The organism is Geobacter sp., assembly GCF_027327745.1.
In the GTDB taxonomy this organism is placed as follows: domain Bacteria; phylum Desulfobacterota; class Desulfuromonadia; order Geobacterales; family Geobacteraceae; genus Geobacter.
On record NZ_DAHVYG010000025.1, the window covers coordinates 1 to 45,724 of the forward strand.

Consider the following 45,724-nt stretch of genomic DNA (forward strand, 5'->3'; position numbering starts at 1 on the left):
AGGGGGAAGAGGGGGAGGTGATCGGCGAGCAACCGGTTCGCCCCGAGAAGGAAGGGGGGGCCGGCACGGCGGGGCACGGGGAAGGGGAGGGGCACGAGCTGGAGTCCACCGCCTACGACCTGGGGCGGATCCTGACCGAGCGGTTCAACCTCCCGAACCTGAAGGAAAAGGGGAAGAAGAGCTCCCTCTCCCACTATACCTACGACCTCACCGACCGCAACCGCGGCTTCGGCCAGATCCTGGAGAAGAAGCAGACGCTGCGGCGGATCATCGAGACGAACATCAACCTCGGGACCATCGAAGACGTCTCGGATATCGACACGACCCGCCTCCTCATCGACCCCCGGGACCGGATCTACCGCATCCTCTCCCGGGAGCTGGAGTACGAGTCCCAGGCGCTGGTCTTCTTCGTCCGCGACTACTCCGGCTCCATGGAGGGGAAGGCGACGGAGGTGGTCTGCTCCCAGCACGTGCTGATCTACAGCTGGCTCCTCTACCAGTTCGCCCGGCAGGTGGAGTCACGGTTCATCCTCCACGACAACGATGCCCGGGAGGTCCCCGACTTCTACACCTACTACAACCTCCGTGTGGCGGGGGGGACCCGGGTGGCGGCGGCGCTGCGGCTCGTGAACGAGATCGTGGAGAAGGAGAGCCTCGCCAGGGATTACAACATCTACGTCTTCCACGGCACCGACGGCGACGACTGGGACACCAACGGCGAGGAGACGATCCCCGAGCTGCGGCGGATGCTCACCTACGCCAACCGGGTCGGGATCACCATCGCCGAGCACACCTACGGCTCCAGCGGCAACACCGAGGTGGAGCGCTACCTCAAGAAATCGGGGCTTCTGGAGGAAAAGCCGGAGCTCCTCCGTCTGGACGTCATGGGGGAGGACGCCGACGAGACGCGGGTGATCGAGGGGATCAAGCGATTGATCTCGTAGGGGCGGCCCCATGTGACCGCCCAATCCGGGCAACCACACGGGGTTGCCCTGCGATACGGCCAATTCAATTATGGAACTCATCGACCAACATACGAAAGAGATCATGGAGGGGTGCAAGGAGCGGGCCCGCGATGCGGGACTACGCTTCTCAGACGAGACCCTCGAATACATCGTCACCAACCGGGACATGCTGGAGCTCCACCCGAAGGTGATGATCCCGACCCTCTACGACTACTGGGTCCACGATGTGGAGGTACTGAAGGAGAAGGGGAAGTACGAGCTCTACCCCTACAACCCCTACGAGACGGTGATCAACACCCGCCCCCCCATCTCCTTCTACAACGACAACAACCCCGACTGGCTCAACGTGATGATCTTCTACCACGTCCTGGCCCACATCGACTTCTTCCAGAACAACCTCTTCTTCCGCCACACCTGGGAGTACGACCTGACCGGCAAGGCCCTGGCCGACAAGCGCCTCATCGCGCGGCTGCGCTCCGAGTACGGCCGCTGGGTCGACTACGTCATCGAGTTCGCCCGCGCCATCGACAACCTTGTGGGGTACTTCGACGACCTCTCGGGGCACTTCCGCGAGGAGCGCCCCCGTTTCTCCCGGCGTCTCGATTACTACTTCGACGTCTTCCTCCAGTCGGTGAAGGGGGTGAAGACCGCCGCCTACATCAAGGAGATCGAGCGCTATAACCAGTGCCTGCGGGAGAACCCCGGGCTCGGGGAGGAGACCTTCTTCGCCGACGTGGTGGTGAAGCACCCCGAGTTCGAGGCTATGTATCTCAAGAGCCTCACGGGAAAGAAGGCGAAGCGGCTCGACCTCCTGCAGTTCGTCATGGAGCACTCCAGTTTCCTGAACCGGGACGAGAACCGCTGGATGAAGGGGGTGCTGGAGGTGGTGCGGTCGACCTCGGTCTACTTCCAGCCCCAGATCCGGACCAAGATCATGAACGAGGGGTGGGCGAGCTACTGGCACGAGACCCTCTTCCTGACCGACGAGCGGATCGCCGGCCACGAGGTCGACTTCGCCCGGGTCCACTCGGGGGTCACCTCGCTGCCGCGGGTGGGGCTCAACCCTTACGCCATCGGGATGCGACTCTTCCGGCAGATCGAGGAGATGGCCGACAAGGGGCGGATCTCCCTCGACTTCCAGCGCCTTGCCGACATCAGGTCCCGGGAGGAGTTCGACCGCTCGACCGGCAAGGGACGCGACTTCATCTTCGCGGTACGGGAGAACCTCTGCGACTTCACCTTCCTCTCCTCTTTCGTCGACCAGGACTTCGTCGACCGCCACGGCCTGTTCGTGGCCGGCAAGCGGCTCGACAAGGAGCGGATGCGCTGGCAGTACTACGTCAAGAGCCGCAAGGCCGAGGCCTACCGGGAGATGCTCCTCGATGCCCTCTACCACCCGCCGCGGATCGAGATTGATGCGAAAAAGGGAGGTAGCGAGTACCTCTACCTCAACCACGTCTTCGAGGGGAAGCCGCTGGTGACGGACTTCATCGCCAACACCCTCATGGGGATCGAGTACCTCTGGGGAGGACCGGTGAAGCTGGAGACAAGCGTTGCGGGTCTTCCCCCCCCTGAAGAGGCAGTGAAGATCACGCGGGAAGAGGAAAAGAAAATCCACTGGCGCCGGTTCGTCTATACCATGGAAAACCGGACGCTTTCAAAAACCGGCCTCTGATCGGATCAAGCCATGGACACCATAACACAGGCACTGCACCATATCGATCGGAGCCTCGACGACTGGGACCACCGGGGGGCGATCCCCTTCGAGGAATTCCTGGGGCTGCTCGTGGCCAACCCCAACCGGGTGATCCGCAACGTCTTCCAGGTCTTTCACGACATGGTGGTAAGCCACATCAGGGGAGGAGTGGACGAGTACCCGGTGGATCCGGAGTCGATCCACTACGTCTCCTACGACTGCACAAAGCTCTTCGTGGAAGGGACTGACAATCCCTTCTTCGCCGACCGCCTCTTTGCCAACCGCTTCATGAACCTCGTCGACTCCCTCCGGCGCGGGGCCCAGCAGAACAAGATCTACGTCTTCGAAGGGCCGCCGGGGAGCGGCAAGAGCACCTTCCTCAACAACCTCCTTCTCAAGTTCGAGAACTACGTCAAAACCGAGGAGGGGATGCGCTACGAGGCGATCTGGCGTATCGACCGCCAGGCCTTCGGTGGCTTCACCCGTCACGAGACCGCGGTCTTTCTCGACAAGCTCTCGAAGCTCCTGGAGGAGCACGAGTTCAACCAGGAGGAGCTCCTGGAGGCGGAGCACGCCATGCACCCCGGCGACGACGTGGTGGAGATCCCGTGCCCCTCCCACGACAACCCGATCCTCGTGATTCCGAAGCAGTTCCGGCGCCAGTTCTTCGACGATCTCTTCAAGAACGACGAGATGAAATGGCGGCTTTTCACCGAGAAGGAGTACGAGTGGGTCTTCCGCAACACCTCGTGCACCATCTGCAGCTCCCTCTACCAGGCGCTGCTGGCGCGGCTAAAGAGTCCGAAGGAGGTGCTGCGGATGCTCCACGCGCGCCCCTACCGCTTCAACCGCCGCCTCGGCGAGGGGATCAGCGTCTTCAACCCGGGGGACAAGCCGATGCGCCAGAGCGTCTTCACGAACGAGATGCTCCAGAACCGGATCAACGCCCTGCTGCGCGACTCCAACGAAGCCAAGTATCTCTTCTCCCAGTACGCCAAGACCAACAACGGCATCTACGCCCTCATGGACATCAAGGGACACAACACCGACCGGCTCATCGAGCTCCACAACATCGTCAGCGAGGGGATCCACAAGGTGGACGACCTGGAGGAGAACGTCGACTCACTCTTCCTGGCCCTCATGAACCCGGAGGACAAGAAGAACATCGAGAGCTACCAGTCGTTTCTCGACCGGATCGAGTACATAAAGATCCCCTACATCCTCGATCTCAACACCGAGGTCCAGATCTACCGCAACATCTTCGGCAAGCAGATCGACCACAGCTTCCTGCCGCGGGTGCTCCACAACTTCGCCCGGATCATCATCTCCTCGCGGATGCGGGAGCGCTCCCTGGCCATGCACGAGTGGATCCCCGAGCCGCACCGCTACAGCCAGTACTGCGATTTCAACCTCCAGCTCCTCAAGATGGAGATCTACACCGGCCATATCCCGACTTGGCTCACGGAAGAGGACCGCAAGAGACTCACCGCCAAGCGGCGGCGTCAGATCATCGCCGAGAGCGAGGCCGAGGGGGACAAGGGGTTCTCGGGGCGCGACGCCCTCAAGATCTTCGGCGATTTCTACTCCACCTACGCCCGCAAGGACAAGCTGATCACCATGACGATCCTCACCGACTACTTCACCAAGGTGAGGCAGGAGCTCGGGCGCCAGATCCCGGACGGATTCATCGAATCCCTGGTCCGGCTCTACAACTTCACCATCCTCCAGGAGGTGAAGGAGTCGCTTTACTACTACAACGAGGAGCAGATCTCCCGCGACGTGCAGAACTACCTCTTCGCCATCAACTTCGAACCGGGTATCGTGGAGAAGAGCACCTGGACCGGCGAGAAGCTCACGATCACCGAGGCGTTCCTCGAGGGGATCGAGAACCGGCTCCTGGGGGGGGAAGCGACGCCGGCACACCGGCACACCTTCCGGCGCGACACCCAGAAGGAGTACGCCTCCCGGACCCTCGCCCAGGAGATCCTCTCCGAGGGGAAACCGATCACCGGGACCGGTCTCTACCAGACCCTCTTCGAGCGCTACGTCTTCAACCTCAAGGAGAAGGCCCTCGACCCGTTCCTCGACAACGTCAACTTCCGGCGCGCCATCAAGGACTTCGGCCGGGAGGAGTTCAAGACCTACGACAAGCGGATCCGTGACGACGTCACCTTCCTCATCGGCAACCTCTGCACCAAGTTCCGCTACAACAAGCACGGGGCAAAGGAAGTCTGCATCTACGTCATCGACAACGACCTGGCGCGGACCTTCGGACACTCCACATCCTGAGCGACATCGGCAGGGCGCACCGCAAAAAAAGGGACGGTCATCTCGACCGTCCCTTTTACATTTTCTCTACGGGCGTTTGTCGGCTATTTCTGCGACAGCCGGTGCACGCACTCCACCATGTGGATGGCGTTCTCCGGCGGCACCGTCGGCAGGATCCCGTGCCCCAGGTTGAAGATGTGCCCGGGGCGGCCGGCGTTCTCATCCAGAACTCGCCTCACCTCGGCCTCGATGACCTCCCTGGGGGCGTAGAGGACCGTCGGGTCCAGGTTCCCCTGAACCGCCACCTTCGGGCCGAGGATGTCGCGGGCCTTCCCCAGGTTCACGTGCCAGTCGAGCCCCATGACGTCGCCCCCCGCCTTCTGCACCGTCTCCAGTATGGTGCCGGCCCCCTTTACGAAGTGGATGACCGGGGTGCTCTTCCGGTCGAGGCCGTTGATGAGCTTGGTGGTGTAGGGGAGGACGAACTTTTCATAGTCGGTGGGGGAGAGGACCCCGCCCCAGGTGTCGAAGATCTGGATCGCCTGGGCCCCGGCCCGGATCTGGGCGTTCAGGTACTCCATGTCCATCATGGTCACCTTCTCCATGAGGGCGGCGTAGACCTCGGGGGCGGCGTACATCATCCGCTTGATGTTGGCCCAATCCTTGGAACCCTTCCCCTCCACCATGTAGCAGGCCAGCGTGAAGGGAGCCCCGCCGAAGCCGATGAGGGGGACTTTTCCCGCCAGCTCCCTGCGGAGGATCTTGATGGTGTCGAGGACGTAGGGAACATCCTCCTCCGGGTTGGGAATCCGGAGCCGCTCCACGTCGGCCATGGTCCGGACCGGGTTCTCGAAGACCGGGCCGGGAACAAAGTCGAGCTTGAGCCCCATGGGCTCCACCGGGGTGAGGATGTCGGAGAAGAGGATGGCGGCGTCAACCCCGAGGATGTCGACCGGCTGGATGGTCACCTCGGCGGCCAGTTCCGGGGTCTTGCAGAGCTCCAGGAAGGTGCACCTGGAGCGCACCGCCATGTATTCGGGGAGATAGCGCCCCGCCTGGCGCATGAGCCACACGGGGGTGCGGTCGACCGGCTTTCCCCAGCAGGCGTCGAGAAAACGGGTGTTCATGGATAATCCTCCTCAGAAATAAAAAAAACGGTTCATCACCGGAACGTGAGATTTTCGTCAGATTGGTGCACCCGCAGGAACCCCGGCGGAGGCGTAGCAGCGCTACGCCGCACAACGGGGTGACGAGGACGGCGCCAAGATGGCGGAAATATCGCGTTCCTTACGCCTTCTTCTGAAGGCGTATGGGGACATAGTTGCAGAAGGGCTCTTCCGCCATGTAGTCGCCGTACACCGCGTCGGCCCGGGCGCGGCAGCCGCCGCAGACGTTGATGAACTCGCACTCGCCGCACTTACCCTTGTAGGCCTTGAAGTTTCTGAGATCCCTGAAGATCTCCGAGTTCTCCCAGATCTCCCGGAAGGGGGTCTGTTTCACGTTGCCGGCGGTGCGGTGGAAGTAGGAGCACGGCTTCACGTTGCCGAAGCAGTCGATGAGGCAGATGGTCTGGGCCGCGATGCACCCCTTGCCGCCGCCGGTGGAGAAGGTGAGCGACCGGCGCTCGAACTTCACCCCCTCCTCCCTGGCCCGCATCGGGACCATCCGGTAGTAGTGGGGGGCACAGGTGGGGCGCATGAGGATCTCGTCCTCCAGCTTCTCCTGCTGGTAGTGCCACTCCAGGATCTCCTCGTAGTCCTCCTTGGAGATGAGCTCGCTCATGATCTCCTCGCCCCGGCCCGTGGGAACGATCATGAACATGTACCAGGCGGTGGCCCCGAGGGATTTCGCCAGCTTGAAGGTGTTGGCGATGTCGTGCTGGTTTCTTTTCGTAAAGGATGAGTTGATGAGGAACTTCTGGCCGTTGCGCCTGAAGATCTCCGCAGCCCGCACCACCCCCTCGAAGGCGCCGGGGCACTGGCGGAAGTCGTCGTGGACCGCGGCGCTGCTTCCGTCCAGGGAGAGGGAGACCATCTTGATGTCGGCCTTCCTCATCTTCTGGCAGATCTCGTCGGTGACCAGAGCGCCGTTGGTGGCCATGCACATGCGCAGCCCCAGGGAGGTGCCGTACTCGGCCAGCTCGAAGATGTCCTTGCGCATCAGCGGCTCGCCGCCGGAGAGGACGACGACCGGCTTGGAGAAGTCGGCGATCTCCTTCAGAAGCTCCTTCCCCTCCTCGGTGGTGAAATCCCCCTCGGAGGAGGTCAGGTCGGAGGAACAGCGGCAGTGGACGCACTTGAGGTTGCATTTCTGGGTGGTTTCCCAGGCAACCCATTTGGGTATGAATTCTTCGGCCATAAAAACTCCGTTGTCGGATGCGTATCTATTGAATCCTACTATGAACGGCGCCAACAGCACAAGAAGTTTAGCTATTCCTCGATTTTCCGGTTGAAGATGGCAACGGCCCCGGCAAAGGCGACGGCGGCGGAGAGGGCGAGGATGGCGAGGTAGGCGCCGTTCAGGCTCCCCGCCAGAAGCGCCACCCGCGACCCCTCGAAGAGGGCGGTGGTCGGGATGGCCGTGACGTAGCCGCGGATAGCGGCGGGGTAGGAGGAGACCGGGAAGAAGACCCCGGACATGAAGATGAGCGGCATAATTACCACCGCCTGGACCTTGCCGATGGTCTCGGGCTTGTCGAGGAGGGTACCGCAGACGGTGCCGAGGCAGGAAAAGATCATAGAGCCGAGGACGATGAAGGCGAGGTACCCCGCCAGGTGGGCGACGGTGACGCGAAACCCCGTGAGGAGGAAGATGACCGCCGCCACCGCCACCCCCTTGAAGGCCCCCTGGGTGAAGCCGGAGATGATCTTGCCGATGACGATGTCGTAGACCGTGATGGGGGTCACGCGGTACGCCTCGATGGTCCGCTGGACCTTGCGGTGGAACCACATGCTCCAGGCGCTCTCGTCGAAGGCGGCGCTGACGGCGGTCATGGTGATGAGCCCCGGCGCCATGAAGACGGTATAGGGAACCCCCTCCACGTTGGCGATGTACCCCTTGAGCCCAAAGCCGAAGGCAAGGTAGAAGGTAAGCGGCGAGGCGACCACCGCCAGGAGCTCCGTGAAGAGGCTGCGGCGCAGCACCAGCATGTCGCGGTTCCAGATGGAGAAGGCGCCCTTGAACACTATTCCCGCACCTCCCGCCCCGTCAGCTCGATGAAGACATCCTCCAGGGAGGGCTCCAGGAGACAGAGCTTGCGGATGTCCTCGTTGCCGATGGCGTCCATGAGGGGCTTGAGATACTCCTCGCCGGCGAGACAGAGGCGGAAGGTGTCCCCCGTGCGCCGGAGGGAGCGGACGAAGGGGAAGCCACCGAGCATCGTCTCGTAGCGGTCGGCGTTGGCCCGGAACTGGAGCTCGTAGACGTGGGCATGGGCCATCCGCTCCTTGAGCCGGGCCGCGGTCCCGTCCACCAGGGCCCGGCCGTGGTCCATGATGACGATCCGGTCGCAGAGGGCGTCGGCCTCGTCCATGTAGTGGGTGGTGAGGAAGATGGTCATGGAGTCCTTCAGGGATTCGATGTACTCCCAGACCGCCCGGCGGGACTGGGGGTCGAGGCCGGTGGTCGGCTCGTCGAGGAAAAGGACCCGGGGACGGTGGACCAGGGCCCGGGCCACCACGAGACGCCGCTGCATCCCGCCTGAAAAGGTGTCGGGGAAGTCGTGCTGGCGGCCAGTGAGCCCCACCAGCTCCAGAAGCTCGTCGATCCGTCGCCGGGAGTCGGAGGGGGCCATGCCGTGGAGCCGTGCCTGAAGGACCAGGTTCTCCCGGGCGGTGAGGTAGCGGTCCAGGTTGTTCTCCTGGGGAACGACGCCGATCAGCCGCCGGACCTCCCGTCCATCCCGCTGCACGTCGTGCCCCTCCACCAGCGCCGTGCCGGAGGTGGGGCGAAGGAGGGTGGTGAGGATCCTGATGATGGTGGTCTTGCCGGCGCCGTTGGGACCCAGCAGCGCGAAGATGGTCCCCCGCGCCACCTCCAGGGAGAAGCTCTCCACCGCCGTGAGGGTGCCGTAGCGCTTGGTGACGGCTCTGAGGGAAAGGGCGGAATCCATCGCTTCCCGCCTCATTCCATCGGGAAGAGGAGGGAGAAGACGCTCCCGGCGCCCCCCTTCCCCGGCTCCACCCAGACCATCCCGCCGTGGGCGTCCATGATTCCCTTGACGATGGAGAGGCCGAGCCCCGACCCCTTGGACATGTAGCCGGTCTTCCCCGAGGAGTGGTAGGCGATGTCGCCGATGCCGTAGAACTTCTCGAAGATCCGCACCCGCTCCTCCTCGGGAATGCCGACCCCGGTGTCGGCGACGTCGAGACAGTAGAACTCCCCAACCTTCTCCACGTTTTCGGGAAACTCCCGGTAGAAACAGCGGAGGTACTCCCGCCGGCCGAGGAGCTCGTCACGGGTGACGGCGTGGCCGGAGATCTCGATCCGCCCGCCGTCCGGGGTGAACTTGATGGCGTTTTCGAGGAGATTGCGGACCACGAGGCGGCAGAACCCCTCGTCCGCCGGGATGGAACAGGGGTCTGCGGTGATGGAGACCACGATGTCCCGCTCCGACAGGGGAAGGAGCAGGGTGTGGCGGACCTCCTCGCAGAGGGAGGTGAGGTTTACCGGCCGCTTCTGCAGCACGAACCCCTTGGCCTCGATGCGGGAGATGGAGAGGAGGTCGTCGACGATCCCCTTGAGCTGGGTCACCCCCTCATAGACCGACTCCATCATCTCCTTCTGCTCCGGGGTCATGGGGATGTCGCTGTAATGGAGGAGAAACTGGAGCCCCCCCATGATGGAGGTGAGGGGGGTCTTCAGTTCGTGGGACGCCATGCCGATGAAGCTGTTCTTCGCCTGGTTGAGGCGGCCGAGCTCGATGTTCGCCCGCTTCACCTCCTCCAGGTGCTCCTTCAGCTCCCGCTTGCTCCGCTGGAGCTCCTCGTTCTTCCCCTTCATCCGGTCGTAGAGGGTGTGGTTCTCGATGAGGACCGCCATCTGGTTGGCGATGGAGGAGAGAAGGAAGACCTCCCGGTCGGTGTAGTTGCGGACCGAGCGGTGGGAGACGAAGAGGACACCGATCACGCCAGAACCGATCTTGAGGGGGAGGGCGCACCACGCCCCCATCCCCATTGCCTCCGCCGCCCCCTCCACCGCCGGGGTGAAGTGGCCGGCGATCTCGTCGGACTTGACCGACTTGCCCCCCAGCACCTCCCGGACCCAGCCGGCGTCCCGGCGCAGGGTCCGGAAGGCGGCGGCGAACTCCCGGGAGAGGCCGAGCCAGGCGGTGAGGGAGAGGGTCCCCCGCTCCAGGAGGTGGATGCCGGAAAAATCGATCTGGAGCATGTGGTGGAGCTGGGAGAGGAGATCGACCATGATCCGCTTGGAGCCGCGGCGGGAGTTGAGGCGAAAGGCGATGGCGTAGAGGGTGAGGAGCTCCCGGTCGGTGAGCTTCTTCTCCTCCTCCATCCGCTTGCGCTTGGTGATTTCCTTGATGACGTAGACGAAGCCGTGCTTGCTCTCGGTGGGATGCATCGGGTAGCAGGCGGCGTTGTACCACCCCTTGAGTATCGGGAAATGGACATCTTCCTGATCGGGCTTGAGCTCGGAGCAGAGGCGGAAGATGCTCCCCTCGGCCTCCCGCTCGCCGTAGAAGAGCTCGGTGATGTCGGTGCCGATGACGTGGTTGTAGGTGGTGCGGAAGTATTCGATCAGCTTGTTGTTGCAGCGGATGATCGTCCCCTTCGGGTCGGTGAGGACCACGAGGTCGGAGACGGCGTCAAAGGCCGCCTCCCACTCGATCTTCCCCTGGCGGATCGCCAGCTCGGCCCGGCGCCGGGTCCGCCGCTCCGAGGAGTCCCGCAGCTCCCGCTCCACGGCGGGGATGAGCCGGGAGAGGTTTCCCTTCATGAGGTAGTCATGGGCACCGGAACGCATGGCGTCCACGAGCATCTCTTCGCCGATCTTCCCGGAGACGATGATGAAGGGGAGATCGAGGCCGCTCTTTTTCAGGGTCTCCAGGGCGGCCGGAGCGGAGAAGTTCGGCATCCGGTAATCGGAGATGACCAGATCCCACTCCCGGCTGGCGAGGGCCTGCTCCATGGCGGGCATGGTTTCGACCCGCTCGTATGCCACCTCGTACCCCCCCTTGCGCAGGTCCCGCAGCAGAAGGAGCGCGTCGTCCGCCGAATCTTCAACCAGAAGCAGGCTAAGTTTCCTGGTATCCATAGTGACTCTCCGTCATCTTCCGAGCGTGAAGCAGAATGAGGCGCCGAGGCCAACCGTCCCCTCGGCCCAGATGCGGCCGCCGTGCCGCTCCACCACCCGGCGCACCGTGGCGAGGCCGATCCCGGTCCCTTCAAATTCCTCGGCACGGTGAAGGCGCTGGAACGGCTGGAAGAGCTTGCCGGCATAGGCCATGTCGAACCCGACGCCGTTGTCCCGCACCAGGTAGACCCGCTCCCCTTCATCCTCCTCCGCGCCAAACTCGATTACCGCCCCCGCCCGCTTGCCGGTATACTTCCAGGCGTTGCCGAGGAGGTTCTCCAGCGCCACCCGCAGCAGGCGCGAATCCCCTTCGGCCCGCACCCCTTCGGCGATCCGGAAGGTCACCTCCCTCTCCGGCTCCCCCTGCCGCAGCTCCGCGGCAATCAGCTGGGCCAGGGCGCTCAGGTTTACGGGACGGCGTTCCAGCTGGCCGCGCCCCACGTCGGCCAGCTGAAGCAGGTCGTCGATGAGCCGCCCCATCCGCTGCGCCCCGGCGCGGATCCGGACGAGATGGTTCCTTGCCTCGGCGTCGAGCCGGTCGCCGTAATCCTCCAGCAGCGCCTTGCTGAAGCCGTCCATGTGGCGCAGCGGCGCCCGCAGATCGTGGGAGACCGAGTAGCTGAACGATTCCAGCTCCCGGTTCGCCCGCTCCAGCTCGGTGGTCCGCTCCCGCACCCGCTCTTCCAGCTCGGCGTTGAGCCGCAGGATCTTCTCCCCGCTCGCCGTAAGCTCGTGCTGGCTCCGCTCGTACTCGTCAAGCTGCTGGCGAAGCTCCTCCTCCACCATGCAGAGCTCCTCGTTTCTCTCCCGCAGCCGCTCCTCGGCCCCCTCAATCACGGCGATGTGGCGGTTCACCAGCCAGTAGAGGAGGGTGGCGGTGAGGGCCACGAAGAGCCACCCCTTGAAGGTCTGGAAACGGGTGAGAAGCTCCGGGTCCCGAACGGCCAGTGAGAGGAGCCGGTCCGAGGAGAGGATCCAGAGCGAGGCGGCGATGGCGTACGCCGCCGCTATCCTTGCCGCTATGCAGATCTGTGGCCGCGTCATGTCACGCTGCCGGGAGCCGCAAGGGGGAAGAGCATCCGGAAGATGCTCCCCTTCCCGGGCTCGCTCTCGACCCAGATGTACCCGCCATGGGCATCGGATACCTTCCGGCAGAAGGCGAGCCCCAGTCCGCTGCCGCTCACCTTTCCCTGGCGGCGGTTCTTCGCCTGGACGAAGCGGTCGAAGATGGTGACCAGGACGTCGTCCTGGATCCCCACCCCGGTGTCGCGGACGGCGAGATGGAGATACCCGCCGGCGGGGGAAACGCTCCCGGCCGGGTAAAACGCCGGCGGCACGAGGCGGGCCGCCTCGCTTCCCCCAAGTGCTGCGGCGCTCACCTCGATCTCCCCCCCTTCGTCGGTGAACTTGATGGCATTGGAGAGGAGATTTCCCATGAGGCGGACGAACTTGTTGCGGTCCACCGGGACGACGATCTTCTCCTGCGGGAGGGTGAGCCGGAGGGTGAGCCCCTCCCGGCGTGCCACCGGCTCGAAGCGGGCCATGACCCGCCCGAGAAGGGGGGCCAGCTCCTCGTCGCGCAGGGCGAGCGCCATCCGCCCCGCCTCGAACTTGTGGACATCGAGGAGGGTGTCGATCATCTCCACCATCTCGGTGCAGCTTTCGATGGCGGAGTCGAGGTAGCTGCGCTGCTCCGCCGTCACCTTCCCGAGACGCCCCTCCCGCACCAGGTCGACGGAGCCGACGATGGCGGTGATGGGGGTCTTGAGGTCGTGGGAGAGCATCGAGACGAAATCCTCCCGCTCCTGCTCCAGCGCCTTCAGGGCCGAGATGTCGCGGATGATCTCCACGCTCCCGAGCATCTCCCCCTCCGCGCCGACGAGGGGGGCGGCACTGGCGAGAACCGGGATCGCCCGGCCGGCGGCGCGGAGGGTGTAGGCGACGTCGAGGCACGGTTCCCCGGTGGCGAGGACCACCCGGGAGGGTAGCCGCTCGGGGGGGAGGTCCGCCGCCAGCAGCTCCTCCACCGGCAGCGTGTGGACGGCGTCGGCCGAGACGCCGAGAAGCTCCTCCGCCTTGCGGTTTACGGTCATCACGAGCCCCTGCCGGTCCACGGCTATGAGCATGTCGGCCATCCCCCGGAGGATCGCCTCCATCTTCCGGCGCTCCTCCTCCACTTCGCGCTGGAGCCGCTCGTTCTCGATCCGGGTCCGGTTGTACTGGATCGCCCGCTCCACCCGCTTCTTCATGTCGTCGGAGGAGAAGGGCTTGGAGATGTAGTCGGTGGCCCCTTTCTTCATCGCCTCTACGGCGATGTCCTCGCTGCCGTGGGCGGTCATCATCACCGCCACGAGGTCGGGGTAGTCGCGCCGGATCCGTTCCAGGACCTCGATGCCGTCCATGCGGGGCATCCGGATGTCGAGGAGGATCAGGTCGAAGGGGTCGCGGGCAAGCGCTTCCAGCGCCTCGACCCCGTCCCGGACCCGGACGGTCCGGTAGCCGGCGTCCTCCAACTGCAGCTTGAGGATGAGGGCAATGTCCGCTTCGTCGTCAACAATCAGGATTCTCTCGCCAGTCATCACTGTTCCTCATGGACGGGGATCGTGAAGGTGAAGACGTTCCCCCCTCCGATCCCCTCGGTATAGAAGATCCTGCCGTGGTGCCGCTCGACGATCTCCTTGCAGATGGCGAGACCGAGTCCCGTGCCGCCGTGCTGGCGGCGGTCGGAGTTGTCGAGCTGCTGGAATTTCTTGAAGAGCTTACCCCGGTCGGCCCACTGGATCTCCCGCCCCCGGTCCGCCACGGAAACCGCCACGAAGTTGTCACTCCGCTCGGCGGTGATCGTCACCACCGACCCCCGGGGGGAGAACTTCACCGCGTTGGAGAGGAGGTTGGTGAGGACCTGGCCGAGGCGGTCGCGGTCGCAGAAAACCGGCGGCAGATCGTCCCCCACGGCGTTCTCGACCGCGATGCCGTGCTCCCGGGCATATCCCGCCAGCTCCTGGACCGCGACAGTCACCAGCTCCCGCACGTGCTGGCGGCTGCGGGCAAACTCCATCCGCCCCGATTCGATCTTGGCGATGTCGAGGATGTCGTTCACGAGCCGGATCAGCCGGTCGGTGTTGCGCAGGCAGATGGCGAGCAGCTCCCCCTCCACCTCCGTGAACCCCTTTCCCTTGTCGAGGATCAGCTGGAGCGACCCCTTGATGGAGGTAAGGGGGGTCTTGAGCTCGTGGGAGACGGTGGAGATGAACTCGGTCTTCATCCGCCCCACCTCCTCTTCGGCGGTCACGTCCCGCACCGACATCACCACCCCGGCGAATCCCCCCTCGTCGCTCAGGGGGGAGAGGTTCACCCTGAGCTGCTTCCCCTTCACCGCCAGCGCTACGTCCCGGCGGGGAGCCGCATCACTATTCTCTCTCATGGAGTCGATATAATCAACCAGAGGGCAGAATTCTCCCCCCCCGCAGAGCTGCTCGACGGTCTTCCCCACGACCCGGTGCGGAACCATCTCGAAGAGTTGCTGGGCGGCCGGGTTGAAGAGGATGATCCGTCCATCCCGGTCGGTGACGGCGATCCCTTCGGCCATCCCGATGAGGATCGCCTCCAGCCGCCCCATCTCCACCCGGAGCGCCGCGGTCCGTTCCGCAACCCGCCGTTCCAGGAGCTCGTTCATCTCCCGCAGCTTTCCGTTCAGCTCCTCCAGGTCGTGGGCCTTGGCGCGGATGGTCCGGTCGCGCTCGTCGAGGGTCCGGGCCATCCGGTTGAACGCCTCGGCCAGCTCCCCCACCTCGTCGGCGGAGGTGACCGCCACCCGCGGGCGGAGGTCCCCCCCCTCGATCTTGCGGACCCCCGTGGCGAGCTCGCTCAGGGGGGTGGTGAGGCGCCGGGCGACGAGGTATGCCGTGATGAAGGAGAGGATGAAGCCGAGCACGGCCGACGTGACGATGTTGCCGAGGCTCTCCCGCATGATCCCCTGGAAATCATGCCGGGAGAGGGCGAGGTAGAGGGCCCCCACGTATTCCCCCCGGCTGTTGGTCAGCGGTTCGAAGGCGGTCTTGTACCGTATGCCGCCGATGGTGGCGTCGCCGCGGTACGGCTCCCCCCTGGCGAGCCTCGCCGTAACCTCGGGGGAGAGGGATGAGGGAAACGGTACCGCCCCCCCCCGGTTTCGCGGCGCCGTTTCCCCCCCCCGGGCGACCGCCACCACCACCTGCTTGCCGAAGATATCCTGGACCCGCGCCGGGATCGTTTCGTCGTTGTCGATTATATCACCGGCCACGATGGCCCCGGCCGGCCGGCCATCCCCTTCCAGAACCGGCACCACTACCGTGATCATCAGCTTCCGTTCGGAGTCCGTGGCGCCCAGGCACTCCCTCTCCACCCCTTCCTGGCAGAGAAACCGGCGCGTGACGAGCTCCGTGGCGACCACCGGCCGCCGCTCCCGATAGGCGCGCTCCACGGTCGGGACGAGGGAGAACCGGTCGCCGCTGCGGGAGGAGCCCCACCGGGCGATGACCCGAAGGGTCGGGTCGACGAAGGTAAACATCTCCACGTGGGGAAGGATGCCATGCCAGCGGCGGCCGGCATCTCGGAGCCAGGGGAGGTCGCGGCGCTCGAAGCGCTCCCGCACGGGGGGAGCGGAGGCGGGGTGCATCAGCGAGACCCTGATCTCGTTTCCGCGGGCCAGGTACTGGTCCCGGGCGAAAAGGAGATTGGCGTTCAGTTCCTTGGAAAGGTACCTTTCCAGGAAGCCGTCGATGGTCCTGGCGGTGGTGTGGATCAGGATGGCGTAGGAAACAAGGAGGATAAGAAAGATCGAGAGGAAGATCTTGTTCCTGATGGTGAGCCGTGCAGTCATGGGCGCCCCTTCGGCACACGGTCCCGCCGGCCGCGGGAAGGGGCGGCGGGGTGAAGGAGAGAGGCGGTGCGGCGGGCGGGCCTAGCCACGCTCCGCCTTCGGGTCCCGGGTCATCAGCTCCAGCACCGCCTGGCGGGCCGGCTTGTCCTCGTAGAGCACCTGGTGGACCTTCTCGGTGATCGGCATCTCCACCCCGAGCCGGGCGGCGAGGCGCCAGGCCGACTCGGCGGTCTTCACCCCCTCGGCCACCATCCGCATCTCGCCGAGGATCTCGGCCAGCCGCATCCCCTGGCCAAGCTTCATCCCGACGGTCCGGTTGCGGGAGAGGTCGCCGGTGCAGGTGAGGACCAGGTCCCCCATGCCGGCGAGGCCGGCGAAGGTGGCCGGATCGGCCCCCATGGCGACGCCGAGACGGGTCATCTCCGCCAGTCCCCGGGTGATGAGGGCCGCCCGGGTGTTGTGCCCGAGCCCGAGGCCGTCCGAGATCCCGGCGGCGACCGCAATGACGTTCTTGAGCGAGCCGCCGATCTCGACCCCCACCACGTCGGAGTTGGTGTAGACCCGGAAGTAGGGGGTGGCGAAGACGCGCTGGACGTGGGCGGCCACCGCCGGGTCGGCGGCCGCGGCCACCACCGCCGTCGGCATCTCCTGGGCCACCTCCCGGGCAAAGCTCGGCCCCGACAGGACGGCGAACCGCCGTGCGATTTCGGCGGGAAGGAGCTCCGCGCAGACCTGGTCGATGGTCATAAGGGTGTCGAGCTCGATCCCCTTGGAGGCGTTGACGAGGGTGACGCCGGGACGGAGAATGGGGGCAAGCTGCCGCAGCACCCCACGCATCACCTGGGAGGGGGAGGCGAGGAGGATCAGCTCCTTGCCGGCCACCGCCTCCTCCAGGGAGTTGGTGAACGCCAGACGGGGGGAGAGCGCGATGTCGGGAAGAAAGACGGCGTTGACGCGGTGCCCGCGCATCTCCGCCACCAGCTCCTGCTCGTAGGCCCAGAGCGTGACGTCCAGCCCCTTCTTGGCCAGAAGATTCGCCAGGGTGGTTCCCCAGCTACCCGCACCGATGACACCGATTTTCTCGCCCATGGAGACTCCCTCGCTCATGTTACTTGGCATTTCCGTCAACCCTTCAGTCCCACTCCCCGCCATCCTCGTCGTCCCAAGGGGTGGGGGGAAATTCGTACCCCTCGGCCCGGGCCTCCCGCACCATCATGATCAGATCCACCAGCCAGCGCCGGAGAAAGGGGTGCCGGTGGAGTGGAACCCCGCCACGGGAGAGGGTAACCGCCGCCGCCAGGGTCCGCTCCACGAGGAGCTCCTCCCGCCCCGTGCGCACCAGCAGGTCGGCGGTCAGGAAGAGCCGCCGGACGATCCGCTCCAGCCGGGGTGACACCTGTTCCCGGCACCAGCGCTCCAGAAAACGGTCGATCCCCACCTCGTCCCGCCGGTCGAAGGGGTCATCATCACCGAGCCGCTCCAGCTCTTCGGCCAGAAGGCGGGTGTGGCCGGTGAAGACGAACCAGCCGTCGAAAAACCAGTCCTGCAGCAGTTCCTCCGTTTCGGCCAGACGCCACGGCACTGCGGCCTGCTCCGGGTCCCTCCCGCCGAAGGAGGGGACGTAGGGAGCCGGCGCCAGGTCGAGGCCGGCAAAGATCCGCTGGCGGACGTAGAACTCGGGGGGGAGATAGAAGCCGGCCGCCATGCTGCAGTGGAGGGCATCCCGGACGAGTTCCGCTCCATGGGCCGGATCCACCTCCAGCAGCGACTCCTCGACCCGGTTTTCGGCGATGATCCGTTCGTACTCCTGGCGGGTGACACCGCTCCACCCCCACGCCTCCCGCATTCCCTCCATCTCATGGAGCTCCATGAACAGGAGGTCGAGCCGCTCCTCCCCGGCCCAGCGCGCCACCATGACGCAGCGCAGGCCGGCGGCGTCCACGGGGCTCGCGCAGACGGCATGGAAGGGGAGGAGGGGTCCCTCGACGGCAACCGGTTCCGGGCCGAGGCCGAGGAAGCTCAGGCGCCGCAGGCTTCGCTCCGCCAGGGAGCGGCACTCGGGCGCCGCTTCCGCCATGAAGCGGCGCAACAGGGCCGCCGCCTCGGGGGTCCGGACCCGCCCCAGGGTTTCCAGCACCTCCCGGAGGGTTTCCGGCTCGTCAAAGCCGAGGAGGACGGCGAAGATCTCCACCACCCGGGGATCCTCCACGCGGCCCAGTTCCCGGACGATGGCCCGCTGCACCTCCACATCGTAGGAGACGAAATCCTCCATGAACATCATCACCCCCTTCTCCCCCTTGCCGAGGAGCCGGGGGAGGGTCTCCCGGAGCGGCCCCCCCCTCTCGTCGAGGAGCCTGGCGAACGGGGGGGCGGAGACGTCTACCCCGTACCCCGCCAAGGCCGAAAGGAGCACCGACCGGGCCTCGTCCTCCAGGTCCGTGCGGGAGAGGGTGATGGCGATGAGTTGGTCGAGCCACGGCTCGTCCTCGAAGAAGTCGAGGAGGTAGGTGTAGCGCGAGATGAGGTCGCCGCTTCGCTCCTGCCAGAGACGGCGGACCAGGGGCGACAGGGCCCGGCGCCCCGCCTTCCTGAGCCGGGCCCCAATCTCCTCGATCTCGTCGACCGTGATGGATTCCTTCTTGAGCCGCTCCAGGAGATCGAGGATGCCCCGGCGCTCCCGAAGGGTAGTATCGATGGTGCGGTGACTTTTCATAAGCGGAACCGGAGATCGGGGACCGGCTCCATAACGCCGCCGGTCCGCGGCCATGGCGGTTACTCCTCCACGACCTCCGTCTCGGGGAGCCCGTCGCCCCCCTCGGCCCCCTCGTCCCCTTCCTCCTTCTCGGCGAGCTTCGCCACGGCGACGATCCGCTCGTTCTGCTCGGCGGTCATGAGCCTCACTCCCTGGGTGTTGCGGCCGATGACCGAGAACTGGGCCACCGGGATCCGGAGGATCTTTCCCTGGTCGGTGATGAGCATGAGATCGTTCTCGTCGGTGACCTGCATGATGTCCACCACGCAGCCGTTGCGCTCGGTGGTCTTGATGGTGATGATCCCCTTGCCGCCGCGGCTCTGGACCCGGTACTCGTCCAGCTCGGTCCGCTTGCCGAAGCCGTTCTCGGTGACGGTGAAGATGGTGGAGCCGGTGGCGTTGGGGTTGATGATCTCCATCCCGATCACCACGTCGTCGTCCTCCAGGGTCATCCCCCGCACCCCGCGGGAGACCCGCCCCAGGGGACGGGCGTCCTCCTCGTGGAAGCGGATCGACTTGCCGTTCTTCGAGGCGAGGAGCACGTCCTGGTTGCCGTCGGTGAGCGCCACGCTGATCAGCTTGTCGCCCTCATCCAGGTTCACGGCGATGATCCCGCCGCTGCGGATGTTGGCGTACTCCCGCAGGGGGCTCTTCTTCACCACCCCGAGGCGGGTCGCCATGATGATGTTCCGCTCGTCGTCGAACCCCTTCACAGAGAGGATGGCGGTGATCTGCTCGTTGGCCTGGAGATTCAGGAGATTGACGATCGCCTTGCCGCGGGTCGCCCGGCCCCCCTCGGGGATCTCGTAGACCTTGATCTGGTAGACCTTGCCGGCGTCGGTGAAGAAGAGCATGAAGTCCTTGCTGGAGGCGACGAAGAGGTGCTCGACGAAATCCTCTTCCTTGGTCTTCATCCCGGTCTTCCCCTTGCCGCCGCGGCGCTGGGAGCGGTACTGGGAGACGGCGGTCCGCTTGATGTAGCCGGTGTGGGAGACGGTGACCACCACGTCTTCCTCGACGATGGTATCCTCCAGGGAGATCTCAGCGGTCTTGTCGACGATCTCGGTGCGGCGGGGATCGCCGAACTTCTCCTTCAGCTCCCGCAGCTCCCCCACGATGATGGCGAGGATCTCCGCCTCGGAGGCGAGGATCTCCTTCAGCCGGGCGATGTACTTGAGGATCTCGGCGTATTCGTTGAGGATCTTCTCCCGCTCCAGGCCCGTGAGGCGCTGCAGCCGCATATCCAGGATCGCCTTCGCCTGCTCCTCGGAGAGGGTCGGCCGCTCCCCCTGGCGGGGGAGGGAGAGGCCGAACCTGGCCAGGAATTCCGGATCGGCAAAGGTTCCGGCCATGAGGCCCGCCTTCGCCTCCTCCGGGTTCTTTGACGAGCGGATCAGCTCGATCACCGCGTCGAGCCAGTCCAGCGCTATCTTGAGGCCTTCCAGGATATGGGCCCGGGCCTCGGCCTTCTTCAGGTCGAAGATGGTGCGGCGGGTGACGATCTCGCGGCGATGGTCGATGAAGTGGTCGATGGCGTCCCGCAGCGTCAGGACCCGCGGCCGCCCCCCCACGATGGCGAGCATGTTGATGCCGAAGGAGGTCTGCATCTGGGTCTGCTTGTAAAGGTGGTTGAGGATGATCTGCGGGTTCTCGTCCCGCTTCAGGTCGATGACGATCCGCATCCCGTCCCGGTCCGATTCGTCACGGATGTCGCTGATCCCCTCGATCTTCTTCTCCCGCACCAGCTCGGCGATCTTGGTGATCAGGTTCGCCTTGTTCACCTGGTAGGGGATCTCGGTGACGACGATGGACTGGCGCTCGGTCTTCTTCTGGGTCTCGACGAAGGCCCGGGCCCGCATCTGGACGATGCCGCGGCCGGTGCGGTACCCCTGGAGGATCCCCTCCCGCCCGTAGATGAAGCCGCCGGTGGGGAAGTCGGGGCCGGGGATGAGGGCCAGCAGCTCCTCGAAGCCTAGCTGCGGATTCCCGATGATGGCGATGATCCCCTCCACCACCTCCGAGAGGTTGTGGGGGGGGATGTTGGTCGCCATCCCGACGGCGATGCCGGAGGAGCCGTTCACCAGGAGGTTCGGGAACTTGGAGGGGAGGACCAGCGGCTCCTGGAGGGAGCCGTCGTAGTTCGGCCCCATCTCCACGGTCTCCTTCTCGATGTCGTTCAGGAGCTCGTGGGTGAGCTGCTCCATCCGGATTTCGGTGTAGCGCATGGCCGCCGGCGAGTCGCCGTCCACGGAGCCGAAGTTCCCCTGGCCGTCCACCAGGGGGTAGCGGAGCGAAAAGTCCTGGGCCATCCTGACGATGGTGTCGTAGGCCGCCGCATCGCCGTGGGGGTGATACTTACCGATCACGTCCCCGACCACGCGGGCCGATTTCTTGTACGGCTTGTTCCAGTCGTTCCCCATGTCGTACATGGCGTAGAGACAGCGCCGGTGGACCGGCTTCAGGCCGTCCCGCACATCGGGGAGCGCCCGGCCGATGATGACGCTCATGGCGTAGTCCATGTACGAGCGCTTCATCTCGTCTTCTATGTTGACGGCGGTCTTGTTCAGGGTCTGTTCAAGCATGTATAGGTTCCTCGGATTATCAAGGTAGTATCGGTCATCAGATGTCGAGGTTCGACACGTTCAGGGCGTTCTGCTCGATGAAATCCCGGCGGGGCTCCACCTGGTCCCCCATGAGGATGGTGAAGATGGTGTCGGCCTCCACGGCATCCTCGATCTTCACCTGCAGCAGCGTCCGGTTGCCGGGATCCATGGTGGTCTCCCAGAGCTGCTCCGGGTTCATCTCCCCAAGGCCCTTGTAGCGCTGGATTCCGAGTCCCTTCTTGGCGGCATCCATGAAGAAGGAGAGGAGCTCCAGGCCGATGGTGGTGGCGAAGAGCTCGCTCCCTTCGCTGGAGACCACGGCCCGGCCGTCGCCGAAGACCTCCCGGACCTTGCGGTGGCTCTCGGAGAGAAGCCCGTACTCGTAGGAGCCGATCAGGTCGAGGGTGTGCTGGTCCAGGGCGATCCGGAGGTTCCCCAGGCGCACGATCACCCGGCCGTCGTCCAGGGGGTTGAAGTCGGCCCCCGCGTAGACCCGGGGGAGATTGGCCAGGAAGGGGACGAGCTGGCCCATCTCCTCGATGCCCGGCTTCACCCGCAGCCGCAGCAGCACCCGCACGAGCTCCTCGTTGATCCCCTTGCGCACCACCTTGTCGAGGAGCGCCCGGAATTCCACCAGCTGCTTGAGGATCGGGATGATCTGCTTGCCGGTGTAGCTCTTCTCGCCGTTCTCCAGGAAGAGGAGCATGTCCTCGGTCCCCTCCTCCAGGAGGTAGGTCTGGAGGGACGCCTCGTTGCGCAGATAGAGCTCCTTGCGTCCCCGCTTCACCTTGTAGAGCGGCGGCTGGGCGATGTAGAGGTGTCCCCGCTCCACGATCTCCGGCATCTGCCGGAAGAAGAAGGTGAGAAGGAGGGTCAGGATGTGGGAGCCGTCCACGTCGGCGTCGGTCATGACGATGATCCGGTGGTAGCGGAGCTTCGCCACGTCGAAGTCGCCCTTGCCGATGCCGGTCCCCAGGGCCGTGATGAGGGTCCCGATCTCCTGGGAGGAGAGCATCTTGTCAAAGCGGGCCTTCTCCACGTTGAGGATCTTCCCCTTCAAGGGGAGGATCGCCTGGAACTTCCGGTCCCGCCCCTGCTTGGCGCTTCCGCCGGCGGAGTCACCCTCCACCAGATAGAGCTCGCACAGCGCCGGATCCCGCTCCTGGCAGTCGGCGAGCTTGCCGGGGAGGTTGGAGATGTCCAGGGCACCTTTCCGCCGGGTGAGCTCCCGGGCTTTCCGCGCCGCCTCCCGGGCCCGGGCCGCCTCGATGGACTTGCCGATGATATCCTTGGCGACCTTGGGGTTCTCCTCCAGGTAGACCGCTAGCTTCTCGTTCATGAGGGATTCCACGTACCCCTTCACCTCCGAGTTGCCGAGCTTGGTCTTGGTCTGCCCCTCGAACTGGGGCTGGGGGATCTTAGCCGAGATGACCGCCGTGAGCCCCTCCCGCAGGTCTTCGCCGGAGATGGCGACCTTCTCCTTCTTGAGGAGGTCGTTGGCGGTGGCGTAGGCGTTCATGGTGCGGGTGAGGGCCGCCCTAAACCCCACCAGGTGGGTCCCCCCCTCGTGGGTATTGATGTTGTTGGCGAAGGAGAAGACCTTCTCGTCGTAGGAGTCGTTGTACTGGAGGGCCACCTCTATCTCGACCCCTCCCTTCTCCCCCTTGAAGTAGATCGGCTTCGGGTGAAGGGGGGTGCGGTTGCGGTTCAGGTACTCCACGAAGGAGACGATCCCCCCCTCGTAGTGGAAGTCGTGGCGCTTTCCCTCCTCCCGCTCGTCGGCGATGGTGATCCTCACCCCGGCGTTGAGGAACGCCAGCTCCCGGAGCCGTTGCGACAGGACGTCGAAGGAGAACTCGGTGGTCTCGAAGATGGTGTCGTCGGGGAGGAAGGTGATCATGGTACCGCGCTTCTTGGTCTCCCCCGCCACCTCCAGGGGGGTCTGGGGATCGCCGCAGGCGTAGGACTGGCGGTAGACCGTGCCGTTGCGGCGGATTTCCAGCTCCAGCTTCTTGGAGAGGGCGTTCACCACCGAGACCCCGACACCGTGGAGCCCGCCGGAGACCTTGTAGGAGGAGTTGTCGAACTTGCCGCCGGCGTGGAGGACCGTCAGGACCACCTCCGCCGCCGACTTCCCCTCCGTCGGATGCATGTCGGTGGGGATGCCGCGGCCGTTGTCCACCACCGTCACCGAGCCGTCCAGGTGGATGGTGACGTTCACCTCGTCGCAGTAGCCGGCCAGGGCCTCGTCGATGGAGTTGTCGACGATCTCGTAGACCAGGTGGTGGAGCCCCTGGCTCGCCGTGGAGCCGATGTACATGGCGGGGCGCTTGCGGACCGCCGAGAGCCCCTCCAGGACCTTGATCTTGTCTGCACCGTAATCGTAATTCTGTTCGTCAGCCATGTTCTCCCTCTAGCAAAGCGTCACGGTTCCACGTGAAACGTGAAACGACGCGCGGGTGTCGATTCCCTCCAGGCGGAGGGATGAAACGTCGGTGGTGGTGATGAAGACCTGCATCCGTCTCTCCCGGAGGAAGGCCATCAGGTTCGCGTTGCGCTGCCGGTCCAGCTCCGACGAGATGTCGTCCAGCAGCAGCACCGGCGGCGCTCCGTGGAGCCGCTCCAGGTAGTCGATCTCGGCCATCTTGAGGGCGAGCACGAAGCTGCGCTGCTGCCCCTGGGAACCGTGGTGGCGGATCACCCGACCGTTCAGGGTGAATTCCACGTCGTCCCGGTGGGGGCCGACCACGCTACTCCCCCGGCGGAGCTCCTCGCCGCCATGGGTTGCATAAAGTCGCAGCAGTGCCTCTTTTCCGTCGCCGCCGGCCTCCGCGGGGGAGATGAGGTGGGGACGGTAGGCGAGCCCCGCCTCTTCGGCATCGCCGGCGATCTGCCGGTAAAAGTGGCGCACCAGCGGTTCGAGGCGGGAAAGATACTCCCGGCGCTTCGCCATGAGCCGCCCCCCCGCCTCCGCCAGCTGCTCCGTCCATACCTCGAGCCCCGCCGGTTCGCCTCTTCTCAGCAGGGCGTTGCGCTGCTTGAGGAGCCGCTGGTACTCGTGGTAGAGGATGAGATACCCGAGATCGCCGCTGAAGATGGCCCGGTCGAGATAGCGGCGCCGCAGCTCCGGTCCCCCGCGGACCATGCCGATTTCCTCCGGGGAGAAGACGACGGTGTTCACGGCTCCGAAGAAATCGGCGAGGCGCACTACCGGTTTTCCGTCTATGCGGGCCCTGCGCCCCTCCCGTCCCAGGCAGATGGCTATCTCCCGCCTGACGCCGTCCCGCTGGACCCACCCCTCCACCACGGAGTAGGGGCTCTCCCAGGTGATCAGGTCGGGGGTCCTGGTCAGGCGAAACGATTTCATGGTGCCGAGGAGGTAGATCGCCTCCAGGACCGATGTCTTCCCTTGGCCGTTGGCGCCATGCAGGATGTTGAACCGCTCGTTGAAGCAGATTTCTTCTTCGGCGATGTTGCGAAACGAGCGTATCCTGATCTTGGTCACGAGCATGGCTGAGCGGCTGAAAAAACGGCAAAAGGCCCCTCGCGGCGAGCGGCCTTTGCCTTCCGTGGCGAAACGGGGGCCGTAGAGATAGCTTAGAGCCTCATCGGCATGATGACCGCGGTGAATCCTTCGACGCCGGCGGGCTTCACGATGGCTGGGGAGAGCTCGTCCCGCAGCACCAGCGCCACTTCGCTTTCGTCCAGGACCGAGAGCACGTCGATGAGATACCTGGCGTTGAACCGGATCGAAAGCGGCTCGCCGCCGTATACCGCATCGAGGTCCTCCGTCGCCTCGCCAAGCTCCGGATTGCTGGAGGAGATCACCATCCGGTCCGCCTCGATATCCATCTTGATACCCTTGAACTTCTCGCTGGAAAGGATCGACATCCGGCGAAGCGAATGGAAGAACGGCTCCCGGGCGACGGTGACGATCTTGTCGTTGGCCACCGGCACGACGCGGGTGTAGTCGGGAAACTCCCCGTCCACGAGGCGCATCACGACCACCGTGTTCCCCTTCTTGATGACGGCGCTGTTGTCCATGAAACCGAGGGAGAGCTCGGTTGCCTCCTCCTCGCAGATCTTCTTCAGTTCGAAGATACCCTTTTTGGGGAAGATGACCCCCTTTGCCATCTCCGGCCCCACGGCACCGGCGAACTCCTTCTCGGTTATGGAGAGACGGTGGCCGTCGGTGGCCACCATCCGCAGGAGGGCCTTTCCCTCCTCTTCCACCGCTTTCACGAAGGTGCCGTTCAGGTTGTACTTTGTTTCGTCGAAGCAGATGGCGTAGGCGGTCTTTTCGATCATGTCGGCCAGGAGGCGGCTCTCGATCTGGATGAAGCTCTCCTCGTTCACCTTCGGGAAATAGGGGAACTCTTCGGGGGAAAGGCCGACGATGCTGAAGTACGCCTTGCCGCAGCGGATCTCGACCCAGTCATTCTCCTTGGTGGAAAAGGAGACCGCTTCGTCGGGAAGTTCCTTGATGATTTCGTAGAGCTTCTTTGCCGAGACGGTGATCTTCCCTTCCCGGACGATGCTGGTCTCGTAGGAGCTCTTCATCCCCACCTCGAGGTCGGTGGCGGTCAGCTCGATCCGGCCGTCGTGCGCCTCGATCAGGACGTTGGAGAGGATCGGCATAGTGTTGCGCTTTTCGACGATTCCCTGGATCTTCTGGAGGGCCCGCGCAAACGTATCCTTGTCAATTCTGAATTCCATTTCTCCTCCTTTTCAACAGGGCATCATGTATTTCAATTATGTTATTTAAAAAACAGTAGTATATAACAGTTTCCTGTGGAAGTGTGGATAACCGTGTAACCGTGCGACACAGAACCGGTTTCAGGGACGACAGTGGTGTTGACGGGCGTGGATTTTTCCACCTTTCACCCCTGCCGCTGCGCAATTCATCCACACCCCTTCCCGTTGTCCACAGGATTTTGCAGGTCAGCTCAACAACCCCTTGCGCAGGTTCTCGACGGTGCTCTTAATCTCGAAATCCTGGGTAAGGAGCTTCTCCACCTTTTTCACCGAGTGTATGATGGTGGAGTGGTCCTTGCCGCCGAATCGCTCACCGATCTCGGGATAGGACGCCTTGGTGAGGTCGCGGCAGAGGTAGATGGCGATCTGGCGGGGAACCACGAGGACCTTGAGTCTCTTGTCCGATTTCAGCTCCGACACCTTGATGCCGAAGTGCTCCGCCACGTACTTCTGGATCATCTCCACCGTGATTTCCTTCGTCTTGTCGACGATGATATCCTTGAGGACCTCGCGGGCCATATTGAGGGTGATGTTCTTGCCGGTCAGGCTCGAAACGGCTCCGAGCCGGATCAGCATTCCCTCCAGCTCCCGGACGTTGGAGGTGGCGCTGGAGGCGAGGAAGAGGGCCACGTCGTCGGGGAGGGCAATCCGGTCGTTCTCCGCCTTCTTCCGCAGGATCGCGATCTTGGTCTCGGTGTCGGGGGGCTGGATGTCGGCGATAAGCCCCCATTCGAAGCGCGAGCGAAGCCGCTCCTCCAGCCCCGGGATCTCCTTCGGGAATTTGTCGGAGGTGAGGACGATCTGCTTGTGGGACTCGTAGAGGGAGTTGAAGGTGTGGAAAAACTCCTCCTGGGTCGCCTCCTTGCCGGCGATGAACTGGATGTCGTCGATCAGAAGGATATCCATTTTCCGGAATTTGTTCCGGAACTGGTCCATCTTCTTGTACCGGATCGAGTTGATCATCTTGTTCATGAATTTTTCGGAGGTGTAGAAGCAGATGCGGGCCTTCCTGTTCTTCGTCAGGGCGTGGTTGCCGATGGCGGTGAGGAGGTGGGTCTTGCCGAGTCCCACGCCGCCGTAGATGAAGAGCGGATTGTACTTGCCCGCGGGGGAGTTGGCCACCGCCTGGGCCGCCGCATGGGCGAACTGGTTGCTTCCGCCGCAAACGAAGGTGTCGAAGGTGTACTTGGGATTGAGATTCGAGCTGAAGTCGCTCTCTGTCTTCGGTTCGGGGGAAGGCGCAGCGTCGGCCGCTTCAGCCGGAGCACCGGGACTTCCCTTTGCCTCGGAAGGTTCCCGGGGAGCAAGCTTCAACTCCACGTGAAACTGGGAATCGGTCAGGGAGTGGATCGACTCCTGGATCATGGAGAGATAACCTTTTTCCGTGATCCACTCTTTGAAAAACTTGTTAGGGACTTCCAGAAGGATGGAGTTTTTCTTCGTCCCGAGGAACCGGATCGGCTTGATCCAGGTGGAAAAGGTCTGCTGGGTAAGGACCTTTTCCATATTGGATTGTGCCAGAAGCCATACTTCTTCCATGAACGGACCTTCTCGGGAATCTTGCGGTTATGCACAGGTTTGTCAACATCTGTGCATAACTGCGATTGTCTTGGTAAATTGGGATGTTGGGGTGGAGATTGACGCGTAAATTCACGCTTGTGGATACCGATAAATTGATGGTGCAGACTAGCAGAGGTGCGGGTGCATTTGCAAGGTCAATTTTTCATACGGAGGTAAATTTATACTTGACAGCAGAGGGGTTAGACAGCTACAAATATCCTCTTCGCTAAAGTATTATATTTTACATCCTACCATCGAGGAGAACGACCATATGAAAAGAACGTACCAGCCGAGCAATATCTCGCGCAAGAGAACCCATGGCTTCCTGGTCCGGATGTCGACCAAGAACGGCCGTCTCGTCATCAAGCGCCGCCGTGCCAAGGGGAGAAAGCGCCTGTCGGTGGGGATCGCCGGCAAGTAGGCATTTCCCCTGTTCAGCTTCCCCAAGGAGTACCGCCTGCTGCGGAGAGCGGACTTTCTCCGGCTCTCCGCAGCGGCTCACAAACTTCATACCCCCAGCTTTCTGATACTGGCGGCTCCTTCCGCACACGGCAAGGGACGAATCGGCATCACGGTGAGCCGCAAGGTGGGGACTGCGGTGGTCCGCAACCGGATCAAGCGCCTCGTTCGGGAGTACTATCGGCATCACAAGGGGTGCTTCGTGTCGCTGGACGTCAATGTCATTGCCAGAAGAGGGGCTGAAAAGCTCGATTACCGGCTTGTCTCTCAGGAACTGGACAGGGCGGCGGAGCGCCTGGCAGGCATCCGATGCTGAAACTGGTCATTGCTTTAATCGTTTTCTATCAGAAGTATCTGTCACCCCTTTCGGGGCCCGCCTGTCGCTTTTACCCTTCCTGTTCCCAGTATTTCAAAGAATCGTTCGAGCGGCATGGTCTCCTGCGCGGGGGCTGGTATGCCATTATCAGGTTGATGAAATGCCACCCGTTTCACGCGGGGGGGTATGACCCCGTCAAGTAATCACCTCAGGAGCTGACATGGAAAAAAGGGCATTAATCGCGGTTGTCCTGTCGATACTCGTTTTCTACGGCTACGCTGCACTCTTTCCTGCCAAGAGGGTCGAAGGACCCGTCGCGCCGGCGACCGCTGTCCAGGAGCAGTCAAAACCGTCGCCGGCGATGACAGCGGCAACGCCGACCGCTGCGGTTTCCGCAACGGCTCCGGCGGTGCGCAAGGAGATTACGGTAGATTCGCCGGCATACACGGCCGTCTTTTCAACCCAGGGTGGAAACCTCGTCCGTCTGATCCTCAAGAAGTACCACGAGGCGGCAGATCCCCACAGCAAGAACGTTTCGCTTGTCGACGACCCCCAGGGGACGGTACTGACTGCGGCCCCGTGGGTAGGGCTTGACCGGGGGACAACCTTTACGCCGAGCGCCGATTCGTTGTCGGTGGGGGCGGGGGAAGCAAAGCAGCTCGTTTTCTCATGGACGGCGCCCGGCGGTGTGACTCTCCGCAAGACTTACAGTTTCCAGGGGAGAGACTACGGGATCGGTCTGGAATACAACGTGGCCAACGGCGGCGCGGTTCGGGTTGGCGGACCCCTCCAGACCGTCCTTACCTACCAGCTTGCTCCGAATGTAAAGGATAGCCGTTTCGAGACCCACGGTCCGGTAGTTTTTGCCCAGGACAAGCTGATAGTGGAAAAACCGAAGGACCTTCTGGCCCAGGCCAAATCTTATTCCGCCCCCCTCTGGAGCGGCTACGCCGACAAGTATTTCCTCTCGGCGCTCCTTGCCAGGGGGGGGAGCATTGCCACGGCATCGGTCAAGGCAATCCAGCCGGGAAAGTACGAGGAACTCATCTCGTCCCCCGAGATCGCCCTCAACCCGGGAGAATCCCGTGCCGTCTCCTATCGCCTCTATTTCGGCCCCAAGGACCTCGATATCCTCAAGGCCCAGGGGGAGAACCTCGAGCGGGCCATTGACCTCGGGTGGTTCGCCGTCCTGGCCAAGCCCCTTCTCCACGCCCTGAAATTCCTCCATCACTACGTGAAGAACTACGGCCTTGCCATTATCATCATCACGGTGATCATCAAGGTCCTGTTCTATCCGCTGACCCACTCGAGCTACAAGTCGATGAAGGAGATGCAGAAGCTCCAGCCGAAGATGCAGGAGGTGCGCGAGAAGTACAAGAATGATAGAGAGGCGATGAACCGGGCGATCATGGAGCTCTACCAGACCCACAAGGTGAATCCGCTGGGGGGATGCCTCCCGATGCTGGTGCAGATCCCGGTCTTTTTCGCCCTCTACAAGTCACTCATGTTTTCGATCGAGCTCCGTCACGCGCCGTTTTTCCTCTGGATCCAGGATCTTTCCGCCAAGGACCCTTACTACGTCACCCCGATCATCATGGGAATATCCATGGTCATCCAGCAGAAGATGACGCCGTCCCAGATGGACCCGGTCCAGCAGAAGATGATGATGGCGCTCCCCGTGGTCTTCACCTTCATGTTCCTCAACTTCCCGTCGGGCCTGGTCCTGTACTGGCTTGTGAACAACGTGCTGACCATCACCCAGCAGTATTACATCAACAAGAGCATCAGCGCGCGAGGATAGCGGCCGTCTCATGTACGTCGAAGATACCATAGCGGCAATCAGCACCCCCGTCGGCGAGGGGGGGGTCGGGATCATCAGGGTGAGCGGTCCCGACTCCCTCCCCATCGCCCGGCGACTCATCCGGCGCAACACCAACGGTGACTTCGAGAGTCACCGTTTTTATTATGGCTTCGTGATGGATCCGGAGACGGGAGATGTCGTGGATGAGGCGATGGCCGTCCTGATGCGGGCTCCCCGCTCCTACACGCGGGAGGATGTCCTTGAGATCCAGTGCCATGGAGGCTATCTGGTGACGCGGCGGGTCCTCGCGACGGTGCTTCGCTGCGGGGCGCGGCTTGCGGAACCGGGGGAGTTCACCCGGCGCGCGTTTCTGAACGGACGGATCGATCTCGTGCAGGCCGAGGCGGTGATCGACGTGATCCGCTCCAAGACCGACGCGGCCCTTTCCCTTGCGCAGCACCAGCGCGAGGGGCGCCTTTCCGAACGGATTGCGGCGGTGCAGGGGGACCTGCGTCATGCCCTTGCCCTCGTGGAGGCGTACATCGACTTTCCCGAGGACGAGGTCGATCCGGCTTTCCGCGGAGAGATCGAGAGCCGGAGCCGGGCCGCCCTTGCGACTGTGGAGGGGCTCCTGGCCGGGTTCGACGAGGGGAGGGTGCTCCGAGAGGGGGTAGCGGTGGTCATTGCCGGCAAGCCTAACGTCGGCAAGTCGAGCCTTCTTAATACGCTTCTTCAGGAGAAACGGGCCATTGTCACCTCGGTCCCCGGGACCACGCGGGACATCATCGAGGAGGTGGTCAACGTCAGGGGGCTTCCCCTCAGGATCCTCGATACGGCGGGGGTCAGGGAGTCGGAGGATGTCGTCGAGCAGGAGGGGGTGCGCCGGACCCTGGAGCGGATTCCACGGGCCGACCTCGTCCTCGTTCTCCTTGACGGCTCGCGGCCCTTGGACGACGATGACCGGAAGATCTTCGAGGCGGTTGAGGGACGTTGCTATCTCGTGGTGGTCAACAAGATGGATTTGCCCCGGAAGATCGACCTCTCCCGCACTTTTCCGGAGATGCCGGTCGTCGATGTTTCCACGGCGACGGGGGAGGGGATTGCCGCGCTCCGCGATCGTATCTATGATTCCTTCATCCACGGCCACGCCATCGACAGCCGCGAATACGTGGCACTTTCCCAGGTGCGCCACCGTGATGTCCTCGCCACGGCCCGTGAACGCATCAGGGGATTTCTTGACAATCTTTCCCGTGGAGAGACCCTGGACATCCTTGCCGTCGACCTTAAGGACGCCCTCCAGGCGGTGGGAGAGGTCACGGGGGAGACGACCCCCGACGATGTCCTGGATCTGATTTTCCAGCGTTTCTGTGTCGGGAAGTGAATGTTTCACGTGAAACGTTTCTGGTAACATGCAGTAAATACAAAGCAAAAACCTGGTATACAGTATTTCTTGCAGCTTCCTGTGAAACAGGGGCAGAGGTGACGGGCAGATGAATCCGATCGAATATGACAAGCGGTATGACGTCATCGTGGTGGGGGGTGGCCATGCTGGGTGCGAGGCGGCCCTGGCGGCGGCACGGATGGGGTGCGAGACCCTGCTCCTCACGATCAACCTGGACGCCATTGCCCTGATGTCGTGCAATCCGGCCATCGGCGGCCTTGCCAAGGGGCATCTGGTGAAGGAGATCGATGCCCTTGGCGGGGAGATGGGGAAAAACATCGACGCCACCGGGATCCAGTTCCGGATCCTCAATACCCGCAAGGGGCCGGCGGTTCGTGCCTCCCGGGCCCAGGCCGACAAGCAGCTCTACCGGCTCCGGATGAAGCGCGTCATGGAGCAGCAGGACCGCCTCTCCCTGAAGCAAGGCGAGGTGACCGCTCTGGTGGTGGAGGAGGGGAGGGTGCGGGGGGTCGACACCCGGGTGGGGGTCCGGTTCCTCGGTTCCACCGTCATCCTCACCACGGGGACCTTCATGCGGGGGCTCATCCATGTGGGGCTCACCAACTATCCCGGCGGAAGGGCGGGAGACCTCCCTTCGGTGGGGCTCTCGGACCAGCTTCGGGAGCTCGGCTTCACCGTCGGGCGTCTCAAGACCGGCACGCCGGCCCGGCTCGACGGCCGGACCATCGACTTCTCCCGTCTGGAGCCCCAGTACGGGGACGATCCGCCGGTGCCGTTCTCCTTTGCCACCGGGCGGATCGACACGCCCCAGGTGCCGTGCTACATCGCCTATACCAACGAGCGCTCCCACGAGATCATCCGTTCGGGGCTCGACCGCTCTCCCCTCTACGCCGGGGTCATCGAGGGGATCGGACCTCGCTACTGTCCCTCCATCGAGGACAAGGTAGTCCGGTTTCCGGAAAAGGACCGGCACCAGACCTTTCTGGAGCCCGAGGGGCGCGATACGGTGGAATACTATCCGTCGGGGCTCTCCACCTCCCTCCCGATCGATGTGCAGTGGGCCTTCTACCGCAGCATCGAGGGGCTGGAGAACGTGGAGATCATGCGTCCCGCCTATGCCATCGAGTACGATTACTGTGATCCGGTCCAGCTCCACGCGTCGCTGGAGACCAAGCCTGTCCGCGGGCTCTACCACGCCGGCCAGATCAACGGTACCTCGGGGTACGAGGAGGCGGCGGCCCAGGGACTGATGGCGGGGATCAACGCCGCGCTCCGGGTCCGGGATCGGGAGCCCCTCGTCCTCGGGAGGAGCGAGGCGTATATCGGGGTGATGATCGACGATCTCGTCACCCTCGGGACCAGGGAGCCGTACCGGATGTTCACCTCGCGGGCCGAGTACCGGCTCCTGCTCCGGGAGGACAACGCCGACCTGCGGCTCCGGGAGCGGGGACACGGGGTGGGGCTCGTGCCGGAGGAGGAGTACCGGCGCTTCCGGGAAAAACGGGAACGAATCGGTGCCGAGCTGGAGCGGCTTCAGGGGGCGAGGCTTCTTCCGTCCGAGGCGGATCCCGGCTTTCTTGCCGACTTCGGCATGGCCGGGCTGCAGAATTCCCTGACCTTTGAGCAGCTTCTCCGCCGCCCCGACATCACCTACGACGAGCTGATGCGGATCGACCCGGCAGCCGGGGAGGTCCCCCCGGCCGTGAGGGAGCAGGTGGAGATCCAGATCAAGTACCAGGGGTACATCGAGCGGCAGCTCGACCAGGTCGAAAAGGCCCGGAAGCTGGAAGGGACCCGTATTCCCGGCGACGTCGACTACGCAGTCATCCCCGGGCTTTCGGCCGAGGTGAGGGAAAAACTCATGAAATTCCGCCCCGATACCCTGGGGCAGGCATCGCGCATCCAGGGGGTGACGCCGGCGGCGGTGGGGATCCTCTCGGTGGCGATCAAGGCGCGGGGGTAATATGAACGCCGGCGCGCGGAATCTACTCCAGCGGGGGGGCGAGCAGCTCGGGGTCCACCTGGACCCGCACCAGCTCGGGCTTTTCGACCGTTTTGCGGCGGAGCTGGCGAAGTGGAACCGCAAGATCAATCTCACCGCCATCAAGGGGGACGAGGAGATCGTCCTCAAGCACTTCGTCGACTCCCTCGCCTGCTGCCGGGTGATCGGGGCGCGGGGGCGGCTCCTCGACCTGGGGTCGGGGGGAGGGTTCCCGGTTATCCCCCTGAAGATCGTTCGGCCCCATCTTGACGCGGTCTCCGTCGACGCCGTCGAGAAAAAGGTCATCTTCCAGCGGCACGTGGGGCGGCTTCTCGGGCTCCGCGGCTTCGAGGCGGTCCAGGCCCGGGGTGAGGAGCTGGCGGGGAGGTACGCCGGGCGGTTCGACTGGATCGTCTCCCGCGCCTTCACCGACATCCCGACCTTCGTCCGGATGGCCCTCCCGTGTCTGGCACCGGGTGGAAGGATAGTCGCCATGAAGGGGAAAGAGGGGCGGAAGGAGGGGGAAGCGGCGCGGCCGGCCCTGGCTGATCTGGGGGTAACGGTGGAAGAGATCCAGGAGTTCGAGCTCCCCCTCTCCGGCGCCGGGCGTTCCCTGGTGGTCCTCGTGCGGAGCCCCGAAGGGGGCAAAACGCACACAATGTCCCCCAAAGCCCCGTGAAGACGTTTTTGCCCCAAAGACAGGTCTTGGTATGGTCTGGCGACAAAAAACCGCTCCAGGGGGCCGTGACGGATTGGCGAAATTGCTTAAAATGTGTGCAGACCTTCCCCGGGGCGGTTGCGAGGACCGGGCGGGGTGATATCATGAACTCAGCGCGACACAGACTGTGACAGTCGGAGGCCGTCATGTACCAGAAACGGATCGCCCAATTCATTCTCCCCCTCTTTCTCCTTTCCGCCTGCACCGCGTACAAGAGCCAGTACGTCGGCTTCCGGCCGGCCGAGGAGTACGCCAACCACCAGCTGGTGAACGGCGTCACCATCGGCGGAGAGGCGTTCGCCGACAAGGTTGCCGCCGAGGAGGCCTTCGGCTTCGACATCAAGGGGGCCGGGGTGCTCCCGGTCCAGGTGGTGATGGGCAACAGGGGGAAGGGGCTTGAGATCGTCTCCTCTCAGACCTTTCTCGTGAACGACCAGAACCGCTACTTTCCGGTGATTCCCAACAACACGGCGGTGGACCGGATCGAGAAATCGACCCAGCTTGCCGCCTTCTTCGGGAAGGGGGCCGGCAAGGGGGCGCTCCTGGGAGCCGCTGGAGGGGCCATCCTCGGGGCGGCCCTCGGGATCGTCTCCGGCAGGAGCGTCGGCGAAGCCCTCGGCAAGGGGGCCGCCATCGGTGCCGCGGGTGGCGCGGTAATCGGCGGCGTCAAGGAGGGAACCTCCGAAGAGCGGGAGCGGAGCATCGTCGACGATATCCGGAACAAGGGGCTCGAAGGAAAGACGATCCCCCCCGACAGCATCGCCAGCGGCTTCCTCTTCTTCCCCGCCGAGGCGGACACCGCCCGGGAACTCCGGATGCAGCTGCGGGAGCGGGAGACCGGCAAGCTCCACAGCGTGATCCTGAAACTGAAATAACGGCTGTTCGCGCCGCCGTGCAAAGAGGCCCCCGGGCCTCTTTTGTCATGTGTACGAGGAAGGAGGGGAGCGTGGATTTTCGCGTTTATTACGAGGATACCGACGCCGGGGGGGTGGTCTACCATGCCCGTTATCTCGGATTTTTCGAGCGGGGGAGGTGCGAATTTCTCCGCGAGCGGGGGCTCTCGGTGAAGGAGCTCTCGGACCGCGGCTGGATCTTCCCCGTGGTGCGGCTGGAGATCGACTACCGGGCGCCGGCGGTCCTCGACGACCTGGTGCGGGTGGAGACCGAGGTGCTGGAGGTCGGGAAGACCTCGTTCACCGTCGGCCAGCAGGTGGTACGGCTTCCCGACGGCAAGTGCCTCGTGGCGGGGCGGGTGACGCTGGTCTGCGTCGGAGCGGGGATGCGGCCGAAGCGGCTGCCGGATGAGCTCCTTGCGGCGCTGGGTCAGGAGGCGCCGTGAGGGGACCCCGGGTGTCGGGATCGGCATGGCGGCCTACGAGGCGTGGCAGAACCGGCTCCTCACCCACGAGGAGATCATGCGCGACCGCTTCGTGGAGTCCCCCTTCGTCCACCCGAGCGTCATGGTCCGGCGAGATCTCCTTCTGCAGGCCGGGGGGTACCGCGATCGGGGGTGGGCCGAGGATTACGATCTCTGGCTGCGGCTCGCCGACGCCGGCGTCCGCTTCGCCCGGCTGCCGGAGGTGCTCTTCTTCTGGCGGGAGCGCCCCGGGCGGGCGACCCGGACCATGAAGGAATACACCGCCGCGGCGTTTCGCGACTGCAAGGTCCACCACCTGAGGGGCGGTTTTCTTGCCGGCGTGACGGAGGTGACCCTGGCCGGGGCCGGGCGGGAGGGAAGGGCCTGGCGCAGGTCGCTGGAGAGGGCCGGCGTGCGGGTCACCCGGTGGCTCGACGTGGACCCCCGCAAGGCCGGGCGCACGCTTCACGGGGCGCCGGTGCTCCTCCCCAGTGGGGTGCAGCCGGGGGAGGGGAAGATGCTCCTCACCGTAGGCACCCGCGGCGCCAGGGAGGCGGTGCGGTCGTGGGCCCGGGAGGCCGGATTCGGGGAAGGGATCGATTTCGTCTGCGTGACGTGAAAGGGGAGGGGGAGCTGCATGGGAATCGCAATCAAGGCGTCGGATCTCTACTACAAGTACCCGAAGGACGTAAAGAACCGGCACCGGCCGAAGTTCAGCGGCAAGCCCGATCCGGAGCCCTTCAACCGGGACGACCTCTACGAGGTGATCCCGATGCTGGAGGCGGTCATGGATGCCCTGGGGACCACCGACGGCCGGGTTCTCCACCTGGCCGAGGAGGTCATGCTGATGGAGATGCCGCGTTTCATCAACACACGGGAGCAGGTCTTCGACTGCCTCGTGGAGACCGTGCGGGAGCGCCTCGGCCTCCCCGCTCCCGAGCTGCCGTAACCCCTCCCTTTCTTGTCATTACGCCCCGCTTCTGTTATAGATGAAGGCCGCGCCGTCGTGGGCGGCCCCAGCCGTCGCGTCACCCGACCCTGATCCCTCGTGGGAGGAACCATGACCAGAAAAGATTCCCTGGCCCACTTTGCCGTCACCGTCGTCGGCAAGGACCGTCCCGGTATCGTCGCCGGTGCCACCGGCGTCCTGTACCGCCTAGGCTGCAACATCGAGGATTCCAGCTCCACCATGCTCGGCGGCGAGTTCTCCATGATCCTCATCGTCTCCCACGCAAAGCCGTTCACCAAGGGGCGCCTCCTCGACGAATTCCGGGGGCTTAGCGACGAGATGGGGCTGTCGGTGTCGGTCCGCCCCCTGACCCGCGGCGAGGCCGAGTACCGGGCCCCCGAGGGGGAACTCTGCATGGTGTCGGTCTACGGCTCCGACAAGCCGGGGATCGTCTACCGGGTGGCGCAGGAGTTCGCGCGGCGCTCGATCAACATCACCGATCTGAACACCAAGCTGATCGGCACGAAGGAAGAGCCGGTCTACGTCATGATGCTGGAGGCGGCCCTTCCCGACGGGATCGCCGTGGAGGATGTGGCGGCGCTGCTCGATGAAATCAAGAAGGAGCTGAACGTGGAGATCTCGGTCCGGTCCATCACCCCGGTCTCCCTCTGACGCCATGCCCGCACAGAAGATTCTCCTCTACCCCCACCCCGTTCTCAAGAAGTTCTGCAACCCGGTCCCCGCCATCGACGAGGAGATCAGACGCCTCACGGAAGATCTGGTCGACACCATGCGGGAAGGGCCGGGCTCGGTCGGCGTGGCCGCCCCCCAGATCGGCGCTACCCTCCGGCTCTGCGTGGTCGACGTCTCCGCAAGCCGCCTGGGGAGGGAGAACAACCACGGTCTCCTCGTCATGATCAACCCCGAGATCGTCCACCGGGAAGGGGCGACCATCGGCCGCGAAGGGTGCATGAGCGTCCCCGACTACACCGGCGACGTGGAGCGGGCCACCGCCGTCACGGTCCGCTTCCTGGACGGAGAGGGGACGCCGCGGGAGGTGGAGGCCTCCGGCTTCGAGGCGATCGCCATCCAGCACGAGATGGATCATCTGGACGGGATCCTCTTCCTGGACCGGATCGTGTCGCTCAAGACCGGGCTGTTCAGGCGGAAGAGCTACCGGTAGGGGGAACCTGCTGTTGAACCTTCCAAATTCAGACCATCTTGAAGGATTTCATCATTTTATTGAAAAATTGTAACTAACAGATTGTAATTTCCTGTTGACAATATATTAGACACCACCTAACATGCGCGCCGATGCTGAGTGTCGGTCGTCAGCGGCCATCATACCTTCCCACCGCTTTTCTACTCGGCAACAACCGAAACCCCACCCCTTTCTTAACGACGAAGATCGTTCGTTCTACCGTTGCACCCCCTGCTCCGTATCAGTGCCCGATATCGATTCTGCTCTGGGTCGCGTCGCAGGCTCTCATAAACGTCTGCTTGAAGTGCCGCATGCGGTGTTTTTCGTAGCCTGCGGGATGGGTCGGCCATCTGGGCAACGCCGGAACGGAGGAGTAGCAGTCATCCTTCAGAATGGAATTCATTCGCATTGGGATCAATTGGGGGAAACGTGAAACGGTATTTGCAGCTTGCTCTGAATTTGATGGCCATTGCATTGCTCCCGACGCTGGCGGGGGCTACCGATGTGGAAAAGGAGCTCTCTGCCGAACTCAGGGAAAGTCGCGCGGTCGTGGAGCGAGCTGCCCTGAGGCTGCAGAAAGGAGAGTCGCCGGCTGAGGAAGCCGCCAGGTTAAATGCCCTTGCCGAACGGATCAGGGCGTCTCATCTCATTCTCAAGGATAGGTTCGATGTTCGACAGGATCGTGTCGCATCCGTATCGGACAAGGCCGCGGAGCGGCACCGTGCGATGGCAGACGAATACACCACCGGAATCAAGGAGTTGCTGTCTCTCATCGACGCTGCACTCCAGGATGGAATCCTCTCAAGCTCTGAACTCGAAAGCTTGAAGGAGCTTCTCGGCCGGATGGTGCAACAGAAGAAGCGCCCAACCTTCGGTGTCCTCCCCTACAAAAATCTAGGCTACCCAGCAAGAGAGCCAGGTTCGGCGTCGGCTATAGTTCCTGCATACAGGGGCGGGAACCGAACCGTCACGCCCGATGACACGAAAAGCACTCCCGAAGCCCCTCTCTCTAAAGAAATCACTGAGCTTGCCCAGTCGCTCAACTGGAACCCGGTCTTCATCTACGAATGGGTCAAAAATAACGTGGCGACCGAGTGGTATTGGGGGGAAATGAAAGGAGCCGAAGAAACCCTGCGGCAGAAGAGCGGCAACGATGCCGACCAGGCGGCACTTTTGGCGGCGCTCTTGCGTTCCTCGGGCTTTCCGACCCGCTACGTGCGGGGCACCATCGAATTCTTTCCGGGGATTGACAAGGTCAAGAACCTTACCGGCATCGACGACCCCCAAAAAATAGCCGCCTTTTTCCAGCGGACAGGCATCCCGTTCAAACCTGTCACTGCCGGTGGCCAGATCACAAACTTCCAGATAGAGCACATCTGGGTGGAGAGCGAGATTCCGTACTCCAATTATCGAGGCGCGGTCATCGACGATTTCGGCAAAACCTGGCTGGCACTCGACACCAGCATCAAACCCGCCGGGGTATCCTGGAACAATGCCTTGGATATAGCCGGTTTTTTCGTCGAGACGTTACGCGACGACTATCTCCGGTCTGTCCAGACCGCGACACCCCTTGAATTCATAAAGTCCAAGGCTGAAGAATTTCTTGGTAGCACTTATCCCGGCAAAACCTACCAGGACCTGCTCAGCACTAAGACTGTTGTTCCCGATGTCCTCAAGATCCTTCCCTCCGGCCTCCAGTTTAAGGTGGTCACCGTAACCGGCGAATACACGGCACTTCCCCTTGAACTGAGACACCAGGTGAAGTTTACCGCCACTACCTCAACCGGCGAGGAGCTCTTCACCATAGCGCTTGATGCCCTGCGGATCTCCAACCAACGCTTGGCCCTCTCCTATGAACCGGAAACCGTCGAAGACCAGCAGATCATCGACAGCTATGGAGGTCTCGACAATACCCCGAGCTACCTCGTGCGGCTGCGGCCGGTGCTTAAGCTCAACGGCGAACGGCTAATCGTGGCCCGGGATGGCCTCCCCATGGGTGCGGAGTATGCCCTTGCCATCGATGTTATCACTCCCAACGGCACGGAACGGATCGGCAACTCGTATATCGTCGGCAACCTTGCGGTCATCGGCGTCGTCTCCCAGCAGGCCACCCAGGACACCAGCCTAATGGAAAACGACGACGCGGAAACCATCCTGTTCAAGGAGGCCAACAGCTACATCAGGCGCTGGAATCAGGCAGAGGATGAACTGGCAGCGCTGCTGAAACTGGTGGTCAGCCGGCCGCTGCCGGCTGTCGTCACTGTTGGCGGATTAATCGATGTCACCTGGCTTCTCGGTATTCCCCACGGCTTCGAGTGGAAGGGGGTCTTCATCGATGCAGCCCTGCGGGGGGTCGAGGCCGTCAGCCGGACCGGGCAGCCCGTGAGAGAAAAAACCTTTATGCACCTTTCCGCCCTTCAGGGCTCCGTCCTTGAGAACCGGATCTTCGAGGACGATTTCAAGGTGGACTCCATCTCCACTGCCAAGCTCCTGGCCCAGGCCAACGGCAGTGCCACCCAGCTTGTCACCATCAATACAACTAACATCGCCACCACACTTCTCTCTCTTCCCTTCGATGACGACATCAAGGCGGACATTACCAATGCCGTCAACCAAAACCTGGTCGTCACTATACCTCCAGCCGAGATGACTTATCTGGACTGGACCGGCATCGGCTACGTCAAGGAGAATCCGGTGACCGGCGAGTCGGGCTGGATGCTTTCCGGGATGGTTGCGGGGGGGATGACGGTATGGTCACCAGCTCAATGGGATAGTCAGGCAGACAAGGCCATGTCCGCCGCTCTCCGTAAACCCTACAGCGCTCAACCGAATACGAACCCCTTGGACGCCGCATCAATTGTCAAGATTCCTGTAACTGACAAGCAGTCGGGGGATGTTGGGCAACAGCTCAAGACACCCCTTCAAGTTAAGGTCCTTGATAAGTACCTTCGACCGGTGCTCGGTGCGTCGGTTACCTTTTCCGTCCGGGCAGGTGGGGGAACTCTGGGCGGCAAAGGGGAGGCAACTATAACGACCAAGACCGATAGAAACGGAATAGCTTCCGCAGCGCTCACCCTGGGCCAGAAAACCGCCGACAATCCCGTTTACCGATACACCGAAGGGAATACTTTCTCTGATCAGTGTGGCGGTAACGTCGTGGATGCGGTGCTAGACTCGGGAATAGCAATTACCACCCCCTTCATGGCTTACGGCGTGCCTGGGCCGATTGCTAACCTTCGGAAAACCCATGGTGACCAAGAAGTCGGGCAGATTCATTCTTTTGCCGGATTTGTTTCACTGTATGTCGAAGACAGTTACGGCAATCCGATCGCCAACCAGCCGGTCAGCTTCACGTTGGGGACACCTATCGACAACTCGCAATGCGCGTATGCAAATCGGGATGCCACACCGGCTGCGCTGGTGAAAGGCGGCGACCCATGTCTCAGTAACTCACCTACCACGGCTGATCTTAGTGCATGCAAAACTGCCGCGCAGGCAATTGACGTGATGTCCAGCAAAGATGGCGCCGCGGTTGAGGTCATCCTGGGGGGATCGCCTGAAACGTCCTACCCGATCAAGGCGCAAGCTAAGATGCAAACTGCAGCCGGCACAAAAACGCTGGAGACAACCTTTACCCTGACAACACAGCCTTTTGGCAACTGCGACGGTGTTACTGAGCCTTCATATCAGTTGACGACAACGTATGTTTACCGGGTCGATGCATTTGGCAACAACATTAACGCCGCCAGAAGCGGCTCTACAATCCCCCTGCAGGCGAGACTCTATACTCTCAAAGAAGGGAAAAAGACCATAGACGAGAAGGTGTGCGACCTGACTTGTCCGAAGATTGTCGGTGACCGCACCTATTCGGTCAGTACGAATTTCACCGCGTCATCCGCTCTCTTCGACGGGAAACCATCAACTTACCTGGGAGGGGGGATTTTTCAGCATGATTATGTTCTGAAGCCGGGGGTAAACACCATCAGGATTGACGGACATGCGGAGTTTGATATCCAGCGAACGAGCAATACGTGCAGCGGATGCAGCGGGGTGCTTAATCAGACACTAGCGCCCAATGCCTTTACCTCCATGCAGGTTTATGGCGTCGACATATCTGTCAAGCAGCCGCTTCAGGTCATGCTCACTCCCGATGGTTACTCCCGCAACAACCTGAAAGTTTCCTACACCATCGCCCCGGCGGAATACCAGGCTTTGAATGCTGGAATACTGCTCTACAAGAATAATGTTCAGATAGCCTATATCCCGACAGAAACCAAAGGAAGCGGTTTTGGGACCATAGCCAAAGGGTACCTGTTCGACGAGAATGCCACGTACCACGCACAGGTTGTCCTCAACTACGGTACCGGCGTCCAGATTGCGGGTGATCTGATACCGGTAACCATTGCCAAGGGGGCTCTTATTCCGGATTACAACCACAATCGCAAGATCGACCAGGAAGACATCGACCGTGCAATGAATAGTGATACGTATTACTTCTGGGTGAACGATGACGACGGAAATGGGGATACTGAGGGCACAGGAATACCGGGCACAGGCTCAAAAGTCGATCCCGATCACCTCGTTGTCGATGGGACAAGAGACCTGATCGACTTTTTCCCGGTTCATCTCGACATTCTTCGCTTAATCAACACTTACGATCCTGCGTCGTATCTCTATCGCCTACGCAACACAGACAGTGCGTTGAACTACGTTGTAACCGACTTGGGACCTACGAATTCGGGAGATTACCTGACCGGAAGCAATGGAACCATCGAACCGGCCAGGACATTGGCCACAGCTCCAACAATCTCAATCAGCAGCGTTTCAGCAAACATCCTGACCGCTTCGTATATCGCCCTAAGACCGGAAGTGCTTAATGCTGCAAAACTCGGTAAAGGGATAATCCTTGTTGAGGGTTACAAACCTACCCAGAATCCTTTAACGCTTGAAGTCTATGATAAGGATCTGAACAAGGTGTTTGAGACGAGCTTGAATCTCTCTATGGATGGGGTGGAGCAGATGTTCAGGCATAAGAATTTGATGAGGCAAATGTATCAGATTGAACAGCAGTTCCCGGGAATTATACCGCCAAGTGGCGTTTTGCCAGTAGCTGGACATTCTGTGCCGAATGAAGGAATGCCGGACCGACTGACCGCAAGTGATTTCAGTAATTCGCTCCATTTCTCCGGGTTCGATGCGGATAGCGATAATAAAGACTTTGTTCATGTGCATGGGTACAATGTTAATGGTCAGGACGCCCGTGGAGAACAGGCTGAAGTGTTCAAGCGACTCTATTGGTCAGGCTCCAGGGCACGTTTCTGGGGGATTACCTGGTTTGGTTATGATTCGCAAGATGACACAATAGCCGTACTTATCAGGCCGATCATCAGCAAGCGTTCAGGTAACTATCATGTCAATGTCAGACATGCTTTTAACGCCGGCAAGTTATTGAAGAATTTTGTTGTAGGTAAAGGACTTGGCAATGCAATTTTCTCGGCCCATAGTCTTGGGAATATGGTGGTTTCGACTGCAATACAACAGGGAATGCCGTACTACCGCTATCTGATGGCTAACCCGGCGGTGGCGGAAGAAGCGTATACTCCTGAAGAGGCTTATAGTGACCTGGATGCAAACAGTACCGGAAAAACAAGTTGGGGAACAAATACAAGACCTCTCATGTACCATCCTCTGTGGGCCTATCCCGGCGGAAATGAAAATGGAGAGAGGTATAAACCATTTCTTTGGGCTTCCGAATGGTACAAGCTGTTTAAGGCCGATCCTTCTGATGGCCGTCGAAAGCTAACATGGCGCAATCGTTTCAGTAAAGTACGTGATGATAGGAAGGCCTTTGTCTTTTTCACTCCGACGGACGAGGCATTCAGGCCCTATATGTATGACGCCACGGCCCCAGGTGCGGCGCAAACAGTGGAGAACTATCCCAAAAATCTCAACAACGTGCCGGGATTTGAGGATATTGTTGAGAATTTCTTGCAAAACACAAGTGATCCTAAGGCGTTAGGTATACATTCCTGGTCGCTTCAGGAGTTGTTTAAAGGGAGAGTTGATATGTTGGTAAAAGAGAGTTTTTTTGGTGGATGGGGTTTCAATTTTGATAATTATTTCAATTTTATAAATGAAGGCAGGATACAGGACGCCAACAATATTCCGTATATTGCTCTAATGCCCATGCCATTCTTTAAGAAAAATCCTGATAATTTATCCCTTTACGTCGATACACCCGTAACGCTGACGGATGCCAAGATTGAGGAGTTGCTAGCCAATGAGATTCCGGCGCTTACCTTCGCGGTTGGGCATCGAGGGATAGGTGCATTTGAAAAAATGGAGGTTAAGAGAAATTTTGATATTAGAGATAGATATCTCAAGAAACTGAACGCTGCATGGGTAAGGTCGACAGATAGATATATCTGGCTGCATAGTGATATTTTCAACGTATCGTACCCTTATGTTCGCCTGATGTACGACGATTGGGTCAAGGTGATGAATGGTGGGGAGCTACAATGAAAACACGCTATGTTATGGGCCTCTTGGTTGTTGCGTTCGTCGCTTGGATGTTGATTGCGCGGTTTGTACACGTTGCAAAAATATCAGTGAAGGTAGTTGATGAGGAAGAAAGGCCTATTGAGGGTGCGAAGATTGAATTATGTTTTTATGGCGGTTGTCTGACAAAAGATGCAACTAAAGGAAGTACTAATAAAGATGGTTCGTTTAGTTCCTTAGGATCATCAAGAGATGGTGTCACAGGAGGAGTTGTAAAAAAGGAAGGATACTACAATAGTGTATTTCACCATGATTTTTTTATAAAAAGTTCAGGTGTTTGGAAACCATGGAACAAACAAATCAAGGTAGTGCTTCGGCCAGTTGTCAAACCAGTGCCGATGTATGTTCGGAATCGTTCATTCCAATTTCCTGCAATCAATAAAGATCTTGGTTTTGACCTTATGAAGGCGGATTGGGTGCCACCTTATGGAGCAGGAGTCCATCGCGATTTTATTTTCCGCGTCGAGAGGATTTACAAGGATAGCGATAATTTTGATGCAACACTTACGATAACCTTTCCGAATAAGTATGACGGAATTCGACTGATTAAGGATAACCGTGGTGGTGATTTCAGCGTAGGCAGTCGGTTTCAGTTGCCACGTATTGCTCCAGAAGAAGGATACCAACCCAAAATGATGAAGCGGGTATCGTCAGGAATTTATGGGTCCAGAGCAGCTAAAGAAGATGACAATAACTATATATTCAGGGTGCGTTCTGAAAGTGAAAGCGGAAAGTTAAAGCGCGCAATGTTCGGAAAGATATTGGGTGATATCAGGTTTGGTCCAATAGGAGGAAATGGAGGGTTTGAGATGCACTATTATCTTAACCCCGACTACACACGCAATCTCGAATTTGATCCTAAAAAGAATTTGTTCACCAATTCGCCGGAAGTTGAAGGGGTTGGGTTGCCGTAATTAACCAAATGGGAAAACAAATGAAAGAAAGCACAATTCTCATCATCGTTATAGCCCTTACGCTGTTCATGACCAGATCTGTTCTTGCTGACTCCTTAGACAAAGTTCAGTTTATAAAAATATCCCCCCAGGACTCAAAGGCGGTTATTAAGGCTGCTGACGGAAAGCTCCGGGTCGTTAAGACCGGAGATGCAATAAGTGAAACCGCCACGGTAACGGAGATCGCTCCTGGGCGTGTTGTTGTAGCGCGCCCGGTACCCTGGACACAAGATAAGAGTCACGCAGCCATTTTGAGTTGA

General features: G+C 61.9%; 34 protein-coding genes. 19 read left to right on the forward strand and 15 right to left on the reverse strand.

Going from position 1 to position 45,724, the window contains the following annotated elements:
* The 3 genes from M6689_RS04590 to M6689_RS04600 form a co-directional block, all read left to right on the forward strand.
* Nucleotides 1-944 (forward strand): DUF444 family protein (locus M6689_RS04590; protein ID WP_298268364.1); only part of this gene is annotated, 944 nt, incomplete at its 5' end.
* A gap of 70 nt (nucleotides 945-1,014) precedes the next feature.
* Nucleotides 1,015-2,640, forward strand: coding sequence for a SpoVR family protein (locus M6689_RS04595; protein WP_298268366.1), 1,626 nt, complete (start codon nucleotides 1,015-1,017; stop codon nucleotides 2,638-2,640).
* A gap of 12 nt (nucleotides 2,641-2,652) precedes the next feature.
* A complete protein-coding gene (locus tag M6689_RS04600) occupies nucleotides 2,653-4,950 on the forward strand; it encodes a serine protein kinase PrkA (protein WP_298268368.1) in 2,298 nt (765 codons plus the stop codon).
* 83 nt (nucleotides 4,951-5,033) lie between these two features.
* On the opposite strand, the gene hemE is transcribed toward M6689_RS04600, so the two are convergent.
* From hemE to dnaA, 15 genes are all read right to left on the reverse strand, one after another.
* Entirely contained in the window at nucleotides 5,034-6,056 is a 1,023-nt protein-coding gene (hemE, locus tag M6689_RS04605) for a uroporphyrinogen decarboxylase (RefSeq protein WP_298268370.1), read from the reverse strand.
* Nucleotides 6,057-6,216: 160 nt separating this feature from the next.
* Complete coding sequence (locus tag M6689_RS04610; protein WP_298268372.1) at nucleotides 6,217-7,287, reverse strand: radical SAM protein; 1,071 nt, start codon at nucleotides 7,285-7,287, stop codon at nucleotides 6,217-6,219.
* A gap of 71 nt (nucleotides 7,288-7,358) precedes the next feature.
* Complete coding sequence (locus M6689_RS04615; RefSeq protein ID WP_298268374.1) at nucleotides 7,359-8,114, reverse strand: ABC transporter permease; 756 nt, start codon at nucleotides 8,112-8,114, stop codon at nucleotides 7,359-7,361.
* Nucleotides 8,114-9,040 (reverse strand): ATP-binding cassette domain-containing protein, encoded by a 927-nt coding sequence (locus M6689_RS04620; RefSeq protein ID WP_298268377.1) that lies wholly within the window; start codon nucleotides 9,038-9,040, stop codon nucleotides 8,114-8,116. Before M6689_RS04620 ends, M6689_RS04615 begins: the two co-directional genes overlap by 1 nt.
* 11 nt (nucleotides 9,041-9,051) lie before the next feature.
* Entirely contained in the window at nucleotides 9,052-11,199 is a 2,148-nt protein-coding gene (locus tag M6689_RS04625; protein ID WP_298268380.1) for an ATP-binding protein, read from the reverse strand.
* Nucleotides 11,200-11,211: 12 nt separating this feature from the next.
* On the reverse strand, nucleotides 11,212-12,282 hold the full coding sequence (locus M6689_RS04630; protein WP_298268381.1) for an ATP-binding protein: 1,071 nt from the start codon (nucleotides 12,280-12,282) through the stop codon (nucleotides 11,212-11,214).
* Nucleotides 12,279-13,817, reverse strand: a complete 1,539-nt coding sequence (locus M6689_RS04635; protein ID WP_298268383.1) for a response regulator — start codon at nucleotides 13,815-13,817, stop codon at nucleotides 12,279-12,281. Before M6689_RS04635 ends, M6689_RS04630 begins: the two co-directional genes overlap by 4 nt.
* Entirely contained in the window at nucleotides 13,817-16,099 is a 2,283-nt protein-coding gene (locus tag M6689_RS04640; protein WP_298268385.1) for an ATP-binding protein, read from the reverse strand. The genes M6689_RS04635 and M6689_RS04640 overlap by 1 nt, the downstream gene beginning before the upstream one ends.
* Nucleotides 16,100-16,180: 81 nt before the next feature.
* Entirely contained in the window at nucleotides 16,181-17,188 is a 1,008-nt protein-coding gene (locus M6689_RS04645) for an NAD(P)H-dependent glycerol-3-phosphate dehydrogenase (protein WP_298268387.1), read from the reverse strand.
* Between the two features lie 43 nt (nucleotides 17,189-17,231).
* Nucleotides 17,232-18,812, reverse strand: a complete 1,581-nt coding sequence (locus M6689_RS04650) for a HEAT repeat domain-containing protein (RefSeq protein WP_298268389.1) — start codon at nucleotides 18,810-18,812, stop codon at nucleotides 17,232-17,234.
* Between the two features lie 59 nt (nucleotides 18,813-18,871).
* Nucleotides 18,872-21,433 (reverse strand): DNA gyrase subunit A, encoded by a 2,562-nt coding sequence (gyrA, locus tag M6689_RS04655; protein WP_298268391.1) that lies wholly within the window; start codon nucleotides 21,431-21,433, stop codon nucleotides 18,872-18,874.
* A 37-nt stretch (nucleotides 21,434-21,470) separates the two neighbouring features.
* Nucleotides 21,471-23,858, reverse strand: coding sequence for a DNA topoisomerase (ATP-hydrolyzing) subunit B (gene gyrB, locus M6689_RS04660; RefSeq protein ID WP_298268393.1), 2,388 nt, complete (start codon nucleotides 23,856-23,858; stop codon nucleotides 21,471-21,473).
* Nucleotides 23,859-23,867: 9 nt separating this feature from the next.
* The gene (gene recF / locus M6689_RS04665; protein WP_298268397.1) at nucleotides 23,868-24,965 is read right to left on the reverse strand and encodes a DNA replication/repair protein RecF; all 1,098 of its coding nucleotides are present in this window, start codon (nucleotides 24,963-24,965) and stop codon (nucleotides 23,868-23,870) included.
* 86 nt (nucleotides 24,966-25,051) lie between these two features.
* Nucleotides 25,052-26,170: a DNA polymerase III subunit beta gene (dnaN, locus tag M6689_RS04670; RefSeq protein WP_298268399.1), complete on the reverse strand. Its 1,119-nt coding sequence runs from the start codon at nucleotides 26,168-26,170 to the stop codon at nucleotides 25,052-25,054.
* Between the two features lie 225 nt (nucleotides 26,171-26,395).
* Nucleotides 26,396-27,748: a chromosomal replication initiator protein DnaA gene (dnaA, locus tag M6689_RS04675; protein WP_298268403.1), complete on the reverse strand. Its 1,353-nt coding sequence runs from the start codon at nucleotides 27,746-27,748 to the stop codon at nucleotides 26,396-26,398.
* A 292-nt stretch (nucleotides 27,749-28,040) separates the two neighbouring features.
* On the opposite strand from dnaA, the gene rpmH reads away from it, so the two are divergent.
* The 16 genes from rpmH (at nucleotide 28,041) to M6689_RS04755 (ending at nucleotide 45,724) form a co-directional block, all read left to right on the forward strand.
* On the forward strand, nucleotides 28,041-28,190 hold the full coding sequence (gene rpmH / locus M6689_RS04680; RefSeq protein WP_039745041.1) for a 50S ribosomal protein L34: 150 nt from the start codon (nucleotides 28,041-28,043) through the stop codon (nucleotides 28,188-28,190).
* 9 nt (nucleotides 28,191-28,199) lie between these two features.
* Nucleotides 28,200-28,544: a ribonuclease P protein component gene (rnpA, locus tag M6689_RS04685; RefSeq protein WP_298268450.1), complete on the forward strand. Its 345-nt coding sequence runs from the start codon at nucleotides 28,200-28,202 to the stop codon at nucleotides 28,542-28,544.
* Nucleotides 28,538-28,747: a membrane protein insertion efficiency factor YidD gene (yidD, locus tag M6689_RS04690; protein WP_298268411.1), complete on the forward strand. Its 210-nt coding sequence runs from the start codon at nucleotides 28,538-28,540 to the stop codon at nucleotides 28,745-28,747. Before rnpA ends, yidD begins: the two co-directional genes overlap by 7 nt.
* A gap of 17 nt (nucleotides 28,748-28,764) precedes the next feature.
* Nucleotides 28,765-30,345: a membrane protein insertase YidC gene (yidC, locus tag M6689_RS04695; protein ID WP_298268413.1), complete on the forward strand. Its 1,581-nt coding sequence runs from the start codon at nucleotides 28,765-28,767 to the stop codon at nucleotides 30,343-30,345.
* A gap of 10 nt (nucleotides 30,346-30,355) precedes the next feature.
* Complete coding sequence (gene mnmE / locus M6689_RS04700; RefSeq protein ID WP_298268416.1) at nucleotides 30,356-31,726, forward strand: tRNA uridine-5-carboxymethylaminomethyl(34) synthesis GTPase MnmE; 1,371 nt, start codon at nucleotides 30,356-30,358, stop codon at nucleotides 31,724-31,726.
* Between the two features lie 109 nt (nucleotides 31,727-31,835).
* Nucleotides 31,836-33,710, forward strand: coding sequence for a tRNA uridine-5-carboxymethylaminomethyl(34) synthesis enzyme MnmG (gene mnmG / locus M6689_RS04705; RefSeq protein WP_298268421.1), 1,875 nt, complete (start codon nucleotides 31,836-31,838; stop codon nucleotides 33,708-33,710).
* 1 nt (nucleotide 33,711) lies between these two features.
* Nucleotides 33,712-34,407, forward strand: coding sequence for a 16S rRNA (guanine(527)-N(7))-methyltransferase RsmG (gene rsmG, locus M6689_RS04710; protein ID WP_298268424.1), 696 nt, complete (start codon nucleotides 33,712-33,714; stop codon nucleotides 34,405-34,407).
* 185 nt (nucleotides 34,408-34,592) lie between these two features.
* The gene (locus M6689_RS04715) at nucleotides 34,593-35,321 is read left to right on the forward strand and encodes a glycine zipper family protein (protein ID WP_298268427.1); all 729 of its coding nucleotides are present in this window, start codon (nucleotides 34,593-34,595) and stop codon (nucleotides 35,319-35,321) included.
* Nucleotides 35,322-35,392: 71 nt separating this feature from the next.
* Nucleotides 35,393-35,785: a YbgC/FadM family acyl-CoA thioesterase gene (locus tag M6689_RS04720; protein ID WP_298268430.1), complete on the forward strand. Its 393-nt coding sequence runs from the start codon at nucleotides 35,393-35,395 to the stop codon at nucleotides 35,783-35,785.
* Nucleotides 35,757-36,422 carry a hypothetical protein gene (locus M6689_RS04725; protein WP_298268432.1) on the forward strand — a complete coding sequence of 222 codons (666 nt, stop codon included), beginning with the start codon at nucleotides 35,757-35,759 and terminating at the stop codon, nucleotides 36,420-36,422. Before M6689_RS04720 ends, M6689_RS04725 begins: the two co-directional genes overlap by 29 nt.
* Before the next feature lie 18 nt (nucleotides 36,423-36,440).
* A complete protein-coding gene (locus M6689_RS04730; RefSeq protein WP_298268434.1) occupies nucleotides 36,441-36,752 on the forward strand; it encodes a hypothetical protein in 312 nt (103 codons plus the stop codon).
* Nucleotides 36,753-36,863: 111 nt separating this feature from the next.
* Nucleotides 36,864-37,424 carry an ACT domain-containing protein gene (locus tag M6689_RS04735; protein ID WP_298268436.1) on the forward strand — a complete coding sequence of 187 codons (561 nt, stop codon included), beginning with the start codon at nucleotides 36,864-36,866 and terminating at the stop codon, nucleotides 37,422-37,424.
* Between the two features lie 4 nt (nucleotides 37,425-37,428).
* Nucleotides 37,429-37,935, forward strand: a complete 507-nt coding sequence (gene def / locus M6689_RS04740) for a peptide deformylase (RefSeq protein WP_298268439.1) — start codon at nucleotides 37,429-37,431, stop codon at nucleotides 37,933-37,935.
* A gap of 447 nt (nucleotides 37,936-38,382) precedes the next feature.
* The gene (locus M6689_RS04745; protein ID WP_298268442.1) at nucleotides 38,383-44,475 is read left to right on the forward strand and encodes a transglutaminase domain-containing protein; all 6,093 of its coding nucleotides are present in this window, start codon (nucleotides 38,383-38,385) and stop codon (nucleotides 44,473-44,475) included.
* Entirely contained in the window at nucleotides 44,472-45,425 is a 954-nt protein-coding gene (locus tag M6689_RS04750; RefSeq protein WP_298268446.1) for a hypothetical protein, read from the forward strand. The genes M6689_RS04745 and M6689_RS04750 overlap by 4 nt, the downstream gene beginning before the upstream one ends.
* A gap of 20 nt (nucleotides 45,426-45,445) precedes the next feature.
* Nucleotides 45,446-45,724, forward strand: coding sequence for a hypothetical protein (locus M6689_RS04755; RefSeq protein ID WP_298268448.1), 279 nt, complete (start codon nucleotides 45,446-45,448; stop codon nucleotides 45,722-45,724).

Excerpts from the sequence above, each read along its gene's own strand:
- M6689_RS04620 (WP_298268377.1), bottom strand. The coding sequence starts at position 9,040 with ATGGATTCCGCCCTTTCCCTCAGAGCCGTCACCAAGCGCTACGGCACC.
- yidC (WP_298268413.1), top strand. The coding sequence starts at position 28,765 with ATGGAAAAAAGGGCATTAATCGCGGTTGTCCTGTCGATACTCGTTTTC.
- def (WP_298268439.1), top strand. The coding sequence starts at position 37,429 with ATGCCCGCACAGAAGATTCTCCTCTACCCCCACCCCGTTCTCAAGAAG.
- M6689_RS04640 (WP_298268385.1), bottom strand. The coding sequence starts at position 16,099 with ATGACTGCACGGCTCACCATCAGGAACAAGATCTTCCTCTCGATCTTT.
- M6689_RS04750 (WP_298268446.1), top strand. The coding sequence starts at position 44,472 with ATGAAAACACGCTATGTTATGGGCCTCTTGGTTGTTGCGTTCGTCGCT.
- M6689_RS04735 (WP_298268436.1), top strand. The coding sequence starts at position 36,864 with ATGACCAGAAAAGATTCCCTGGCCCACTTTGCCGTCACCGTCGTCGGC.
- M6689_RS04715 (WP_298268427.1), top strand. The coding sequence starts at position 34,593 with ATGTACCAGAAACGGATCGCCCAATTCATTCTCCCCCTCTTTCTCCTT.
- hemE (WP_298268370.1), bottom strand. The coding sequence starts at position 6,056 with ATGAACACCCGTTTTCTCGACGCCTGCTGGGGAAAGCCGGTCGACCGC.
- rsmG (WP_298268424.1), top strand. The coding sequence starts at position 33,712 with ATGAACGCCGGCGCGCGGAATCTACTCCAGCGGGGGGGCGAGCAGCTC.
- gyrB (WP_298268393.1), bottom strand. The coding sequence starts at position 23,858 with ATGGCTGACGAACAGAATTACGATTACGGTGCAGACAAGATCAAGGTC.
- M6689_RS04600 (WP_298268368.1), top strand. The coding sequence starts at position 2,653 with ATGGACACCATAACACAGGCACTGCACCATATCGATCGGAGCCTCGAC.
- M6689_RS04755 (WP_298268448.1), top strand. The coding sequence starts at position 45,446 with ATGAAAGAAAGCACAATTCTCATCATCGTTATAGCCCTTACGCTGTTC.
- M6689_RS04595 (WP_298268366.1), top strand. The coding sequence starts at position 1,015 with ATGGAACTCATCGACCAACATACGAAAGAGATCATGGAGGGGTGCAAG.
- dnaN (WP_298268399.1), bottom strand. The coding sequence starts at position 26,170 with ATGGAATTCAGAATTGACAAGGATACGTTTGCGCGGGCCCTCCAGAAG.
- M6689_RS04650 (WP_298268389.1), bottom strand. The coding sequence starts at position 18,812 with ATGAAAAGTCACCGCACCATCGATACTACCCTTCGGGAGCGCCGGGGC.
- rpmH (WP_039745041.1), top strand. The coding sequence starts at position 28,041 with ATGAAAAGAACGTACCAGCCGAGCAATATCTCGCGCAAGAGAACCCAT.
- dnaA (WP_298268403.1), bottom strand. The coding sequence starts at position 27,748 with ATGGAAGAAGTATGGCTTCTGGCACAATCCAATATGGAAAAGGTCCTT.
- M6689_RS04610 (WP_298268372.1), bottom strand. The coding sequence starts at position 7,287 with ATGGCCGAAGAATTCATACCCAAATGGGTTGCCTGGGAAACCACCCAG.
- mnmG (WP_298268421.1), top strand. The coding sequence starts at position 31,836 with ATGAATCCGATCGAATATGACAAGCGGTATGACGTCATCGTGGTGGGG.
- gyrA (WP_298268391.1), bottom strand. The coding sequence starts at position 21,433 with ATGCTTGAACAGACCCTGAACAAGACCGCCGTCAACATAGAAGACGAG.
- M6689_RS04635 (WP_298268383.1), bottom strand. The coding sequence starts at position 13,817 with ATGACTGGCGAGAGAATCCTGATTGTTGACGACGAAGCGGACATTGCC.
- recF (WP_298268397.1), bottom strand. The coding sequence starts at position 24,965 with ATGCTCGTGACCAAGATCAGGATACGCTCGTTTCGCAACATCGCCGAA.
- M6689_RS04730 (WP_298268434.1), top strand. The coding sequence starts at position 36,441 with ATGGGAATCGCAATCAAGGCGTCGGATCTCTACTACAAGTACCCGAAG.
- M6689_RS04625 (WP_298268380.1), bottom strand. The coding sequence starts at position 11,199 with ATGGATACCAGGAAACTTAGCCTGCTTCTGGTTGAAGATTCGGCGGAC.
- mnmE (WP_298268416.1), top strand. The coding sequence starts at position 30,356 with ATGTACGTCGAAGATACCATAGCGGCAATCAGCACCCCCGTCGGCGAG.
- M6689_RS04645 (WP_298268387.1), bottom strand. The coding sequence starts at position 17,188 with ATGGGCGAGAAAATCGGTGTCATCGGTGCGGGTAGCTGGGGAACCACC.
- yidD (WP_298268411.1), top strand. The coding sequence starts at position 28,538 with ATGCTGAAACTGGTCATTGCTTTAATCGTTTTCTATCAGAAGTATCTG.
- M6689_RS04630 (WP_298268381.1), bottom strand. The coding sequence starts at position 12,282 with ATGACGCGGCCACAGATCTGCATAGCGGCAAGGATAGCGGCGGCGTAC.